Below are 57,671 nucleotides of genomic sequence, written 5' to 3'. Positions count from 1 at the left end.
AACGCCCAGCGTGACTCGCTCTTCAAGGGCGAGACCCTGCGCGGCCTCCTGCTCACCTCGTACGGGTTCAGCGTCTTCGGCGAGAAGGCCGCCCAGGCCGTGCTGGTCGCCTTCATCGCGGCCGGACTCCTCCTGCTGCTCAGCATCGCCGGCCTGATCCACGCCTTCATCACCCCGAGGAGCAAGGGCTTCGCGGTGCCGGAGCCGGACAAGGTCACCGTCAACGCCTGATCTCCCCGCCAAGGTGCCGGGTCGCGTGAGCGGCCCGGCACCTTCGTGTGCGCGGCCTACGCTGGGGGCCATGACGATCGTGGCCATCGAGACGCCCACCCTCGGCGACCGGGGCTACCTGGCCCATGACGGCGAGGTGGCCCTCGTGGTCGACGCGCAACGCGACATCGATCGCGTGCTGCTCGTCGCCGGGGCGGAAGGGGTGCGCATCACCCACGTCTTCGAGACCCACATCCACAACGACTACGTGACGGGCGGGTACGCGCTGGCCCGCGCCACCGGGGCCGCCTACCACGTCAATGCCGCCGACCCGGTGACCTTCGACCGCGTGCCGGTCCGGGACGGCGACACGGTCGAGGTGGGCGAGCGGTTGCGCGTGCGGGTGCTGGGCACACCGGGGCACACGTTCACCCACCTGTCCTACGCCCTGTACGACGGGGACGATCCCGTGGGCGTCTTCACGGGCGGGTCCCTGATCTACGGCTCGGTCGGTCGCCCCGACCTGCTCGGGCCCGAGCACACCCACGACCTGGCGCGCCATCAGCACGCATCGGCCCGCCGGCTCGCCGCGGAGCTGCCCGGCGCCACGGAGGTCTTCCCGACCCATGGGTTCGGCAGCTTCTGCTCGGTCGACCAGTCCGCGGTGACCGAGAGCACACTCGCCCGGGAGGGCCTGGTGAACCCGGTGTTCACGACCGGGGCCGAGGCCTTTGTCGAGAGCGTGCTCGCGCAACTGGACGCCTGGCCGGCGTACTACGGCCGGCTGGGTCCCGTGAACCTCGCCGGCCCGGACGCGCCGGACCTCACCCCGCCGGCGGTCGCCGGCGCCGAGGAGCTGCGGGCCCGGCTCGCGGCGGGGGAGTGGGTCGTCGACCTGCGCCACCGGGTGGCGTTCGCGGCCGGTCACGCGCCCGGCACGGTCAACCTCGGGCTGGACGGCAACGTCGCGACGTACCTCGGCTGGCTGATCGACTGGGGCGCGCCGGTGACCCTGCTGGCCGGGACCGCCGATGAGATCGCGCGGGCGCAGCGCGAGCTGGTGCGTGTCGGGATCGACCGGCCCGCAGCCCAGGCCGTCGGCGGCCCGCGCGACTGGGCGGGCGGGGCGCCGCTGGGCACGTACCCGAGGATGGGCTTCGCCGACCTCGCCCAGGTGCGTCACCACCGGCCGGTCGTGGTCCTGGACGTGCGCCGTGACCTGGAGCACAACGAGGAGCACCTGCCCGGCAGCGTGCATGTACCCCTGCACGAGCTTCGGGCGCGGCTGGCCGGGATCCCGGACGGCGAGGTGTGGGTGCATTGCACGACCGGCTACCGGGCGGCTATCGCGGCCTCGCTGCTGGCGGCGGCCGGCCGGCGGGTGGTTCTCGTCGACGACGACTTCCCGGCCGGGACTTTCGGCCTGTTGGGAACGGCGGTCCGACACGGTACAAATGAGCAATGATCCGAGTCTTCCTGCTCGACGACCATGAGGTCGTCCGTCGTGGCCTGCACGAGCTCCTGGAGGCCGAGGACGATATCGAGGTTGTCGGCGAGTCGGGCTCGGCCAAGGAGGCCACCCACCGGGCGCCCGCGCTGCGGCCGGACGTGGCGATCCTCGACGGACGCCTGCCCGACGGCAGCGGCATCGACGTCTGCCGCGACATCCGCTCGGTCGACCCGTCGATCAAGGGACTGATCCTCACCTCGTACGAGGACGACGAGGCGCTGTTCGCGGCCATCATGGCCGGCGCGTCCGGCTACGTCCTCAAGCAGATCCGGGGCACCGACCTGGTGGACGCGGTGCGTCGGGTGGCCGCCGGCCAGTCACTGCTGGACCCGGCCGTGACCCAGCGGGTACTCGAGCGGATCCGCCACCCCGTCGAGGAGCCACAGGAGCTCAAGTCGCTCACCGAGCAGGAGCGGCGCATTCTGCAGTACGTCGCGGAGGGCCTGACCAACCGCGAGATCGCCGGAAAGATGTTCCTCGCGGAGAAGACGGTCAAGAACTACGTCTCCAGCCTGCTCGCCAAGCTCGGCCTTGAGCGACGCACCCAGGCCGCCGTGCTCGCCACCCGACTGCTGGGCGAGCGCCACTAGCGCGTCCCCAGCGCCGTCATGCCCGTGCCCCCTTGGCGCGGGTCCGGCCGTCGGTCACGCCGGAACGTGCCGGTCGGCCCTGCCCCGTTCAGATAGGCGTCCATGACTCTGAGACCGTGGACGCTGTGGCGCTGCGAGCGCGCGAACAGACACCATCCGGACTTTCCGGGGCGCAGGCCGCGCGTCGGCTGGCTCAGGACGGGCGCAACGAGGTGCCGCCGCCGCGGCCCCCGCGCGTCTGGCGCCGCGTGGCAGGCCAGCTGACCGACCCTCTGGTGGCCCTGCTCCTCGCCGCGGCCGTGGTCACGATCGCGCTGGGCGACATGACCGACACCGCCGTGATCCTCGGCGTGGTCGTGGTGAACACGACCATCGGGGTGGTCCAGGAGATCCGCGCCGACCGCGCGATCACCGCCCTGCGCCAGCTGTCCGCCCCCTCGGCCCGGGTGCGCCGGGACGGCGCCGACGTGATCATCCCGGCCGCCGAGGTGGTACGCGGGGACGTGCTCGTGCTCGCCCAGGGCGACATCGTCCCCGCCGACGCCGAACTGCTGGAGGCCAGCCAGCTCACCGTCGACGAGTCCGCGCTCACGGGCGAGTCCGTGCCCGTGGGCCGGGCGGTCCCCGACGAGGTCTCCGCGGGGACGGTCGTGCTGACCGGGCGGGCGCTCACCCGCGTCACCCGTACCGGCCCGCACAGCGCGCTGGGGCGCATCGCCGCGCTGGTCGCCGCCACCCGGCCGGCGGCCACGCCCCTGCAACGGCGGCTGGCCGAGCTGGGCCGCGCCCTCGGCGTGGTCGCCGTCGGCCTGTCCGCCCTCGTCATGGTGCTGGGCGTGGCCAACGGCCAGCCGCTCGGGGAGATGGCCCTGGCCGCCGTGAGCCTGGTCGTCGCGGCCGTGCCCGAATCGCTGCCGGCCGTGGTCACGCTGGCGCTCGCGCTGGGCGCCATGCGCATGGCACGCGGGCACGCGATCGCGCGCCGGCTGCACGCCGTGGAGACGCTCGGGTCGGTGACCGTCCTGGCCACCGACAAGACCGGCACCCTCACGGAGGGCCGGATGAGCGTGCGCCGCGCGGTCACGGCCGCCGGCACGGTCGTGGCCGTGCGCGGGCGCGGGTACGACCCGACCGGCACGGTGGACCCGGGTCCCGACAGCGGGGTGCTCGACCTGGCGCGGGCGGTCGTGCTCTGCAACGACGCCGAGCTGCGCCCGCCGGACGCGGACAACCCGGCGTGGCGGTCGTTGGGCGACCCGGTGGAGGGCGCCCTGCTCGCCTTCGCGGGGCGCTGCGGTCTCGACGTCGCCGCGACCCGGTCGGCCGCTCCCCGGGTCGCGGAGGAGCCGTTCGACGCGCTCACCCGACGGATGATCACGGTCCACGAGTCCGTGGCCTTCCGCTACGCCGTGTGCAAGGGCGCGCCGGAGGTCGTCCTCGACCCGGGGACCACCGACTGCCCGGCGGCGGTGCGGGAGGCGTTGCGCGCGGCGGCTCAGGACATGGCCGACGCCGGCCTGCGGGTGCTCGCGGTCGCGGGCATGGCGGTGGACTCCCGAGAGGCCGGCCTGCGCGGCGCCGGCCTCGCGCCGCTGGGCCTGGTCGGCATCGGCGACCCGATCCGGCCCGAGGCCGCCGGCACGACCGCCGACCTCGACGCGGCCGGCATCCGGCTCGTCCTCATCACGGGCGACCACCCGGCCACGGCGCGTGCCATCGCGACCGAGGTCGGCATACCCGCCGCCGAGGTGGTCTCCTTCGACACGACCCCGGCACCCGACTCGGTGCAGCGGGCGGCCGTGTTCGCCCGGGTGCGCCCCGAACAGAAGCTCGACATCATCGCGGTCCTGCAGGGCGAGGGGCAGGTCGTCGCCATGACCGGCGACGGTGTCAACGACGCGCCCGCGCTACGCCGCGCCGACATCGGCGTGGCCATGGGCGCCGGCGGCACCGAGGTGGCCCGCCAAGCCGCCGACCTGGTGCTCACGGACGACAACCTCGCCACGGTCGCCACGGCCGTGCACGAGGGCCGGCGCATCTACGACAACATCCGCCGGTTCCTGCGCTACGCGCTCTCCGGCGGCCTGGCCGAGATCCTCGTGATGCTGATCGGACCGGCGTTCGGGCTGGCCGTGCCGCTGCTGCCCGCCCAGATCCTCTGGATCAACCTGCTCACCCACGGCCTGCCGGGCGTGGCACTGGGTGCCGAGCCCGCCGAGCCGGGCGCCATGCGCCGCCCGCCGCGCCCGCCGGACGAGTCGGTGCTCGGCCGCGGCCTGGTCGCCAGCGTCCTGCTGACCGGCGCGTTCATCGCGGCGGTGGTGCTCGGCGTCGCGGTGTGGGCGCACGCGGCCGGCGCGCCCTGGCAGACCATGGCCTTCGTGACCCTCGGCCTGGCGCAACTGGGTGTGGCGCTCGCGGTCCGGGTGCCGCGCGGGCGGGGCCGGCCGGGCAACCCCGCGCTCGGCGTGGCCGTGGCGCTGTCGGCGCTGCTTCAGCTCGCCGCGGTCGGGTTCGGGCCGCTGCGCGCCCTGCTGCACACCTCGCCCCTGACGTGGACACAGCTCGCGGTGTGCGTGGCCGCCGCGGTGCTGCCCGGCGCGGCGGTGGCGACGGTCTCGGCCGTTCGCCGCATGGTGCCTGACCAGGCACGACAGGCATGATGGGAGCCGTGCACCCCGCCTCCATGATCGTCCTGTTGGTCGTGATCACGCTGCTCGGGCTGGCCGTCGGCTCGTTCCTCAACGTGGTGATCCATCGCGTGCCGCGCGGGGAGTCGGTCGTCTCGCCGCCGTCGCGCTGCCCGGCCTGCGCGGCGCCGATCCGGCCATGGCACAACGTTCCGGTCGTGAGCTGGCTGGCGCTGCGCGGCCGGTGCGCCGGCTGCGGCACGCGGATCAGCGTCCGGTACCCGCTGGTGGAACTCGCCACCGGCGGGGTCTTCGCGGCGCTGGCCGTGCGGCTGGCCGCGACCGACCAGCTCGGCGCCGTGCCGGCGATGGCCTACTTCGCCGCCCTCGGCATCGCCCTCGCCATGATCGACATTGACGTGCGACGGCTGCCCAACGCGCTCGTGCTCCCCTCGTACCCGGTGGTGGCCCTCCTGCTGGTGGCGGCGTCCGCCGTGCACGGCGACTGGTCGGCGCTCGGCCGGGCCGGGCTCGGCGCGGCCGCGCTGTTCGCCTTCTTCCTGGCGGTGGCCCTGCTCTACCCCGGCGGCATGGGGATGGGCGACGTGAAGCTCGCCGGCCTGCTCGGCGGTGTGCTCGCCTACCTGTCCTGGTCGACCGTGATCATCGGGACGTTCACCGGGTTCCTGCTCGGGGCGCTCCTCGGCGTCGCGGTCATGCTGGTCCGCCGGGGCGAGCGCCGCACGGCGGTACCCTTCGGACCCTTCATGATCGCGGGGGGCCTGCTCGCGGTGTTCGCGGCGGCCCCCCTGGCCGATCTCTACCTGTCCATGCTGAGCGCCTAGCGCTGCACGCTCCAGTTGAGCACCGTTACCCGGCGTGCCCCGGACTCCTCCGAGATGCCCACCTTGGCGCGCAGGCTCGGCTGTCCGGTGTCCGTGCACGTGCCCGCGCCGGGGCACAGGTACACGTTGAGCCAGACGACCGCTTGGCTGGGCTGCGTACTGCGATCCGGTGTGGCCACCATCGGCGTGGGCGTGCTCGTGTTGCCGGGGCCGTCGATGCTGATGTGGTGCACGATGACGCCGCCCCGGAAGTAGAACTGCAGATCCTTCTTGAGGTTCAGGTCGACCCACGCCTGCGGCGCGTACACGGTGCCGAACAGGTACGCCTGGAAGTTGCCGTTCTTGTAGGAGCTGATCAGCGGCACCTTGCGGCGGGTGATCTGGTTGCTGTCGCTGGTCTTCAGCCCGTAGATCACCGTGGCGGGACGCGATGGCGAGTACTGGCCGCACAGGGCCACCTGCGCGTCGTCGGTGAGGTACATCCGCGCCTCGCCGCCGAACACGAACGTCACCCCCTGCTGCCCGGCGACGGGCTCCCAGTCGGCCGGCGGGTTGTCCGGCGGGACAGGGCTGTGGCAGGCGGTGGCGATGTCCGGGGGATTGCTCGTCCGGTACGCACCGGTCATGGTGCCCCCGATGACGTAACCCTCGTCGAGGTTCCAGACGCCGTTGAAGTTGAAGTAGTAGACGCCCGGCTCGAAGTTGTACACCAGCTTCTTGCATCCGGTGGCCGCGTTGAGCGCGGCGACGTCGTTGTACACGCCGGGTTTGAACGACACCGCGTCCTTCTCCTTGGCGTCGCACGCTGGCGGCGTGCGCACGTTCGTCGGCAGGGTCGGCGCGGCGTAACCCGGATCCGCGATGTCCGCGGCGGCGTTGGGACAGCTCACGGCGGGCACGATGGCGCCGAGGCAGGCACCGCGGGCCTTGACCGAGGCCGCGTCGAGCGTGCCGTGGAAGACGTTGATCCTGGAGTTGGCGAAGACGCCGCCCTTGACGACGACCGTGTCGTTCTTGCCACCGTTGATCTTCACCCAGATCCCGTCACCCGCGTGCGAGCTCTCGTCGGTGTCGCCGGGCTTGCCGAGCGTGATCAGGGCATTGCCCGGGCGGTTGCTGTCGTTGATCGGGGCGACGCTGGTGCGAGCCTCGTCCGGCGCGCAGGACACCGCCACGGATCCCGTCACGTTGCCGGACCGTCCGGCCTCGGAGTAGAAGTTGTCCATCCGCAGCTGGGAGTCGGCCCCGAAGCAGTTGCCGTCGCCCAGGTAGGAGCCGGACCGCAGGTTGTCGATGGCCACCTTCGCGGCCCCGTCGGCGGCGGCCGCGCGGGCGGCCTGGGCGCGCATCGCGACCGTCGTACGCAGGTTCGTCTCCGCGAACGACAGGACGACGCCCATGACGATCGCCACCACGGTGATGAAGATGAGCGCGAAGATGAGCGACGTGCCGCTGTCGTCGGCCATCCGCTTGCGCTGCGCGTCGATCGCGCGCGTCAGGCGCGTCATGTCTGCCTCCGCTGTCCTACGAGCGTGACCGTGACCGGCGCGCTGGTGGCCCGGTTCTTGATGGTCAGGTTCAGGTTGATCTGCCGCGGTACCGCCGGAACGGCCGTGGTGCAGGCGGCCGAGAAGCAGACGCTGGCGCTGTCGAGGTTGTGGACCAGCACCGAGTCCGAGACGGGCACCGTGCTCGCCCCCACGCAGGTGATGCGCCGCAGCCGGGTCTCGCCGTCCACGGTCTGCACGAGGTAGGCCGCCCGCACGGTGCGCGGGTCGCCCGACGCGTCCGTCGGGTCGTCCCAGGCCAGGCGGATGAGGGCCGCCGGCGTGCCGGCGACCCCGCAGGCCCGGCCGCTGGCCGCCGCCACGTTGACCTCCACGGATGCCAGCAGCGGGAACCCGGTCGCGGACCAGTCGCGCACGCCGACACTCGCCACGTCCTGGGCGAAGTACGCCGCGGCGATCTGGATGTCGTGCGACTCCGACAGCCGTCCGGTCGTCTCGTCGGTGTGCTTGAAGAACGCGAGGAGCCCGTTGGTCAGCGGCACGATGATGATGCCGAGGATGACGATGGCGACGAGCAGTTCGGTGAGCGTGAAGCCGCGGTCGTCGCGCAGCGCGTCGCGGTTCAGCATGCCGGGTCCGTGGGTCGGCAGGGCCGGCGGATGACCAGGTCCAGGGACTCGCTGGCCCGGCCGTCCTGGCTGGACACGGTCAGCCGGAGCCGCTGCAGGGCGCGGTCCGTGCCGCCGCACGTGCTCGTGAACGCCGAGCCGTCCCAGTACGTGACGGCGAGGGTGTGGGCGTAGCCGGCGGGCGGGGTGTAGCTGGCGCGGTAGGCGTCCGGGCCCGCGCAGTCCACGTACCCGGTGGGGGAGGCGGCCACCCTGCTCTCGATCGCCTCGGCGAGGTCGCGCACGGCGGCGCCCGCGACCGCCTGTTTGCGATGGATGTCGGTGATCCGGATGCTCGTCGCGATGCCGCCGATGAGGACGGCCACGGCGATGCCCATGATGATCACGGTGATGAGCAGCTCGATGAGCGTGTCGCCGCGGTCGTCGCGCAGGCGCTCGGCGTTCATCTACACCTGCACCCGGTTGAAGATGCCGTACATGGCCTGCACGAGGGCCACCGCCACGAAGCCGACGATGAAGCCCATGAACACGATGACGGCCGGCTCGAACAGGCTCGTGACCTTCTTGAGCTTGTAGTCCAGCTCACCCTCGAAGTACCGGGCCGTGACGTCGAGCTGGTCGTCGAGGGTGCCGGTCTCCTCACCGACGCGGATCATCCGGGCGGCCGTGGGCGGGAACAGGCCAGTCCGCGCCAGCGGGGCGGCGAGGCCCTGCCCCTCCAGCATCGCTTCGGAGACCTGCCCGAGCGAGCGGGTGAAGACGAGGTTGCGCAGCGAACCGGTGGCTACCCGCAGCGCCTCGGGCAGCGCCACGCCGGCCCCGGCCATCGACGACATGACCCGGCAGAACCGCTCGACCAGGGCGGCGCGCACGGTCCCGCCGATCACGGGGATCCGCAGGACGAGGCGGTCGCGGGCGTACCGGCCGCCTTCCGTACGCAGCGCCAGGAAGATGATCAGCGCCAGGCCGCCGAGGCCGCCAGCGATCGCCGGCCACCAGCCGGTCAGGAAGTCGGTGATGCCCATGAGCATGCGCGTGGACCACGGCAGCTCCGCGTCCAGGCTGGCGAAGAACGTCTTGAAGCGCGGCAGGGTGAACACCGACAGCACGACCACCGTGAACACCGCCATGCCCGCGATCATGGACGGGTAGATGGCGGCCGCCTTGATCCGGCGCCGGGCCTCCAGATCGCGCTCCAGGTACTTGGCGAGCTGGTCGAGGACGGTGTCGAGCTGGCCGGTCAGCTCCGCCGAGCGCAGGATGCCCCGGTAGAACTCGGGGAACACCTTCGGGTGGCGGTCCAGGCAGTCCGACAGCGTCTCGCCGTGCCGCAGGCCCTCCTCGACCTCGGCCATGAGCTTGCGCAGCGTGGAGTTGCTCGCCTCCTGGCCCAGGGTGTGCACGGCCTCGATGAGCGGCAGGCCGGCGCGGATGAACGCGCCGAGCTGGCGCGACAGATGCATGACCTCCTCGCGCTTGACCCGCTTCGGGGTGATCTCCATCTGGAGGAAGCTGGTCTTCTCCTTCTTGGCCGCGCGCGGTCGCGCCGGGGGCGCCTGCGCGCGCGGGGGCGCCGCGGGCGCGGCCGGCGGCGGGTAGGCGGGCGGCTGGTAGCCCGGGTACGCCGCAGCCGGGGCGACGGAGGTGGCGTTCATCGCCTGGTACGCGGGCGGGTGGGCCCCGACGCCCGCCGGCCACTGGGCCGGCTGCCCTACGACGCTCGGCTGCCCTGCGACGCTCGGCTGCCCTGCGACGCCCGCCTGCCACGAGGCTGGTTGGCCCAGCCCGGCCTGGCGTGGCGTCGTCCACACGGTGTCGTCACTCGCGATGTCGTCGTAGTTCAACTCAGCTTCCGATCACATAGATGGAGCGCAACACCTCGTCGAGCGTCGTCACGCCGGCCTCCACGAGCAGCGCCGCCTCCTCCTGGAGCGTGCGCATGCCCTCGGCGCGGGCGACCTTGCGAACCTGGTCGTGCGGTGCGCGCCCCAGCACCAGTTCCCGGATGGCCTCGGAGACCGGCATGATCTCGTACACGCCGATCCTTTCCAGGAAGCCGGTGTGGGCGCAGAAGTTGCAGCCGTGCCCGCGCAGGAACCCGTGCGCCGGCGGCCGTCCCCCGATCGCCATCAGCAGGGCGTACTCCTCGGGGGTCGGTTCGTAGCGGCCACGGCAGTGCGGGCACACGCGCCGGACCAGGCGCTGCGACACGACCGCGGTGACCGATGAGGCCACGAGGAAGCTCTCCACGCCCATGTCCAGCAGCCGGTGCAACGCGGCGGCGGCGTCCGTGGCGTGAATGGAGGAGAGCACGAAGTGGCCGGTGAGCGCGGCCTGCACGGCGATGTGGGCCGTCTCCACGTCGCGGATCTCGCCGACCAGGATGACGTCGGGGTCCTGGCGCAGGATCGACCGCAGCCCCGTGGCGAACGTGACCCCGGCCTGCTCGTTGATCTGGATCTGGCTGATCGACTCGACGCGGTACTCGACCGGGTCCTCGATCGTCATCACGTTGCGCTCGGGGGTGTTCAGCTCCGCGAGGGAGCCGTACAGGGTCGTGGTCTTGCCGCTGCCCGTGGGCCCAGCGCACATCACCATCCCGTACGGGGAACGCAGCAGGGCCTGGTACCGGGCGGCCATGTCCTCGGGCATGCCGAGCTGTTCCAGCCGGTACAGGGTGCGGCTCTTGTCGAGCAGCCGCATGACCACCTTCTCCCCCTCGATGACCGACGTGGTCGAGACACGGATGTCCACGCCCCGGCCCTCGATCTCCAGACTGATCTGACCGTCCTGCGGCCGGCGCCGCTCGACGATGTTCATGTTCGCCATGATCTTGATGCGGCTGACGATGACCGGGCCCATGGCCGCGGGCAGGTCGAGCACGTCGTGCAGCGCGCCGTCGATGCGGTACCGCACGCGGATGCGCTCGGGCTGCGGCTCGATGTGGATGTCGGAGGCCCGGTCGCGCAGCGCCTGCGTGATCATCAGGTGGACGACCTGGACGACCGGTGCGTCGTCGTTGACGGCCGTCGCCTCCGCCCGCACGGCCGTGGAGGCGCGGTTGACGCTCTGCGTCTCGAACGCGCGTACGTGCGAGGCGACCCCCGCCAGCGCCCGGTAGTTGATGCCGATCGCGTGGAGGATGTCCGACTCGCGGGCCACCAGGATCCGCACGGGGCGCCCGAGGCGCCGTTGCAGCACGCCCACCAGCGCCGCCGACGGTACGGCGACGGCGACGACCACGCTCTGCTGGTCGACCGCGAGTGGGATGACGGTCAGCTCGCGCGCCGTGGCCTCGTCCAGGAGGCCGAGCGCCGCCTGCTGCGGCACGGTCTCGCGCAGGTCCACCAGCTCCACGCCGTAGCGGTTGGCCACGGCCATGGCCAGGTCGCGCTCCGTGAGCAGGCCCATGCCGACCAGCCGCTGCCCGAGGTAGCGCGGGGTGCCCCGCTGGGCGTTGGCCAGGGCCGCGACGACGTGTCCCCGGCTTATGACGTTGGCGTCGACCAGGATCTCGCCGAGGCGCTGCCCGCCGGGCTCGACCGCGAGGTCGACCGGCGCCACGGGCCCGAGCGCGGGTTCCGGCGCCGGCCGCTCCGCCGGACCCGGCGCGCTTCGACCGATCAGCTTCATGCCGGGGTGCCCACCATCAACGGCCGCGGCGCGGGGACCTCGACCTCCTTGGGGTACAGGCTGCGGGCCACCGCGTCGTCATAGCCGATCACGCCGTCGCGGACCAGGGCCGACACGGACTGCTCGAAGCTCACCATGCCCTCGCGCTGCCCGGTGAGCAGGCTGTTGCGCAGCTGGTGGGTCTTGCCCTCCTTGATGAGGTTGCGCACGGCCGGGTTGGCGATCAGCACCTCGTACGCGGCGATCAGGCCGCCGCCGAGGCGGGGGATGAGGCGCTGGTAGACGATCCCGGTGAGCGCGGCTGCGAGCTGCGTACGCACCTGTGCCTGCTGCTCGGCCGGGAAGACGTCGATGACGCGGGCCAGCGCCTGCGAGGTGTCGTTGGTGTGCAGCGACGCGAGCACCAGGTGGCCGGTCTCGGCGATGCTCAGCGCGAACCGGATGGACTCCAGGTCGCGCATCTCGCCGACGAGCAGCACGTCCGGGTCGGCGCGCAGCGCGGCGCGCAGCGCGTGGGCGAAGCTGTCGGTGTCCGAGCCCACCTCGCGCTGGTTCACGGTGGCGCGCCGGTGGTCGTGGACGTACTCGATGGGGTCCTCGATGGTGAGGATGTGGCAGGCCCGGTCCGCGTTGATCTGGTTGACCATCGCGGCGAGCGTGGTCGACTTGCCGGAGCCGGTCGGGCCGGTCACCAGGATGAGGCCCTGGTGCTGACGGGTGAAGTCATACAGCGCGGGCGGCAGGCCCAGCTGGTCCATGGTCGGCACCTGCCGGGGCACGATGCGCAGCGCGATGGCCGTGCGGCCCCGCTGGCTGAACACGTTGCCCCGGATCCGGGCCGTGTCGCGCCACGTGAACGAGAAGTCGTACTCCTGGCGCTGCGACAGCGAGGCCAACTCGGCGGGGACGAGCAGCTCGGTGAGGAGACCGCGGGTGTCCTCGGGCGTGAGCAGCGGATATCCCCACACGGCCGTCAGGTCGCCATGGATGCGTACCTGGGGCGCCTGGCCCACAGTGAGCAGCAGGTCCGTGCCGCCGGCCCGCCACACGGCCTCCAGCAGGGCGTCGACCCGACTGCCGACCAGCACCCGCTCCTGCATGACGAGATCCTTCCGGATGAAAGAGGTGGAAAGACGCGGCTCGGGGCGGACCGCCGAAGCGGCCCACCCCGGACAACCGTCCTCAGCAGGCGCCGCCGCCGGTGAGGGCACCGGTCACGGAAACTGTCTTGGGGTTGGTGGCGTTGTTGGCCGCGTAGGTGACCGTGTACTCCGTGCTGCTCGGCTCGGAGTGCAGCAGGCCCGCGGTGACGAGGGCCGCCATGTCGGCCGCGTAAGCGCTGTTCTTGGCGTAGTACGCCTCGGCGGCCACCTGGACGGTCTTGACGTCGGCCTTGCAGGCCGACTTGGTGCCGCGGTCGGAGATGCCGTTGACCGCGAACACGACGACGCCCGCGAGGACGCCCAGGATGACGATGACGATGAGCAGCTCGATGAGGGTGAAGCCGCTCTCATTGCGCCGAATCGCGCGAATGCGTTCCCGCATGGGTTCTCCAGGATGATGTGGGGCGGTCACCGTGACCGCGGATGAGCTGGCGGGAACGTATATCGCCAGGTCAGCCCATATCTAGAGAGTCATCCGTTCGTCCATGGTGCTCGCCCGAACGTGGTCGCGCGCCATCTGGGACGCCCGACTCGGACCACCAAATGAGGCGATTTCTCCACGATCTGTGATGGCCCGATCACTCTCTGCTGATCGCGGGTGCCCGCGCGAGCCACCGGGCAATACTGTCCATAGTGGATTGACAATTCGGGCGTTGGGCCCGTGGCGCGATCAATCCCCGTACGGCCTGTCGGCAACCCGACGGCCGTAGGCACCCGGGTGCGCCCGACGGCGAGGCGCCGCCGCCGGGCGTACCCACGGAAAGCGTTCTTAACGTACGGAGCGGATCAGTGTCGCCAGCTCGGTCACCTGAGGATCATTCGTCGCGCGGGCGGCGTCGTCCGCGATGACGGCGAGGTCGCCCAGGTAACCCCGCGAGACCTCCGTGCGGCCGCGCAGCGCCTCGGCGAACGCCGCGGCCGCGTAACAGACCCGCAGCCGGGGCGCCGCCGTGGCGAACTGTCGGTCCAGGTCTCCGACCCGGACCTCGGCGGCGGCCTCCCGGGCGGCCCCGCTGGCGGGATCGAGCCAGCGCACCCGCGCCTGGGCGACCCGCCCGGTCGCCTCGGGCCTGAGCCGCACCAGGTAGAGGGCGGTGACACTGTGGCCCGGGCCCACCTCGCCGCCGTCGACCGAGTCGTCGCGGAAGTCCTCGGCGGCCAGGTTGCGGTTCTCGTAGCCGACAAGCCGGAAACCCACCACGGTGTCCTGGTCGAACGTCACCTGCGCTTTCGCGTCGCGTGCCCGCACCGTCAGGGTCGCCGGCAGTTGACGCACGAACAGCTCCCGCGCCTGCTCCGGCTCGGAGACGTAGGTGACGAAGCCGTCGCCCTGGTCGGCGAGCCGCTCCATGAGCTGGTCGCCGTAGTCGCTGCCCACGCCGACGCCCAACAGCGAGATCTGCTTCGCCGCCTCCTCGCGCACCTGGCGCAGGATGGGCTCGGCCGAGGTGCTGCCGACGTTCGCCAGCCCGTCGGAGAGCAGGATCACCCGGTTCGTCGCGCCCTGCCGGAACCCGTCGCGCGCCACCCGGTATCCGGTGACGAGCCCGTCCTCCAGGTTTGTGCTGCCGTCCGCACCGAGGTCGTCGATCGCGGCGTGTAGCGCCGACCCGCTCCGGACCGGCGTCATGGGCCGCAGCACCCGCGCCTTCGACGCGTACGCGACGATCGCCACCGCGTCGGTGTCGCGCAACTGGTCGACGAGCGTGTGCAGCGCGTCCTGGACCAGATCCAGGCGGCCCGGCTCCCGCATCGAGCCGGACGTGTCGACGACGAAGGTCAACGCGGCGTCCGGCCGTGCCCCCGCGTCCTCGGCCCGGGTCCGCAGCCCGATGCGCAGCAACCGGGTGTCCCCGGCGGCGTCCTCGGCCTCCGCCGCGTGAGCGGGCAGCTGGGCGCCGTCGGCCGAGACCGTGAAGCCGTCCCCGAACGGCTGCGGGTAGTCCTGCTCGAACGCGTTGACGAACTCCTCCGGGCGCACGTCGCCCGGGCTGGGCCGGCGGCCCTCAAGGATCAGTCGCCGAGCGTACGTGTACGACGCGGTGTCGATGTCGATCGCGAACGTGGACCGCGACGGGTCGCCGCGTTCGGGCTCGTCCGCGCCGGAGCCGGGCTCCTGGCGCGGGGCGGCGACGTCCCCGCTGTCGGACGCGCCCCGGTCGCCCGGCGAGCAGCCGGCGAGGGCGAGTGCGGCGACGCAGAGCACCGCGACCGCGCCACGAAGTCTATGTGTGCGCCTCATTGAAGCTCCTCACTCAAAAGGTGGTGACTCCCAGTGAGACGCCACGCGGCGGCGCGCGGTACCCGTCGTGACCGGTCCGCAATGAAGGCGTTAGCGGAGTAGATGCCAAACGACCGCTTCGTGACCCGCCCGATGGCGTTCCGTTATCCGCGACGATCGTCCGATGTGGTCATGGCCGGCGGCGATCGTGCCGCCGGGGGTGCGGCGCCTTTTCGAAGAAGCTGGAAGCTTCATCGGCGCGCCGATCGTGAGCTGGGGGAATCGGGACAGCGTGGGTGCGCCTCGTTGACGCTGCTCGATCGACGTGCCGACCATGGCGACACGTACCGTCCCCTCCCCGGAGGCACCCATGTCAGCCACCTCCCGGCGGCTCGGCCGACGCCGGCTCAGCGGGGCACTCGCCCTGCTCGCCGCCGTCGCGTCCGGGGTCGTCGTCGCCGTTGCCACCCAACCCGCCACCGCGGCCACCAACCACAACTACGCCGAGGCGCTGCAGAAGTCGCTGCTGTTCTACGAGGCCCAGATGTCGGGCAACATCCCGTCGTGGAACCGGGTGAAGTGGCGCGGCCCGTCCACGGTCAACGACGGCAAGGCGCAGGGCGTCGACCTGTCCGGCGGGTACTATGACGCGGGCGACCACATGAAGTTCGGCTTCCCGATGGCCGCCGCGATCACGACCCTGGCCTGGGGCGGGGTGGACTACCGGTCGGCCTACTCAAGCTCCGGTCAGCTGCCGCACCTGATGAACAACCTGCGCTGGGCCAACGACTACTTCATCAACGCCCACTCCGCGCCGAACGAGCTGTGGGTTCAGGTCGCCAACGAGTCCGACCACAACTACTGGGCGCCGCCGGAGACGGTGGAGGCCAAGGGCAAGGACCGCACCGCCTACAAGATCACCGCGTCGTGCCCGGGTACCGACGTGGCCGCCGAGACCGCCTCGGCGATGGCGTCGTCGTCCATGGTGTTCCGGGCCACCGACCCGACGTACGCCGACACGCTGCTCACGCACGCCAAGCAGCTGTTCACCTTCGCCGACACGACCAAGGGCACCGACGGGCGCGACACCGCGTACGTCAAGTGCGTGCCGCAGGCCGCGAGCTTCTACAACTCCACCACCGAGGGCGGCACCCAGAACCCGGGTACCCCGCGCGTGTACTGGGACGAGCTGGCCTGGTCGGCGCTGTGGCTCTACCGCGCCACCGGTGACGCGTCCTACCTGACGAAGGCGCGCGACTTCTACCCCAGGATGGGTACCCAGGCCGACGTCGGCAGCAGCACCCAGGTGCCGGTCTACGCGTTCGGGTACGGCTGGAACGACAAGGCGTACGCCGTCTACGCCATGATGGCGAAGCTGACCGGCGAGCAGCAGTACAAGGACGACACCCAGCGCTACCTGGACTACTGGTCGGTGGGCTACAAGGGAGCCAAGGGCAAGACCCTGGCCGGCGGGCTCGCGTACATCTTCTACTGGGCCTCGCTGCGCATGGCCGCGAACACCGCGTGGGTCGCGCTGACCTACGCCGACACCCTGGGCCCGTCCGACCCGCTCTACGCGCGCTACCGGGACTTCGCCAAGACCCAGATCGACTACGCGCTCGGCACCAACCCGGCCAACCACAGCTACATGATCGGCTTCGGGGTGAACCCGCCGAAGAACCCGCACCACCGCGGGGCCCACGGCTCCTGGTCCGACTCGATGAACGAGCCGACCTACACCCGCCACACCCTCTACGGCGCGCTCGTCGGCGGCCCCGGTGAGGACGGCTCGTGGGCCGACTCGCGGTCGGACTTCGTCAAGAACGAGGTGGCGCTCGACTTCAACTCCGGCATCACCTCGTCGCTGGCGCGGCTCTACTCGGAGTACGGGGGAACGCCGCTGGCGAGCATCCCCGCCGAGACGCCCGACATGACGGAGATCTACCTCGACACGACGACGACCCCGCAGACCAACGGCGTCACCGTCAAGATGCTGCTATGGAACAAGTCTGCGTGGCCGGCCCGGGTGCTGGACAAGGCCTCGATCCGCTACTTCTTCACCCTGGACGGGTCGACCACGCCGAGCCAGATCACGGTCACCTCGCCGTACTCGAACTGCCAGAAGCCCACCGGCCCGGTCCAGTTCTCCGGCAGCGTCTACTACGTCAACGTGGACTGCACCGGGACGCTGAGCTTCCCGGGCGGCCAGTCGGAGTCCAAGCGCGAGGTCCAGCTGCAGATCATGAGCAGCGGCAGCTGGGACGCGAGCAACGACTGGTCGGCGACGAACAACCCCGCCCTGTACCAGGCGGGCACGCTGATCTGGGGCACCCAGCCCGGCGGCGGCACCCCCACGACCGCGCCGCCCACCACGGCGGCGCCGACCACCCGGCCGCCGACGTCCGCGGTGCCCACGACCGGCGGCCCGACTACCCGGCCGCCGACGTCCGCGGTGCCCACGACCGGCGGCCCGACTACGCGCCCGCCGACGTCCGCGGTGCCCACCACGGCCGGGCCGACCACCGCGGGCCCGACGGGTTGCTCGGCGACCTACACGGTCACCAGCTCGTGGGGGAGCGGCTTCCAGGGCGAGGTGTCGGTCCGTAACAACGGCACGGGCACGCTCAACGGCTGGACGGCCACGTGGACCAACCCGGGCGGGGTGAGCATCACCCAGTTGTGGAACGGCACGATGACCACCAGCGGCTCGACGGTGACCGTGAAGAACCTCAGCTGGAACGGCACGCTCGGCGCGGGCGCGTCAGCCACGTTCGGGTTCCTCGGCTCCGGCAGCTCGTCGACCGTACCGGTGGTCACCTGCACGAGCCCGTGAGACGGCGGGCGGCGGGCGGGAGTGGGCCCGCCCGCCGCCCGCTTCGGGCCGGCCGGCCGCGCCACCGCGCGGACGGCCGGCCCGATGTCATGCGGTCGCGCTCGCGAGCTGCCGCTCCGGTGACTCGCCGACCTCCGGCTCCGCGCCGGTCGGTGGCACGCCGCGGAAGGCGACCGCGGCCAGCGCCGCCAGGCCCACGAACAGCACCCCACCCACGGCCGCGACCGTGACCACGCCGCTGGTGAACGCCGACCTGGCGGCGTCGATCAGGTCCGCGCCGAGCGGCCCGCCAAGGCCCTGCGCCGCCACGAGCGCGTCCGTGATGCCCTGCCGGGCGGCCTGCTCGACGGCGACCGGCGTGCCCGCGGGCACCGCGAGGTCCGCGCGGTACGCCACGGCCGCGAGGGTACCCAGCGTCGCGACGCCCACGGCGACGCCGAACTCGCCGCTCGTCTCCGACAGTGACGCCGCCGACCCGGCCTTCTCGGGCGGCGCCGAGCCCAGGATGAGGTTCATCGACAGCGTCATGGTCGGGGTGATGCCGACGCTGGCTAGGGTCATGCCGGCGATCACCGCGACGAGCCCGCCGTCCGTGCCGGCGAGGGTCTGCAGGAAAAGCCCGCCGGCCGCCACGATCAGGCCGCCCGCCATCAGGTACGCCGGGCGGACGCGTCGCGCGAGTGCCGGACTGAGCATCATGCCGGCCGCCATGGCCAGGCTCTGCGGCAGCAGGCACAGCCCGGCCTCCAGCGGCGTCAGGCCGCGTACGGTCTGGGTGAACAGCGTGGCGGTCAGGCTGACCCCCGCCATGATCACGCCGAGGGCGAGGCCGATGCCGAGCGCGCTGCTGAAGAACCGGTCAGCGAACAGCCGCACGTCCAGCAGCGGGCTGGCCAGCCGGCGCTGCCGGCGCACGAACGTCACGCCGGCCACCAGGCCGACCGCCACCGCCACGGCCGGGCCGGCCGCCCAGCCGCCCCGCGCGAACTCCTTGAGCCCGTAGATGACCGGCAGGATCGCGGCCAGCGACAGCCCGACACTGACCAGGTCCAGGCGGCCGGCCCCGGGGTCGCGGTACTCGGGCAGCAGCGCCGGCCCGGCGACCACCAGCAGCACCATGAACGGCACCCCGAGCAGGAACGCCGAGCCCCACCAGAACGTCGACAGCAGCGCCCCGCCGACGAGCGGACCTATCGCCATGCCGCCCATGAAGCACGCCAGCCAGATCCCGATGGCGGTCGCCATCTGAGCCGGGTCGCGGAACATGTTGCGGATCAGCGCCATCGTCGAGGGCATCAGGGTCGCGCCGGCCACCCCCAGCAGCGCCCGGGCGGCGATCAGCGTCGCCGGGCTGTCCGCGTACGCGGCCAGCACCGACACCAGCCCGAACGCCACGGCGCCGATGAGCAGCAGTCGCCGGCGGCCGATGCGGTCACCCAGCGTGCCCATCGTCACCAGGAAGCCGGCCAGCAGGAACGAGTAGATGTCCAGGATCCACAGCTGCTGCGTGGCGTCCGCGCCGAGGTCGGCGCTCAGGTGCGGCAGGGCCAGGTACAACACGCTGACGTCCAGCGACAGCAGCAGGGTGGGCAGGGCGAGGACGGCAAGTCCGAGCCACTCGCGCCGGGTCGCGCGGGTCGTGTCCATCGCGGATCTCCTCCGGTTGGGTCGTCGTCTACCCGTACGACGAACGGCCCGCTCCGGAATCGACAACCTCGCCCAGGCGACCCTCCAGAAACTCACGCTCGGTGTCGTTGTCCACGAGTACGAGCGCCGCGCGGTACTCCCGCGCCGCCTCCTCGCGGCGGCCGAGCCGCCGCAGCAGGTCCGCCCGGGTGGCCGGCAGGTAGTGGTACCCGGCGAGGCGGCCGTCGTCCGCGAGCGCGTCGAGCGCCGCCAGACCCGCCTCCGGGCCGTCGGCCATGGACACCGCGATGGCCCGGTTGAGCGCGACCACGGGCGAGGGCCAGGCGGCGAGCAGCTGGTCGTACAGGCGGACGATCTGCGGCCAGTCCGTCGCCGCGTAGCTGCCGGCCGTCGCGTGCAGCGCCGCGATGGCGGCCTGCAGGGCGTACCGGCCCACGCGGCCCGTACGGAACGCCTCGACGGCCAGGCGCGCGCCCTCGCCGATCGCCGCCTGGTCCCACGCCGATCGGTCCTGGTGTTCCAGCAGGACCAGCCGGCCGTCGGCGTCGACGCGGGTGGCCCGGCGGGCGTCCGTGAGCAGCAGCAGCGCCAGCAGGCCCCGCACCTCGGGCTCGTCGGGCATGAGGCCGTGCAGCACGCGGGCCAGGTGCAGCGCGCGCTCCACCAGGTCCACGCGCACCAGGCCGGCGCCCGACGGGGCGGTGTGTCCGGTGGTGAACAGCAGGTGGACCACCGTGAGCACGGCGTCGAGCCGCTCGGGCAGTTCGCTGGCCTCCGGCACCCGGTACGGGATGCGGGCGGCGGCGATCTTCTTCTTGGCCCGGGTCACCCGGGCGGCCATGGTCGGCTCCGTGACCAGGAACGCGCGCGCGATGTCCGGCGTCGCGACGCCGCACACCAGGCGCAGCGTGAGGGCCACCCGCGCCTCCGGGGCGAGGGCGGGATGGCAGCAGGTGAACACCAGGCGCAGCCGGTCGTCAGGCACGGCGTCGGGGTCCGGGGAGTCCGTGACCACCTCCTCCGGCTCCACGAGCAGCGGCATCTTCGCCCGCAACACCTGCTGGCGGCGCAGCACGTCCAGTGCCTTGCGCTTGGCCGTGGCGGTGAGCCACGCGCCCGGCTTCGTGGGTACCCCGTCGCGGGCCCACGCGTCGAGCGCCGCCAGATACGCCTCCTGGACGCACTCCTCGGCCAGGTCCAGGTCGCGGGCGACGCGCGCCGTCGCGGCGAGCACGAAGGCCCACTCGCGACGGTGCGCGTCGGCGACCGCCCGCTCGACGGTGTCGCGTTCGCTCACGCGGGCGGCTCGAACAGGGGCCGCACCTCGACGCCGCCCTCGATCGTCGCCGGGTTGAGCTTGGCGATCTCGATGGCGACCTCGAGGCTGGGTGCCTCCAGGACGAAGAAGCCCGCGACGACCTCCTTGGCCTCGATGAACGGCCCGTCGGTGACGACGTCGCCGCGGATCGACGTGGCCGTGGTGCTCGGCTGCAGCGCGAAGCCGGTGACGGCCTTGCCGCCGAGCTGCTCGACCTGGGCCGGGTAGGTCTCCAGCCGGTCGATGTACTCCTGGCTGATGGCCATCGGGTCGGCCGGGGCGGGAGAGAAGATCAGAACTCCGTACTGCGGCATCGGGTCCTCCTCGGATGCGGATGTGTGGTCCTCTGCCATACCGACGAACGCGCGCCGCCGGATTCGACAGCGGGCGCGAGGATCATGTCGGCGATTCTGGTCCCCGCCGGCCCGGGCGTCTCAACCGGGCGCCGTAGCGGACCTTATCCCCATAGCTATTCGCATGGACCGATTAGGCATGCTGTGCGGAGTGGGCGTGGAGATCGTCTTCGAGACGCACCCGCAGACGATGCACAGCGAGGCGGGCATCGCCAGCGGGTGGCTGCCCGCGTCCCTGTCGGAGAACGGTCGCCGGCACGCCCGCGAGATGCGTCGGCGCCACCGCCACGACCCGCTCGCGGCGGTCTACCATTCCGACCTGCTCCGCGTGGTCGAGACCGTGGAGATCGCGTTCATCGCGTTCCCCGGGCCGGTCGTCGCGGACAAGCGGCTGCGCGACCTGAACTACGGCGCGCTCAACGGGGCACCCGAGGCGCAACTGTGGCGCGAGCGGGCCACCCACATCGACACGCGGTTCCCGCACGGGGAGAGCCTGCGCCAGCTCGTCGACCGTACCCGGGACCTGCTTGTCGAGCTGGCCGCCCGGTGGGACGGCGAGCGGATCGCGGTGGTCGCCCACCCGGTCACCCGGCTGGCCGTGGACCACCTGCTCAGCGGCGTACCGCTGGAGAAACTCGTCCAGGCCCCGATCGAGACCGACACCGGCGTGCGGTACGACCTGCCGGCGGGCTGGACCGGCCGCCCGTGACCCGGGCCATGAGAGCATGCGGGTATGGGCTTCCAGATCGCCAACGAGCCGGCCGCTGACCAGGTCCTCGACCAGTACCCGTTCGCGGTCCTGATGGGCATGATGCTCGACCAGCAGTACGGCATGGAGCATGCCTTCCGGGGCGGCTGGAAGGTGCTCAGCCGGTTCGGCACCCTGGACCCGGCCGCCATCGCGGCGGCCGACCCGGAGGAGTTCAAGGCCCTGTGCAGTCAGCCGCCGGCGATCCACCGGTTCCCGGGCTCGATGGCCGCCCGCCTGCAGGAGCTGGCGGCGCTGGTCGAGGCGAGGTACGGCGGTGACACCACCCGGCTGTGGTCGGAGGCCAAGACCGGCAAGGAGCTGCTCAAGCGGATCCAGGAGCTGCCCGGCTTCGGCAGGCAGAAGGCGCAGATCTTCGTGGCGCTGCTCGCCAAGCAGCTCGACGTGCGGCCCGAGGGCTGGGAGGCGGTCGCGGGCGACTACGCGCTCGACGGCTTCCGGTCGGTCGCCGACGTCGTCGACGCGGCGTCCCTGCAGAAGGTGCGCGAGTTCAAGCAGGAGAAGAAGAAGGCTCAGGTCGCCACGTAGCGCTCGAACCAGTTCAGCACCCGCTGGTACGCGTCCGCGGCCGCCTCCGCGTTGTAGCGCGGCCCGGTGTCGTTGAAGAAGGCGTGGTCCACGCCCGGGTACGTGACGACGTCGTGCGGCAGGCCGGCCGCCGTCAGCGCGGCCTCGGCCGCGTCGCGGCTGGCGTTGACCCGGGCGTCGGACTCGGCGTAGACGGCCAGCACGGCGGCCCCCGAGCGGGAGAAGTCCGGCTTGTCCGGCAGCGGCCCGTAGAACGGCACCGCCGCGCTCAGCTTGGGCTCCCCGGCGGCGAGCAGCCGCCACACGAGCCCGCCGCCGAAGCAGAACCCGACCGTGCCCAGCTTGCGCGCCTCGACCCGGACGCTCAGCTCGGCCAGGGCCGAGCGCAGGTCGGCCACCAGCCGCGCGGGCGCCACCGTACCGAGCGTCGCCGTGACCTTGGCGGGGTCGCCGATCGCGGCCGTGCCGCCCTCCCGGGACAGCAGGTCGGGCGCGAGGGCGGCGTACCCGCTGGCGGCGAAGCGACCCGCGACCGAGCGGATGTGATCCGTGAGGCCCTTGTTCTCATGGATCACGAGGACCCCGCCGAGCGGTTCTGCCTCGGGTTCCGACCAGGCGCCGTTGAGCATCGTGCCGGTCGGGTCCGGATAGCTGACCGGCACGACCGGCCGGGGCGTGGGGCCCGCGGGCGGGCCGCCGCCGGTCGAGGCCGCGGCGCTCCCGGACCCGTCCTTCGCCCCGCCGCCGCAGGCCGCCAGCAGTGTGCTGGCGGCGACCCCGGTCACGCCCAGCAGGCCGAGCCGGCGCAGCGCCTCGCGCCTGTTCAGCAGCCCGTCCGCGTGGTCGACCGCGATCTCTTCCGCGAGATACCGCCCAAGCGAGCCCATCTGACCCCCCACCGCAGCGTAGCGGCCCGCCCGCGTTGGCCGTCGCGGTTCCGGGGTGGCACCATGCCAAGGGTGAGCCGTCGACGACCCGAACCGGTCCTGATCACGGACGCTCCGGAGAGCCCGGAGCGCGAGCGGCTCGGCCGCGAGGTCCGCTACCTGATCATGATGGGTACCCGGGCGGCGTGCCTGATCGTGGCGGCCATCCTGGTCAGCACCAAACCGCCGCACTACGGCCTGTGGGTGGTCGTCTGCGTCGTCGGCATGGTCCTGCTCCCCTGGCTGGCGGTGCTCATCGCCAACGACCGCCCCGCCAAGGCCCAGTACCGCATGTCCCGCTTCGTGCACCGCCCGGTCACCCCCGCGGATCCGCAGGCACTGCCGGCCCCGCGCGAGCACCCCGTCATCGACGCCGACGACTAGGCCCGCGACGGCCCCTTACGGGCGTGCGCCCAGACGGGTGACGGCCGCGGCGCCGCGTTCGGTGCCGGTGCGCAGCGCGGCCCGCGGGTCCGCGCCCGACACGAATCCCTGCAGTACCCCGGACGCGAACGCGTCGCCCGCGCCGGTCGCGTCGACCACGTCGACCGCCAGCCCGCCCGCCTGGGCGATCACCGCGCCGCCGCGCGCCCACGCGGCCCCGGCCGGCCCGCCGGTCACCACGGCATGCCCCACGTGCGCCGCCACCGCCACCGCGAGCGTCCCCAGGTCCGTGCCCGGCGTCGCGGCCGGTCCGGCGGCCGGCAGGCGCAGCAGCGCCCGTGCCTCGTCGGCATTGCACAGGAGCAGGTCGATGCCGCGTACGAGATCGACGAAGTCGGGCACGGCCCGCAACGCGACCGCGGACGCCGCGCCGACGCTGGTCGTGCGACCCAGCGCGCGTGCGGTGGCCAGGGCGTGCCGGCCGGCCGGCCGGGTCGCCGGGTCGAGCAGGACGTACGCGGAGACGTGCACGTGGGCAACCTCCGGCGCGCGGACCGGACCGTCGACGTCGTCCGGGCGCAGCAGCGCGTTGGCGCCCCGGTCGCTGAGCATGGTCCGCTCGTCGCCGCGCACGAGCACGACCACGCACCCGGTCGCCGCGTCGGCGGCCCGCCGCACGGCGGCGTGGTCCACCCCGGCCCTGCCCAGCTCCACGAGTCGCTCCTCGCCGGCCGCGTCCCCGCCGGCCACCCCGACCAGGGCGACCGGCACGCCGTGCGCGGCCAGCCAGGCGGCCGTGTTGGCGGCCGAACCGCCGCCGGTCACCCGGATGCGGGCCCGCGTGTCCGCGCCGGGGGCGAGCGGCGCGGGATGCGCGGCCAGCACATCGGTCACGATGTCGCCGACCACGAGCACCCGCCCGTGCCGCGCCCCGGTCACGCCGGGGACGGTCCGGCCGCGGTGTGGTACGCCGTGGCGATCTGCGCGGCCAGCGCCGCGTTGCGCAGGATGATCTCCACGTTGACCGCCAGGCTGGCACCCTGGGTGCGCTCGTGGAAATGCGCCAGCAGGTACGGGGTGACCGCCTTGCCCACCACGTTGTCGCGCTCGAGGCCGGCCAGGCCCTCGGTGAGCACCTCGTCGTGCAGGGCCGGGTCGAGCTGCTCGGACTCGGGGAGCGGGTTGGCGACCACGAGCGCGGCGCGGTGCAGGTCCTGCGCCCGCCGCGCCGCCATGATGGCGGCCAGCTCGGCGGGGGAGCTGGCCGACCAGTCCAGGTCGAAGCCGCCGTCGGTCAGGTAGAAACCCGGAAAGCGGCGGGTGCCGTACCCGACCACGGACACGCCCAGCGTCTCCAGCCGCTCCAGGGTCGCGCCCACGTCGAGGATCGACTTCACCCCGGCGCACACCACCGTGATCGGGGTCTGGCCCAGCGTGGTGAGGTCGGCCGACTCGTCGTAGGTCTGCTGCGCGTCGCGGTGCACCCCACCGAGGCCGCCCGTGGCGAACACGGTGATGCCCAGCCGGGCGGCGACCGCGCTCGTGCTCGCGACCGTCGTGGCGCCGTCGGCCCGGGCCGCCGCCGCGACCGCCAGGTCGCGCACGGACAGCTTCGTGACCCCCTCGGCGGTCGCCAGGTGGGTCAGCTCGGCGTCGTCGAGGCCCACCACCAGCGTGCCGCCGATCATGCCGATCGTGGCGGGCACGGCGCCGTGCTCGCGGACCACCTGCTCGATGCGCCGGGCGACCGTGAGGTTCTCGGGGCGGGGCAGGCCGTGGGAGACGATGGTGCTCTCCAGCGCCACGACGGGCGCCCCGGCCGCGATGGCGGCCGCGACCTCGTCCCGACAGCGAATAGCGCGCTCGGTCATGACCATGACCGTACGCCGTGGGGTTTGATCGACGGGGCCGTGGTGGGCCTGGCACACTGGTGGGGTGACCACACCGACGACCGCCCCCCAGTCCGGTACCACCGTCGAGGAACGCGTCGACTACCGCCTCGACGAGGGTGACCACGAGCGCTTCGCCCATTACGTGACCTCGGCCGAGGCCCTCATGCAGGCGATGATCGAGGGCACGCCGGTGCAGGCCCTGTGCGGCAAGGTCTGGGTCCCGTCCCGCGACCCGCAGCGCTTCCCGATCTGCCCGACCTGCAAGGAGATCGCGGACTCGTTGGAGGACTGACCGCCCACCATGAGCACGCGTGACGTCCTCATGGTGGCCGATCTCGTCGGGGTCGCGGTGTTCGCCGCCTCCGGCGGTTCCGCCGCCGTCGCGAAGCGGTTCGACGTGTTCGGGGTGGTCTTTGTCGGCTTCGTCGCCGCCCTGGGCGGCGGGGTGCTGCGTGACCTCTTCATCGACGTCGTGCCCCCGGTGGCGTTCGCCGACTGGCGCTACAGCGTCACGGCCGCGGTCGCCTCCCTGCTCGTCTTCCGGTTCCACCCGCAGCTGGTCAAGCTACGCCGCAGCGTTTTGCTGCTGGACGCGGCGGGGCTTGGGCTGTTCACCGCGGCGAGCACGCTCAAGGCCCTGGAGGCGGGCGTACCGGCGGTCGGCTCCTGCATCATTGGCATGATCACCGGCATCGGCGGGGGCCTGGCCCGCGACATACTCACCGGCGAGATCCCGGTGGTCCTGCGTCGCGAGATCTACGCCGTGGCGGCGCTACTGGGCGCGATCGCGGTGGCGGTCGGGTTCCAGATCCCCGTGCCGGACACGCCGCTGATGCTCGCCTCCGCGGTGTTCATCTGCACCGTACGGGTCGTCGCGCTGCGCCGTAGGTGGGACGCGCCCGTCGCGCGGCCGGACCCCGGCGCCTGAGTCCGCGCGGCACGGTAAGCTGAGCCGGCCTTCGTGGTCGTCCGACCCCGGGGGCTTCATCGTGTGCGGGGAGGCAACTGCATGGCGTCGCGGCCGGACATCGAGCGGTTCCCACCGCTGCGGGCCTGGCAGCGCAAGGCGATGGTGGAGTACCTTCGCCGGCCCGTCGAGGACTTCCTGGCCGTCGCGACGCCGGGCGCCGGCAAGACGACGTTCGCCCTGCGGCTGGCCGCCGAGATGCTCGTCGCGGGCACGGTCGAGGCGGTCACGGTGGTGACCCCGACCGAGCACCTCAAGCATCAGTGGGCGGCCGCCGGGGCCTCCGTGGGCGTGCACCTCGACCCCAACTTCCGCAACGCCGACGTGCACTCCTCGGTGGACTTCCACGGCGCCGTCGTCACGTACGCCCAGGTCGGCATGGCGCCGGCGGTGCACAGGCGGCGCACGCTGGCCCGGCGTACCCTCGTGATCCTCGACGAGATCCACCACGCGGGCGACTCCCGGTCGTGGGGGGAGGGTGTCTCCTCGGCCTTCGGGCCGGCCGAGCGGCGGCTGATGCTCACCGGCACCCCGTTTCGCTCCGACGACAACCCGATCCCGTTCGTGCTCTACGAGCGGGGTCCGGACGGTCTCCTGCGCTCCAGGTCGAACAGCACCTACGGGTACGGGGACGCGCTGCGCGACGGCGTGGTGCGCCCGGTCATCTTCCTGGCCTACTCGGGGGAGACCCGGTGGCGCACCTCGGCGGGCGAGGAACTCGCCGCGCGGCTGGGCGAGCCGATGACCCAGGACCTCATCGCGCAGGCGTGGCGCACGGCCCTGGACGCGCGCGGCGACTGGATGCCGCAGGTGCTGCGCGCCGCCGACGCGCGGCTGTCGGTGGTGCGTCGCGGGATGCCGGACGCGGGGGGCCTGGTGATCGCGAGCGACCAGACGGCCGCCCGCGCGTACGCGAAACTGCTGGGGGAGATCACCGGGGAGAAGGCTGTGGTCGTGCTCTCCGACGACGCGGGCGCCTCCGGCCGCATCGCCGAGTTCGCTGCCGGCGAGCAGCGATGGCTGGTCGCGGTGCGGATGGTCTCGGAGGGTGTGGACATCCCGCGCCTGGCCGTCGGCGTGTACGCGACGAGCGCCTCGACGCCGCTGTTCTTCGCCCAGGCGATCGGGCGGTTCGTGCGGGCCCGCCGGCCGGGGGAGACGGCCAGCGTCTTCCTGCCGACCGTGCCGCACCTGCTGGAGCTGGCCAGCGAGATGGAGGCCGCCCGCGACCACGTGCTCGGGGTCAGGACCAAGGACGGCTTCGACGACGAGCTGCTGGAGCGGGCGCAGCGGGACGAGAAGGCCAGCGACGAGCTGGGCGCGACGTTCGAGGCGCTGTCCGCGACCGCCGAACTCGACCAGGTGATCTTCGACGGGGCCACGTTCGGCACGCCGGTCGGCGCCGGTACGCCCGAGGAGGAGGAGTACCTGGGGCTGCCCGGCCTGCTCACCCCCGATCAGGTGGCGACCCTGCTGGCCAAGCGGCAGGCGGATCAGGTGGCCGCCGAGCGCCGGGCGCGTACGGCGGCCGGGGCGGCCGCTGCGGAGCCGCCGGCGCAGCGCAGGCCCCAGTCGGCCGGCGAGCGGCGGATCCTGCTGCGCAAGCAGTTGAACGGGCTCGTGGCCGCGCACCACCACCGCACGGGCCTGCCGCACGGGAAGATCCACGCCGAGCTGCGCCGCCGGTGCGGCGGGCCGCCGAGCGCGCAGGCCACGATCGAGCAGCTGGAGGAGCGGATCGCCACGATCCAGTCGTTGTAGGCGCGGCGCCCGGCCCGCGCTTCCCATGCCGCCCGTGCGCTGGACGCGACCCGTGGAGCCGACCGCTAGGGCAACGCCAGGCCGGGTGGAGACGACGGAGCGCCCCGACCGTTGACCGGGCGGGGCGCTCCGTCGTCTGTCACGTCAGTTGGTGGGAATCTCGGGGTCGACTGTCAGGTCGGTGCGCAACTCAGCGCCCCGCCAGGTGAACTCGGGGTCAGCGACCACCTCAACGGCGATCTTGACGAGCTTCTCGGCGTACTTGTTGGCGTGGTGGCCGCAGAAGAGCAGCTCACCGCCTCCGGCGAGCACGACCCGCAACTTGGCCGCAGCGTTGCAGCGGTCGCAACGCTCCTCGGCGGTGGGCGGAGCCGCCGTAGTCGACGGGGTGAGGGTGGGGGTCACGTACCTCAGCCTCCTCTGCTGGTCATGCGTGGAATTGCTGTGTTGCGCCTTGCTGAGCATGCACCGGCGGGCCGGCGACTGTCTCGGATCACGCATCTTCCAACAGCGGAGCGACCGGCGGCGTTCCCGCTGTCGGCCGATGCGACCGAGGTCACCTGAGCCTATCGCCTCCATGCGACGCGCTCAGGTGACGCGGGGCGCGATTGGGCGCGCCGATGGTCACAGTTGTGTCACGGCACGCTGTGGATCGTCGACGCTCAGTGACCAGCAGGGCAGGAAACGGGCATAACACCCGGAAGAAAAGGAACGAATCAGTCCAGATAGTCCCGAAGCACCTGAGACCGGGACGGATGCCGCAGCTTTGACATCGTCTTCGACTCGATCTGCCGGATCCGCTCGCGGGTGACACCGTAGACCTGGCCGATCTCGTCCAGGGTGCGCGGCTGACCGTCGGTGAGCCCGAACCGCAGCCGCACGACGCCCGCCTCGCGCTCCGACAGCGTCTGCAGGACCTGCTGAAGCTGATCCTGCAGGAGGCTGAAGGAGACCGCGTCGACGGCCACGACCGCCTCGGAGTCCTCGATGAAGTCGCCCAGCTGGCTGTCGCCCTCGTCGCCGATCGTCTGGTCGAGCGAGATCGGCTCCCGGGCGTACTGCTGGATCTCCAGCACCTTCTCAGGCGTGATGTCCATCTCCTTCGCCAGCTCCTCCGGCGTGGGCTCGCGACCCAGGTCCTGGAGCAGCTCGCGCTGTATGCGACCGAGCTTGTTGATGACCTCGACCATGTGCACCGGGATGCGGATGGTGCGGGCCTGGTCGGCCATGGCGCGGGTGATGGCCTGGCGGATCCACCAGGTGGCGTAGGTGGAGAACTTGTAGCCCTTGGTGTAGTCGAACTTCTCCACGGCGCGGATGAGGCCGAGGTTGCCTTCCTGGATCAGGTCGAGGAAGGCCATGCCGCGGCCGGTGTAGCGCTTGGCGAGGCTGACGACGAGGCGCAGGTTCGCCTCCAGCAGGTGGTTCTTGGCGCGGTCGCCGTCGCGGGAGATCCAGTCGAGGTCGCGGCGCAGCGCCAGGACGAGCTTCTCGCCCTCCTCCTCGGCGGCGCGCAGGCGCTCCGCGGCGTAGAGGCCGGCCTCGATGCGCTTGGCGAGGTCCACCTCCTGCTCCGCGTTGAGCAGCGGCACCTTGCCGATCTGCTTCAGGTAGGCCCGGACGGAGTCCGCCGAGGCGGTCAGCTCCGCGTCGCGGCGGGCCTGCTTGAGCGCCTCGGACTCCTGGTCGTCCCACTCGAAGTCGTCGGCGGCCTCCGCGTCGGCCTCGGCGGCGACGACCATGGCGGCCGGCTCCTCGACCTGCACGTCGGCGATCTCGGCGGCGAGCTCCTCGTCCAGCTCGACCTCTTCGAGCTGGACGTCCTCGCCGTCGGCGGTCTTGGCGCCGTCGGCGGCCTTGGCGGGCCGGCCCTTCGCCGCCACCTTGGCGGGCGCGCCCTTCGTGGGGGCCGCCTTCGTGGCCTTGGCCGCGGTCTTCGCGGGCGCCTTCTTGGCCGCCGTCTTGGCGTCCGCCTTCGCCGCGGCGACGCTCTCGGACTCGGGAGCGTCGGCCGGGGTGGGCACGGCCTTCGTGGCCTTCGCCGCCTTGATCGGCGTGGCCTTGGCGGGCGTCTTCGCGGCGGGCCGGGGGGCCTTCTCGGCAGCCCCGGCGGCCGCCTCGGCCGCGCCGGCGCGCGCGGTCGCGGCCTTCGACGCGGGAGTGGCGGAGCGGGCCGCGGCGACCTTGCGGCGCGGCGTGCCGGCGGACCCGTCGACGACCACGGTGACACCCGCGTCGGCGAGCGAGCGGAGCAGCTTCTTGGCCTGGCTCGGACTCACGTCCGCGGCGTCCAGGGTCCGGCCGAGCTCTGCCGACGTGAGCTGCCCACCGGCGGCGGCGGCGACAGCGATCAGCGAGTCAGTGAGTGAACGGACATCAGCGCCGGTGTGGCGGAGTTCAGTCACGAACGACCTTCCCGTGGCGTGGTTCGAGCGCGGCCGATCTTCCCTCCACAGGCGCGGCGATGCCGTGTCAGGACGATCGGTGGTGTTGGAGACCCCCGGCGTCGTCTCGGCCGGCCCTTGGGGGGCTTTTCGATTCGAGGCACGCGGGCAGGCGTGAATTGTAGCGCTGATCTTTGCGATCATCCCGTCACGGCCCGTGCGCCATCGCCGACGTACACCGGTCGGTCCGCCAGAATGCTCGCAGACGGGCGGCGGCAGCGCGAGCAGGCGCGCGGAAACGGTCAGGGGTAGACGTGGACATCAAGCAGGGCGTTGACAGCGTTCCGGCCGGTCGGACGTTCGCGTGGGAGCTGTGCGACCTGGCCGTCGCGGCGGCCCGCGAGGCGGCCGACCTGGTCCGCGCGCAGCGCGCAGGCGGCATTGGCCACGTGGCTACGAAGAGCACCGACACGGACGTGGTGACCTCGGCCGATCGGGCGGCCGAGCGGCTCATCACCGACCGGCTGCGCCACGCCCGCCCGGCCGACCGCATCCTCGGCGAGGAATCCGGCACCCATGCCGGCCGGTCGCCGGTGAACTGGCTCGTCGACCCGATCGACGGCACGGTCAACTACGTCTACGGGCTCGGTCACTACGGCGTGTCGATCGCGGCCCAGGTCAATGGCGTGACCGTCGCCGGCGTGGTCCGTGACATCGACAGCGGGGCGCAATGGCACGCCGTGCGGGGCGGCGGCGCGTGGCGCGATGACCGCAGGCTCACCGGCAGCGCTGTGACCGACCTCGGCGTCGCCCTGGTCGCCACCGGGTTCGGCTACCAGCCGCAGCGACGCGCGCGGCAGGGCGCCGTCGTGGCGGGCCTGCTGCCGCACATCCGCGACATCCGCCGGTTCGGGTCGGCCGCCCTGGACCTCTGCCTGGCCGCCGAGGGCCTGGTGGACGCGTTCTACGAATCGGGTCTCAACACGTGGGACTTCGCGGCCGGCGGCCTCATCGCCGAGGAGGCCGGCCTGCGGGTCACCGGGTTGGCGGGCGCCCCGGCCGGGGCCGACATGGTTCTCGCCGCCCCGCCCGCCCTGTACGGGCCCCTGCACGAGCGCCTCGCCGCATTGGACGCGGCCGCCGGTTAGCTCAGGACGGTGCCGATCAGGACTCGGGCGCCGCGCACGTGCCCGGCGGCAGCTCCGGCTCCTGCAGCGCCGCGATCGACTGGTTGACCTCGATCCGGGTGGCCAGCTGCTGGAAGTTGTTGCCGAGAATGACGTCGACGAGGTCGTCCTTGCGCTTGATGTCGAACTGCATGTCCGCCTCGCCGAGGAAGTTCGCGTTCACGAGCTGGGCGGCGCCCAGCGACCGGGGCCCGAACTTGACGATCGCGATCTCGTCGTACGTGCGCTTGCCCGGCGCGGTGTTCATCTTCGTGACCACGAAGCCCCGCTGCTTGAACTCGGCCCCGACCGTGTTGGCCAGCCCGGGCCGTTTGGTGCCGTTGTAGACCCGCAGCTTCACCTGGCTGCGCTCAGGCATCTTCGCCTGGGCGGGCACCGCGCCCGGCGGGCACGCGTCGGCGGCCGGCGTGCCCGTCTGGGTGTCCTTCGACAGGGCCATAACGACGGTCACCACGGCGCCGATCACCAGGAGTCCTACAACGACCAGGGCCCGGATGCGCGCGAACGTCATGACGTGGTGCTCCCCGCCTCAGTAATCCGTGAACTGCCGCGCCGGGCGGGCGCCACGCGCCCGTCCGGCCAACTTGACCGCCACGAGGTTAGCGCCTGGCGGGTTCCCACGCGGGGATTGTGGATCGTCTTTCGGCGCGCCGGGCGGTGCGCGGACGGTCGCACCCCTACCTTTGTGTCGCCTGAGTCACATCGGGAACATTTCTCCGCGCGTGGACGTACAACGTCCGCGAGAGAACGGGTAAGGTACCGCGCTCGGCTGGGGTTGTTACCACGATGGTGTGGGAACCGCGTGGCTGGGAACCACAGGGGGCTCGCGGGACTTGGGCGTGGGCATAACGACGCCCGGTCGAGTGTTCTGGGCGTACACAACTTGGGAGAGTGACGAGGGATGGCGACCGACTACGACGCGCCACGGCGTGACGAGGTCGATCTCGGTGAGGACAGCCTCGAGGAGCTGAAGTCCCGCCGCACGGACGCCCAGTCGGGCAGTGTCGATGTGGACGAGGCCGACGTGGCGGACAGCTTCGAGCTGCCTGGTGCTGATCTTGCCGACGAGGAACTGACCGTACGGGTGCTGCCGATGCAGGCCGACGAGTTCCGCTGCGCGCGGTGCTTCCTGGTGCATCACCGCAGCCAGCTGGCGACCGAGCGCAACGGTGAACTCATCTGCCGCGAGTGCGTCTGAGCCGCGCTCGGCAGGTGACCCCTTCGGCGGGGTTGGGGCGACCCCGCGACGGGTACTCGTTGGTGCGCCGCTGCCGCACAATCGGTGGCGACGTGCCGGGTCCGAGTCAGCCGAAGGGTTTCACACATGACGAACCATGAGCATGTGCCCGATGACCAGTCGGGCACGGCCCTGTCCGGGGCCGGGGCGGGCGCACCGGACCCGACGGACGTGATCACCGGTGCCGTGGTGCCCGCGCCGCGCACCGGTGGCACCGGCGGGACGGCCGCGACGCCGGCCGCGGACGCCGTCGTCGACACGGTGGCCCGGCTCACCGCTGACGACCTCGCGCCCAAGGAGCGGCGACGGCTCCTCGGGCAACTGGCCGCGGCGCTGCGGGAGCGGGGCTTCCGGGACGTCTTCCGGCCGAAGGCGGCCATGGCCTGGATGTCGGATCTGGTCGCGGACATCGCGCCGCGCATTCCGATGCGCAACGCGGCCACGCTGCGCGCCCATTACCCGAACGCCACGGACGAGCAGATCGCCGACCGGCTGGTGCGCAACGCCACCCGGGCCACCTCCGCCATCGGCGCCGTGGGTGGGGGTGTCGCGGCGGTCGAGTGGGCGGTCCCGCCCGCTCTGCTGACGGCCCCGGTGCTGCTGTCCGCCGAGACGCTCGCCGTGGTCGCGGTGGAGATCAAGCTCATCGGCGAGCTGCAGGAAATTTACGGGCTGCCGGTGGCCTACACCGGCAGGTACCGGGCTGTGGCGCTCGTGCAGGCGTGGGCCAGCCGGCGCGGGGTCAACCTGCTCGTCCCGGGCCGGGGCGCGGCGGCGGTGCTCGGCACGGCGGCCCGCCACGAGCTGCGCGACCGGCTGCTGCGCCGGTTCGGCCGCAATCTCACCACGCTCGGGCCGATCCTCACGGGCGCGGCGGTCGCCGCGTTCCTGAACCGTCGCGCCACCCAGCGCCTGGCCCAGGAGGTCCGCGCGGACCTCACCAAGCAGCGCCGCGCGGCCATCGAGGGTCGCGTCGGGGAGCGTTGAGACGGACGGTCAGCGGTCGCTGTTGAGGGCGGCCGCCAGCCGGTCGGGGCGGCGCGAACTGATGAGCCAGTACGGCGTGGGGTCGGCGGGGTCGTTGAGGTCGACGCGGACCGTCCCGCGCACCCATGGCCGGATGATCACGAAAGCGAGCGGGTCGGCCTCGACGCCGAGCAGCGCGCGCCGTTCCTCGGCGTCCACGGGGTACGCCCCGGCGATGAACTCGCGCGGCAGGTTCGCGTCGTCGACGCGCAGGTGCCCGGGGTCCACCTGCACCCGGATCCGGCTGAGCCAGACCAGCGCCACGAGGGCGAGCGCCGCGCCGCCGGCGATCGCCGCGCCGCGCAGCCCGGGCGCGCCGAGGGCCAGCTCCACCCCGAGGACCACGCCCAGCAGGACGCCGGCGGGCCACGCCCACCAGGGGACGACGAGCCGTTCGCGATGCAGCGTCGGGTTAACCACGTTAGGCAGAGTAACCAGCGACCCACCCTGCCTGGATGATGGAGGGTACGAACGTGAGGGAGATACCGTGACGGACCCTGAGGTGCCCGTACGGGTGTTGGTGCGCCGGACCGACGGTGCGGCGCCCGTGCCCGTCCCAACGCCCGTGTACGCCCATCCCGGTGACGCCGGGGCGGACCTGTGCGCCGCGGCCGAGGTGAAACTTGCGCCGGGGGAGCGGGCGCTCGTCCCGACGGGGGTGGCGATCGCGCTGCCGGACGGGTACGTGGGCCTGGTCCATCCCCGATCGGGTATGGCGCACAAGATGGGTGTCACCGTTCTCAACGCGCCGGGTACCGTCGACGCCGGCTATCGGGGCGAGATCATGGTCAACTTGATTAACCATGATCGCGATGCCACGGTGGTGATCGCCCGCGGCGACCGGATCGCCCAGCTTGTCGTGCAGCGGGTCGAACGGGCAGACTTCGTGCTGGTAGAGGAGCTGCCAGACTCCACACGGGGAACGCAGGGACACGGCTCGACGGGCGGACACGCCGCGCTGGACGCGGCCGGCCCGCGTGCCATGGAGGAGGAACGGTGATCTTCTCGCGGCAGCGCTCCGGCGCTGGGCGACACACTCCCGGGCGGCACGCCGCGAACGGGCAGGCCCCGGCCGCCGGGCGGGACGGCGCGAACGCGCCCGCCGCCAGCGACGCGCAGGCCAAGGGACCCGGGGAGGGGCCGTTCGACGTCACCGAGGTGCCGGACGACGGCCTGCCGCGCCTGGACCTGGGCGCCCTGCTCATCCCGGCCGTGGACGGCGTGGAGCTGCGGGTGCAGGCCGCGCCGGGCGGCCAGGTCCAGCAGATCATGCTGGTCGACGGCGACAGCTCGCTGCACGTCGGCGCGTTCGCCGCCCCGCGTACCGAGGGGGTCTGGGACGAGATCCGCGCCGAGATCACCCAGTCCCTGGCCGCCGACGGCGGCCGGGCGACCGAGACCGACGGCCCGTACGGTCCGCAACTGCACGCACAGCTGCCCAACGGTGCGCACCTGCGCTACGTGGGCATCGACGGGCCGCGCTGGTTCGTCCGGGCGGTGTTCCAGGGGGCGGCCGCCCTCGACCCGGAGGCCTCGCCGCGGCTCGCGCTGGTACTGGGTGGCCTCGTGATCGTGCGCGGTGACCAGGCCATGCCCGTCCGCGAGCCGCTGCCGCTGCGTCTGCCCAAGGAGATGATGGCCCACATGGAGGCCAACCCGCAGCAGGCCGGCGGGGAGACCCCCCGTGGCTAGCGAGCCGCCCGATGCGGCGGCCGCGTCCCGCAGGGACGGCGGCAGGCCCGGCGGGCTGCGGCGGATGCTGCGCCGCCTCACGGCCAGCGAGGCGGAGATCGAGGCCGAGGAGCTGCAGCGTGACGTGGAGCGGCACGGCTGCCAGCCGGCCCGCCAGGTCGAACGCGGTCAGCTCGTCAGCGTGACCGGCCGGCTGCGCACGGTGGTCTATACTCCGCGTACCACCGTGCCCACGCTCGAGGCCGACCTGTACGACGGCAGTGACGTGGTCACCCTCGTCTGGCTGGGCCGCCGGCAGATCGCCGGCATCGAGCCGGGCAGGGCGCTCACCGCGCGCGGCCGGGTCGCGATCCGCGACGACCGCAAGGTCATTTACAACCCGTACTACGAGCTGGAAGCGGCGCCGTGACACGACACAGCGACAACCGCACCACCCGGGCCGACAACCCGCTCTCGGAGAGTGTGGCGGCCGAGGAAGAGGTTCTCGCCGAGGTCTTCTTCGGTGACCTGCCCCCGGATCAGCGCGCCGCCGCGGCCGAGAAGGCCGTCGCGGAGGCGATCTTCGGCGAACACGGGGCGGCCATCAAGGACGTGCGGCCGGGCGACGTGCCGCCCGCTGACGGGAAGTCCGCTGACGGGAAGTCCGCCGACGAGGACGACGAGGAGCCGCTGCCGAGCTTCTCGGAGCAGGTCGCCCAGCAGCTGGGCGGCGTGCGCGGGCTGCTGGAGTCCAGCATCCCGGTGCTCGCGTTCGTGATCGTCAACGTGGTCGGCGGCTGGTTCGACCTGGCCTGGCGCCTCAACCTGGCGATCGTGCTGTCCGTCGCCACCGCGGTCGGCATTGCGATCTTCCGGCTGAGCCGCAAGCAGCCCATCCGGCACGCCGTCAACGGCCTGTTCGGCATCGCGCTGGGCGCCTGGCTGGCCTACCGGTCCGGCGACGAGAAGGACTTCTACCTGCCGGGCATCTTCCTGAGCCTCGGCTACGCCGTGGCGATGCTCGCCTCGGTCGCCCTGCGCCAACCACTCGTCGGCTGGATCTGGTCCGTGGTCGTGGCCGGCGGCAGCAAGCAGTGGCGCGAGGAGCCGCCGATGGTGCGCACCTTCGGCTGGCTGACGGTCGTCTGGGCGGTGATCTATGTCCTCAAGACGGGCATCCAGACGGTGCTCTACCTCGCCGACCAGGCCACCGCTCTCGGCGTCGTGCGGATCGTCTTCGGCTACCCGCCGTACCTGCTGCTCCTGGCCCTCACCGTGTGGGCGGTGCGCCGCACCCGCGAACGGATGGCGGCCACCGCGTAGCTCGCGCGGCCTAGTCCTCCGTCGCCGACCCGAGCATGACCTCGCGGACCGTGTCCTCGACCTGCGCGGTGCAGACGAACACCAGCTCGTCGCCGGCCTCCAGCGGGTCGTCCAGGCTCGGGGCGATCACCCGCTTGCCGCGCAGGATCGCCACGAGGGCGGCATCACGTGGCAGGGGCACGTCCCGCACGGCCGCACCCACGTACGGCGCGGACTCCGGCAGGGTGATCTCCACGAGGTTCGCCTGGCCCTGCCGGAACGTCATGAGCCGCACCAGGTCGCCGACCGTCACGGCCTCCTCGACCAGGGCCGCCATGAGGCGCGGCTTGCTCACGGAGACGTCGACGCCCCACTGGTCGGTGAACAGCCACTCGTTCTCGGCCCGGTTGACCCGGGCGACCACCCGGGGCACCGCGAACTCGGTCTTCGCCAGCAGCGACACCACCAGGTTGACCTTGTCGTCGCCGGTGGCCGCGACGACCACGTCGCACTCGGCGAGGTTCGCCTCCTGCAGGCTGGCCAGCTCGCAGGCGTCGGCCAGCACCCACTCGGCGGCCGGCACCCGCTCCGGGCGCAGCGCGGACGGCTGCCGCTCGATGAGCAGCACGCGGTGCCCGTTCTCGATCAGCTCCTGGGCGATGGAGCGGCCCACGTTGCCGGCCCCGGCGATCGCGACCCGCATTGAACCTGACTTGCGCATGTCGACCCCTGTCAGACGCCGGCCGGCGGATTGCCGGTGACCTGCGTGACCGCCTCGATGATGTCGTCGGTCATGAGCATGAAGACCTGATCGCCGTCCTGCAGCACGGTCGACGCGGTCGGCAGGGTGCCCAGCCCGAAGCGCATGATGTACGCCGCGCGGGTCCCGCTCGCGTCCTCGAGCGCGCGCAGCGGCTTGGAGATCCAGCCGGCGTTCAGCGGAACCTCCATGATGGTCACCAGGCCGGTCGGGTCGCGCCAGAGCTCGATCGTGCCCTCGGGCAGCAGGTGGCGCACCATCCGGTCGGCCGTCCACCGCACGGTGGCGACCGTCGGGATGCCGAGGCGCTCGTACACCTCGGCGCGCTTCTGGTCGTAGATGCGGGCCACCACCCGGCCCACGCCGAAGGTCTCGCGGGCCAGCCGGGCGGAGATGATGTTCGAGTTGTCGCCGCTGGAGACGGCCGCGAACGCGTCCGCCCGCTCGATGCCGGCCTCGATGAGCACCTCGCGGTCGAAGCCCATGCCCGTGACCGTGAGACCGGTGAAGTCGGCGCCGAGCCGCCGGAACGCGTCCGGGTTCGAGTCGATCACCGCGACCGTGTGGCCCCGGTTCTCCAGACTCTGGGCGACCGTCGAGCCCACACGACCGCATCCCATGATCACGACGTGCACGTCAACCCCTGCCCGCTAGCTCTCCGGTGATCGTTATGGTCTCCCGAGCAGACGGTACACCGTTGCCGATGTCCCGCCACGATCACCCACCGGCACCTGCCGCGGGCGCATCGCCCGTACGCTTGTCGGTTGTGGCCACTCCCACCTCGCTGTTGAAGCGGCTGCTGCTCGGCCGACCGTTCCGGTCCGACCGCCTGCAGCACACGCTCCTGCCGAAGCGCATCGCGCTGCCGGTGTTCGCCTCGGACGCGCTCTCCAGCGTCGCGTACGCCCCGGACGAGATCCTCCTGACGCTGTCCATCGCGGGAGCCACCGCCCTGCTGTACTCGCCATGGATCGCCATCGCGGTCGTCGTGGTCATGCTCACGGTGGTCGCGTCGTACCGGCAGAACGTGCACGCGTACCCCTCGGGCGGCGGCGACTACGAGGTCGCCACCGTCAACCTGGGTCCCAAGGCCGGCCTCGCGGTGGCGAGCGCCCTCCTCGTCGACTACGTGCTGACCGTCGCGGTCTCCACCGCCTCCGGCGTGGCCAACCTCGGCTCGGTCGTGCCGTGGGTGGCCACCCACAAGGTCGCCGTGGCGGTCATCGCGATCGCCCTGCTCACCGCCATGAACCTGCGCGGCATCCGGGAGTCCGGCAGCGCGTTCGCCGTCCCGACGTACGGCTTCATGATCCTGATCCTGGGCATGGTGTTGACCGGCCTGTTCCGGGTGATCGTCCTGGGTGAGGAACTCCGGGCGCCCAGCGCGGAGCTGGACATCACGGCCGAACACTCGGTGACCGGGCTGGCGTTCGCGTTCCTGCTGCTGCGGGCGTTCTCCTCCGGCTGCGCGGCGCTGACCGGCGTGGAGGCCATCTCCAACGGCGTGCCGGCGTTCAAGCCACCCAAGAGCCGCAACGCGGCCACCACGCTGCTGCTGCTGGGCACGGTCGCGGTCACCATGCTGGTCGGCATCGTGTGGCTGGCCAAGCTCACCCACCTGCAGTTCGTCGAGGACCCGAAGACGCAGATCCTCGCGAGCCCGGTCGGGTACGTGCAGAAGACCGTCACCGCGCAGCTCGGCGAGACCGTCTTCGGCGGCGGGTCGATCCTGCTCTACCTGGTCGTGGCCGCGACCGCGCTCATCCTGTTCCTGGCCGCCAACACGGCGTTCAACGGCTTCCCGGTGCTCGGCTCGATCCTCGCCCAGGACCGGTACCTGCCCCGCCAGCTGCACACGCGCGGCGACCGGCTGGCGTTCTCCAACGGCATCATCTTCCTGGCCGTCTTCGCGATCGTGTTGATCGTGGCCTTCCAGGCGGAGGTCACCCGCCTCATCCAGCTCTACATCGTGGGCGTGTTCGTGTCGTTCACCCTGTCGCAGACCGGCATGGTGCGGCACTGGAACCGGCTGCTGCGCACCGAGCGCGACCCGGCCGCCCGCCGCCGCATGGTCCGGTCCCGGGCGATCAACGCGTTCGGCCTGTTCCTCACCGGTGCGGTGCTCGTGGTCGTCCTCTTCACGAAGTTCCTGCACGGCGCCTGGATCGCGATCGCCGCCATGGCGGTGATCTACCTCGTCATGCTGGGCATCCGGCGCCACTACGACCACGTGGCGCGGGAGCTGGCCGCGGCCGACACGCGGCCCACCCTGCCGGCCCGCAACCACTCCCTGGTCCTGGTCAGCAAGGTGCACCTGCCCACGCTGCGGGCGCTGGCCTACGCGCAGGGCACCCGGCCCGACACGCTCACGGCCGTCACGGTCAGCGTCGACGAGCACGAGGCCCGGGCCCTGCAGGCCGAGTGGGACCGCCGCGGCCTCGACGTGCCGCTCACGGTGATCGACTCGCCGTACCGCGAGATCACCCGTCCGGTGATCGAGTTCGTCAAGGACCTGCGCCGTACCTCACCCCGCGACGTGGTCACGGTGTTCATTCCCGAGTACGTGGTGGGCAAGTGGTGGGAGCACCTGCTGCACAACCAGAGCGCCCTGCGCCTGAAGGGCCGGCTGCTGTTCGAGCCCGGCGTCATGGTGGTCAGCGTGCCGTGGCAGCTGGGTTCGGCATCCACAAAGGACCTCGACAAGCTGGACCGCTCGTTCGGCCGCGACGTCCTGCGCGGCCCGCGCCCCGGCTACGACGAGCCGCTGCCGCCGCGCTCGTCCGCCGCTGAGCGTCCCTCCGCGGAAAGCTCGCCCCGGACATGACCGTCGACCATCCGGTAGCCGACCCCGACCTGCTCGACGAACTGGTCGGGGCAGAGATCGAGTGCGAGGTCGGGCCAGTCGCCCATGGTGGCCACTGCGTCGCCCGGGTCGATGGCCGGGTCGTCTTCGTCCGCCACGCGTTGCCCGGCGAACGGGTACGCGCCGTCGTGACCGAGGTGCGCCGCGGCTACCTGCGCGCCGACGCGGTCACCGTGCTGGCCGCGTCGGCGGACCGCGTCGCGCCGCCCTGCCCGTACGCCGGGCCGGGCCGCTGCGGCGGCTGCGACTTCCAGCACGCCACGCTCGCCGCCCAACGCGCTCTCAAGACCTCCGTGGTACGCGAGCAGCTCCAGCGCCTCGGCGGCCTCACCCCGGACCAGGTCGACGCCCTGGGCGTGGCGGTGGTCCCGCTGGACGACTCCTCGTCGGAGGGCTTCGGCTGGCGCACCCGGGTGCAGTACACGGTCGACGCCGCCGGTCGCGTCGGCTTCACCCTGCACCGCTCCCACGAGGTCATCCCGGTGGACCGCTGCCTCATCGCGTCCCCCGCCGTCCAGTCGGCCACGGTCGACGGCATCCCGGTGACCTCCCGCCCCTGGCCCGACGCCGACCGCGTCGAGGTCGTGGCCGCCACCCAGGCCGCCGGCGGCGGCTCGGCCGGCGGTGGTGGCGCCCCGGCCGCCAGCGTGGTGGTGGAGCGCGGTCGGGAGAGGCGCGTGGTCGCCGGGCCGGCCACCGTGCGCGAGCACGTCGGCGGCCGTGAGTGGGAACTGGCCGCCGGCGGCTTCTGGCAGGTACACCCCGCGGCGGCGGCCACGTTCGCCGACACGGTCGTGGAGCTGCTGGATCCGCGCGTGGGCGAACGCGCCTGGGACCTGTACGGCGGCGCGGGCCTGTTCGCGGCGGCCCTGGCTCCCCGGCTGGGCGCCACGGGCCGCCTGACGGTGGTCGAGTCGGACCCCCGCGCGGTGGCCGTCGGCCGCCGCGCGCTGGACGACCTGTGGAATGTCCGCTTCGTCCATGCCCCGGTGGAGCGCGCCCTGCGCGACCGGCGCTGGACCTCGGTGGACCTGGTCGTCCTCGACCCGCCCCGCGCCGGCGCCGGCCGCCAGGTCGTCGACGCCATCGTGGCCCGCTCACCGCGGGCGGTCGCCTACGTCGCCTGCGACCCGGCGGCACTGGCCCGCGACGTGCGTACCTTCACCGAACGCGGCTGGCAGCTGGCCGCGCTACGCGCCTTCGACGCCTTCCCGCAGACCCACCACGTCGAGTGCGTCGCCCTGCTCACTCCCCGCTGAGACCGTGGTCCACGCCACGGCGGGGCGGGACGATCCGGCAGGATGGTGGCATGGGTGACCTGTCATCTGGCGGAGCGGGGCGGCTGGTCGCGGTGACCGCGGCCAGCGGGCAGCTGGGGCGGCGGGTGGCGGCCCGGGTCGCCGCGGCCGGGCTCGCGCAGCGGCTGGTTGTCCGGGACGCCGCGCGGGCGCCCCGGCTGCCCGCGACGGACGTGGCGGTGGCGGACTATGCCGATGCCGCCGCGATGCGGGCGGCGTTGACCGGCGTGGACACCGTGCTGCTGATCTCGGCCGGCGAGGCGGCCGATCGGGTCGCGCTGCACACGACCGCCGTGGACGCCGCCGTCGCGGCGGGGGTGCGCCACCTGGTCTATGTCTCGTTTCTCGGGGCCGCGCCGGACGCCACCTTCACGTTCGCCCGCGACCACTGGCACACCGAGCGACACATCGAGCGTACGGGCCTGCCGCGCACCTTTCTCCGCGACAGCCTGTACCTGGACGTGCTCCCGCACTTCGTCGGTGCCGACGGGGTGCTGCGCGGGCCGGCCGGCGACGGGCGGGTGGCCGCGGTCGCCCGCGACGACGTGGCCGACGTGGCGGCCGCGATCCTCGCCGACCCGGGCCCGCACGCCGGCCGGACGTACGACGTGACCGGCCCGGTGGCGTTCACCCTGGCCGAGGCGGCCGGCGCCCTCACCGCGGCGACCGGTCGGATCATCACGTACCACCCGGAGAGTCTCGAGGAGGCCTACGCCTCCCGGGAGCGGTTCGGCGCGCCGCGCTGGGCGGTGGACGGTTGGGTCACCTCGTACGCCGCGATCGCCACCGGGGAGCTGGACGTGGTGAGCGACACCGTCCGCACGGTCGCCGGGCATCCGCCGATGACCTTCGCGGAGCTGCTGGCCGCTCACCCGCCCCGGCTCGCGTGACGAGGGCCTACGCGAGGACGAGTTGACCGTCGGTCACGGTGACGGTCACTTCCCGCAGTGGCGCGGGTGCGGGCGGATTGACGACCCCGCCCGTCGTGGCGTCGAAGCTGCTGCCGTGGCAGGCGCAGTTGATCGTCCCGTTCGATACGTTGGCGACGAGGCAGCCCGCGTGGGTGCAGACGGCGGTGAAGGCGTGGTAGGTGTCGGCCGCCGGGCGGGTCACGACCACCTGCTCGGCGACGAAGACCTGCCCGCCCCCGACCGGGATGGCGTCCGCCGGCCCGAGCACCCGGCCGCGCCCGGGAGCATCGCCGGGGGCGTGGCCGCCGACGGCGGCGCCGGCGGCTGGCGCCGGACCGGCGTCGTTTGCGGCGCAGCCGCCCAGCGCTCCGATACCCAGTGCCCCCATACCCAGTGCGCCGGCGCCCAGCGCGCCGGCCGCCAGAACGCTGCGCCGGGACGCGCCCTCCGCGCAGCCGGCAGCTTCGTGTGTGTCCATGAAGATCTCCAGTCAGAATGTGCGGCCGACCGTGGAGACGACGAGGCCCGTGAAGGCGGCGCCGCCGAGGACCGGCAGGGCCTATCCGGGGGTGGGCCACCGCGGGCCGGGGCGCTGCCGGTGGAAGCGCCGCGCAGGGCGAGCAGCTCGGCGGTGACCGTCCCGTGGAACAGACAACCGATCAACGAGTGAACGAGGACCCGGGTGTCGGAGGCCCGGGCGCCGAGGGCGTCGCGGCGTGCACGGCGGTTGGCGTTCCGTGTGCTGAGGATGGATAACTACAAATGGGTTGAAAGTGGTCGTTCCTCATGTGCGGCCGTTGCGCGCCCGTGCCCGGTGAGGCCCGCGTGACCATTGGGATCGATCCGTTGGACAGTGATCTCCGCCTCAGCCCTGGTCCCGCCCGCGCACTACCGCACGACAAGAAACTACGGTGAAATTAACTTGTAAACAGAGGATCTGCGGTGGAGTGAGGGCGAATGGCGGACGTTAAGCTCGATTACCCAGGTGGTCCGCTGCCGCTTCCGGTGCACGAGGCGAGCGAGGGCCCGCACGGCCTGGACATCGGGAAGGTGCTCAAGGAAACCGGGTACGTCACGTACGACCCGGGCTTCATGAACACGTCGTCCTGCGCGTCGGCGATCACCTACATCGACGGCGACGCCGGGATCCTGCGCTACCGCGGGTACCCGATCGACCAGCTGGCACAGCAGTCGTCGTTCCTCGAAGTGTCCTATCTGCTCATTTACGGCGAGCTGCCCACGCGCGCGCAGCTGGACGCCTTCTCGGAGCAGATCAGCATCCACACGCTGCTGCACGAGGACATGCGGCGCTTCTTCGACGGCTTCCGCCACGACGCGCACCCCATGCCGGTGCTGTCGTCGGCGGTCAGCGCGCTGTCCACCTTCTACCAGGACAGCCTCGACCCGTTCGACCCCCAGCAGGTGGAGATCTCCACGATCCGGCTGCTGGCCAAGGCGCCGACGATCGCCTCGTACGCGTACAAGCGCTCCATCGGGCAGCCCTACATCTACCCCGACAACACGCTCGGGTACGTGGAGAACTTCCTGCGCATGACGTTCGGCGTGCCGTCGGTGGAGCACCCGGTGGACCCGGTTGTCGCCAAGGCCCTGGACATGCTGTTCATCCTGCACGCCGACCACGAGCAGAACTGCTCCACGTCGACCGTGCGCATGGTCGGCTCCTCGCACGCCAACCTGTACGCCTCGGTCTCGGCCGGCATCCACGCGCTGTCGGGCCCGCTGCACGGCGGCGCGAACGAGGCCGTGCTGGAGATGCTGGCGGGCATCCAGGCCGCGGGCGGCGACGTCGCGTCGTTCGTGAACCGGGTGAAGAACAAGGAGCAGGGCGTCAAGCTCATGGGCTTCGGCCACCGGGTCTACAAGAACTACGACCCGCGCGCGGCCATCGTCAAGAAGGCGGCCCGTGACGTGCTCGAACGCATGGACAAGCCGGACCCGCTGCTCGACCTCGCCATGGAGCTGGAGGAGATCGCGCTCGCGGACGATTTCTTCGTCTCCCGCAAGCTGTACCCGAACGTCGACTTCTACACGGGCCTCATCTACAAGGCGATGGGCTTCCCGACGAAGATGTTCACGGTCCTGTTCGCCCTGGGCCGCCTGCCCGGCTGGATCGCCCAGTGGCGCGAGATGATCGAGGATCCGAGCAGCAAGATCAACCGCCCCCGTCAGGTCTACACGGGCGCCACCGAACGCGACTTCGTTCACATCGCCGACCGCTAGACCCCCACACCCACACCCACACGTCCCCACACGCCCGCGCGCGCCTGCCGGCGGGGACGTTTGGACGAATCCGCGTCTAACTCGGTTCCGAATTACACGCGCAACTGTCCAAACGTCCCCGCCAGCGGCGAGCGGACGGCGGCGAGCGGACGGCGGCGAGCGGACGGCGGCGGGGCGCGGGGGAGCGCGGTGGGGACCTGCGCAGTGACGCGACCCGATAGAGTCGGCGGCACCGCATCCGGGTCGACAGCAAGGCGGTGTGTGCCGTGACGGTGACACTGAGGTGGGGGGCCGCCACGGACGTCGGTCGGGTCCGCCAGAACAATGAGGACAGTCTCGTCGCCGAGGCGCCCGTCTTCGTCGTCGCCGACGGCATGGGCGGCCGGGCCCGTGGGGACGAGGCGAGCCGGCTGGCCGCCGGGGAGTTCGCCCGGCTGGCCGGCGGCGGCGGGCCGACGACCGAGGCGGTCCTCGACGCGGTGACCCGCGCGAACGACGCCATCCTGGCCGCCGCCCGCGCCACCGAGACCGGCGCCGGCATGGGCACCACACTGGTGGGCCTCGTCCTCGTGGAGGAGTCCGGCGACCAGCGGTGGTGCGCCGTCAACATCGGCGACAGCCGCCTCTACCGGTGGGCGAGCGGGGAGCTGGAACAGCTCACGGTCGACCATTCCGAGATCCAGGAACTCGTCGACGCCGGCATCGTGGGCGAGGCGCAGCGCGCGTCGCACCCGCGCCGCAACGTCGTCACCCGGGCGCTCGGGACCGTACCGGCGCCGGTGGCGGACTGCTGGCTGCTGCACCCCGTACCGGGGGAGCGGTTCCTGCTGTGCTCCGACGGGCTCACCGGGCACCTCGACGACGCCCAGATCGGCGCGTTCCTCGCCAGCGACCTCACGCCGGACGGCGCGGCCAGCCGCCTGGTCGCGGCGGCCGTCGAGGCCGGCGGCCGGGACAACGTGACCGTCGTCGTCGTCGACGTCGACGGTGGCCCGCACGTCGACAGCGACCCGGGCGCGTCGACGAATCCCCGAGGATGGGATGGCCTCGGCGCGGGCGGTTTCGGGTGAGCGGCGACGCCGTCACGTACAGCGGAACCGGGCTCACGGTCGTGGCGGGTGAGCGCACCGTGGTGCTCGTGTGCGCCGAGCCGGAGGCCGCGCTCGTGCGCGCGCTGTGGCCGGTCGTGCGCGCGGGAGCCGGCCTGCCGCAGCTGATCGAGACGTTCGCCGGTCACGGGTTGGCCGGGCTGCCCGACTTCGGCCTCGTGAGCTGGATCGGCGCGCACGCGACGCTGCTGGTACGCGGTCGGGTGGGCGCGACCGTGCACCTCGGGGGCGGTAATCGGGAGCAGGTGTCCGCGGTCGGGGTGACGACCTGGCTGGAGCGCGGCTTCGTCGACACGGCGCGCGTCGTGCTCACCGGCCCGCAGGCCGGCGACCGTACCGGTGGGGTGCTGCCCCTCGTGGTCGGCGTCGCGCGCGCGGCCACCGTGTCCTGTGACCTCCTGGCGGCCCGCGACGGCGGGCCGGGAACCGTGCGCGTCCACGATGCCGCCGACGACGCGATGGACACGCGCCTGCGACAGGACGTCGACGCCACCGCCGGCTTCGGGCCCGGCGCGCCGGCGCGGCCGGTGGCGGTCGAGGCCACCGTGGTGGAGCCCGCGCCCGCATACCCGGCCGTGACGCGACCCGCGCCGCGACCCGCACCACCTTCAGCGCCTCCAGCGCCGCCTGTGCCTCAGCCGGTGCCGCCCGTACCACAGCCCGCCGCGCCGCCGGTCGTCCAGCCGGTCGCCGAGGCCGTGCCGCTGGCGGATCATGTCTGGGCGGGGCCGCCCGTGCAGCCGGCGTCCGTGCCCGAAGAGGACTCGCAGCGGGCGTGGGTGCGCCGGCCGGAGGAGCCGAGCTGGTCCGGGGCGTCGCCGGCGGTCTCCGGCAACGTCCCCTGGGGCGGCGGGTCGGACTGGGCGGCGGGGCCGGTCGCCAACTGGTCGGCCGGGCCGCAGCTCACCGAGTGGGTGGCCCCGTCCGGCCCAGCGAACGGGACCATGGACCGGCTGCCCGACGGGCCGCCGCCCGAGCCCGTGGCCGGCGCGCCCCAGCCGTTCGCGTTCGAGCCGCGGGTGTCGCGGCTGGGCGACCACGACGACTTCACGGTGGCGCGCGAGCCGACCGGGGACATCATGCTGCCGCCGCCCGGCACGCCCCCGGTCGCGCCCGCGGCCGCCGGGCCGGCGCGGACGGTGCGTGCCGTGACGTGCCCGGTCGGTCACCCCAACCGGCCCGCCGACGCGCACTGCCGGGTGTGCCGGGCGCCGTTGGACGAGACGCAGGCGCCGGTCGACATCCCCGCCCCGACGCTGGGCATGCTGCGCCTGTCGACCGGGCAGAACGTGCCGCTCGCCCGCGCGGTCACCGTCATCGGCCGGGAGCCGCGCGCCCAGGGCCTGGACGCGGAGCTCATCGCGCCGCGCGGCGCGAGCGGCAACATCTCGCGCCTGCACGCCGAGATCCGCGTCCGGGAGTGGACGGTCGAGGTCGTCGACCTCGGCTCCACGAACGGCACCCGGGTGCTGAACCCGGTCGGCGACCCGATCCAGCTCGAGCCGCGCCAGCCGGTGCCGCTGCTGCCCGGCGGGGTCATCGACCTCGCGGGCGAGGTGTCCATCCGTTTCGAGGTGAGTGAGTGAGCGTCAGCGCGCCGCGCGTTCCGGTCGCGCCGGACATCCCGGGCTACGAGTACCTGTCGCTGCTCGGTTCGGGCGGCTTCGCGGACGTCTTCCTGTACCGCCAGAGCATCACCGAGGCGCGCCGCGCGGTGAAGGTGCTGCGCCGCGAGGACAGCTCGGAGGAGGAGCGTGAGCAGTTCCTCCGCGAGGCGCGGGCGCTGGGCCGCCTGTCGCACCGCGGCCAGCACCCGCACATCGTGGCCGTGCACTCGGTCGAGGTCGTGGACGGCCGCCCGTGCCTCATCATGGAGTACTGCGAGCGGGGCAGCTACGCGGCCAGGGTGCGCCGCGACGGCACCATCCGGGTACCCGAGGTGCTGCGCGTCGGCGTGCAGATCGCCAGCGCGCTGGAGACGGCGCACCTGGTCGGGATCCTGCACCGCGACCTCAAGCCGGGAAACCTGCTCATCGCCGCCGACGGCGCGCCCAAGCTGAGCGACTTCGGCATCGCGACCGTGTCCGCGCACGAACTCACCGAGCAGGCCAAGTGGTTCTCGCCGCACTACGCGGCACCCGAGGTGGTCGCGGCGGGCGCGACCAGCCCGGCCTCGGACGTCTACTCGCTGGCCTCGACGCTCTACGAACTGCTCACGGGCGCGCCGCCGTTCCGCGTGCCGGGGCAGGCCGACGAGCAGGCACTGCGCGAGCGGATCCGCAGCATGCCCGTACCCCCGATCAGTCGCGGTGACGTGCCCGCGGACCTGGACCGGCTCCTGCGCGCCGCGATGACGAAGGATCCGGGGGTGCGCCAGCGGCTCGTGGCCAGCGCGGGCGAGTTCGCCCTGCGGCTGCGTGAGATCCAGCAGGCGCAGGGGTACGCGGCGACGGACGCCGTGGTCTACGAACCGGTCGGCGCGGACGCGGACCCGTCGCCCGACTACGTGGCGGAGGCCGGCAGCCGGACCACCCGCGCCGGTGTCACCGTGGTCGAGGACACCGGCAGCGCGACGACGCGCGCCGGGGCCGCCCCGGCCGGGACACCCGTGTCGGCCAGCGCGCCCATCCCGCGCCGCGACGTGTTCCGGCCGCACTGGGAGCGGGTGCCGTTCGACGACCCGGCCGCCCGCCCCACCCGCGAGCGCGCCGTGCCCCTGCCGGACCCGCCCGGTGCCCTGCCGGACCCGCCGCCGCCCGCGCCCGCCCCGGTGGGACGCGGGGTGCCCCGCGCGGCCGTCGCCGTGCTCGCGGTGCTGGTGGTCGTCGTGCTCGGCGCCGGCGTCCTGTTGCTGCGCGGTGGTGACGACAGGACCCAGGGCGCTACGCCCACGCGCCCGCCCGCGGCGCCCGGCCTCGACGCCGTGCCGGGCGCCGGCAAACCCGTGCCGTCGCCGACCGTCACCGCCGAGCGGTTGGCGACTGGGTCGGTGCGGTTCACCTGGACATATGACAGTCCGGCCGACGGCGACTACTTCAAGGTCCGCCGCACGGACGTGAGCGGCGCGGCCGTGCGTACCCTCACCGAGCCGGAGTTGGTCGTCACCCCGAAGGACGGCCAGACGCCATGCGTCGACGTGTACGTATATCGTGCCGACGGGCGTGGGTCCCAGCAACCGGGCCGGGCCTGCGCCGACTGATCCGGCTCCTCTACAGTGTGCCGCTGTTGACGGCGGTGTGGTACATACGTCGGAGCGATGGGGGAGGCGGACGTGGCGGGGGCCGGTGTTGCGGTGCGGGAGTTCGTGCCCGTGGTCGCGCTCGCCACCGGGGAGGCGGCCGAGCGGGTGCTCGCCGTGGTCACCCACGCCGGCGCCCACCAGGTCGTCCGCCACGGGCCCAGCACGTACCGGTTGACGCGCCGCTACCGTCCGATGTGGCCACTGCCGTCGCGCACGGAGACCTGTGACGTCTCCATCGGCGTCGACCAGGCCACGGGGCACACCGTGGTGTATCTCGAGGGTCGGCTGCCGGCCGGCACGCTGCACGCCGTACGGCTGGCCCTCGGCGGTACGGTGCCGACCGTGACGGCCGCGCCACCCGCGTACACCGGGCCGCCGATGCCGGCCATGTCGATGCCGCCCCCGCCGCCCACCTCCCCGCCCGCCGGCCAACCGCAGGCTGGTCAGCTGCCCGCCGCAGGGCCCGGGGGATGGGGCGCGGCGGTGACGGCGCCGCCGACCACACCGATGGCCGCGGGCCCCCGACCGCAGTCGATCGCGGTCGAGTTCGACGACGGCCGGCGCGCGTCGCTCGGCCTGCTCATCCTGGTCGGCCGCAACCCGGCCGCCTCGCCCGACGAGTTCGCCGCCCAGCTCGTGGCGGTCGACGACGACAGCCGGTCCGTGTCCAAGACGCACCTCGCCCTGGGCTGCGACGAGCGCGGCGCCTGGGTGGTCGACCGGCACTCGACCAACGGCACGGCCGTCCTGGAGGCCGCCGGCCGGATGCGCTGCCCACCGGGCGAGCGGGTGTACCTGCGCCTGCCGGCCACCGTCCGTTTCGGCGACCGCACCCTGCGAGTCGTGACCGACTAAACGCCCCACCCGGCGAACATCCGAGGAGGCACAGCGTGCACGTCCGCGGCGTCCTGCGCGGCCTGCTGGCCCGGCGGGGCCGGCGCGCCTTCTCGGCCGTCGCGCTCGCGACCGCCGCCGGCGTGCTGGCCACCATGGCCTACCTGTGGCAGGGGTACGCCCAGGCGGAGGTGTCGCTCAACGACGGCGGCGTGTGGGTCACCAACCGCGACTTCGGGCTCGTGGGGCGGTTCAACCGGCCCGTCGAGCAACTCGACGCCCAGCTCAGCCCCACGCCGGACGCGCAACCCGACGTGGACGTGCTGCAGGACGCCGATGTCGTGTTCGTCTACGACCGCAGCGGGTCGACGCTGCGGCGCATGGACGTCGCCCTGGTCGACCTGGGCCAGGAGTCGCTGGACCTGCCGGCCGGCGCGGAGGTGGCGCTCGGCGGTGGCGCGGTCGCGATCCTGGCGCCCGACACCGGCAAGGTCTGGGTACGCCCGATCGACTCGGTCCTGTCGCTGAACTTCGCCAAGGACCCGCCGTCCGCCGAGGCCGGCGGCGGCGCGGCGCTGGCCATGAGCACGGACGGCACCGCGTTCGTGGTCTCGGCCGCGGCGGACACGCTCGTCACGGTGACCGGCGGGGCGGGCGGTGCGGCGTCGGCGGGCAAGCGTGCCCTCGGGACGGACGTGTCGACCGCGACCGTCACGGCGGTCGGGGACACCCCGGTCGTGCTCGGCGCGGGCGGGCGGCTCGTCCTGCCCGGGGGCGTGGGGACGCTGCCGCCGGAGTACCAGGCGGGCGCGGTGCTGCAGCAGAGCGGCCCACGGGCGGACACCGTGCTCGTGGCCGCCGACAAGGGGCTGGTCGCGGTCGACCTGTCCAGCCGGGACGTCGACGTCATCTCCGACCTGGGCACCGGCGACGCCGCCGCCCCGGTGCGCCTGGGCCCCTGCGTGCACGCCGCGTGGGCCAAGCGCCCGTCGTACCTGCGCCGTTGCGACGGCCTCGCGGCCGAGGAGCCCAGGCAGCTCACGGACGCCACCCCGGGCAGCGCCCTGGCGTTCCGGGTGAACCGGCAGATGATCGTCCTCAACGAACTCGCCTCCGGCAAGATCTTCGTGTACGAGCGGGGCGGCAAGGACCTGGGCAACTGGAAGGACCTGCTGCCCCCGGTCAACCGGGACAAGGACGACAAGTCCGAGAAGAAGCCGGACGTCACGAAGAAGAACCACCCGCCGGTGGCCCGGGCCGACCGGTTCGGCGCCCGCCCCGGGCAGGCGGCCACGCTCACCGTGCTCGACAACGACGGCGACATCGACGGCGACGTGCTCATCATCCGGGCGGTCGCGAAGATCCCCGGGGAGGCCGGCCAACTGTCCATCGTGGGCAACGGCCAGGCGCTGCAGTTCGTCGCCACCCCGGGCTGGGACAAGCCGGTCCAGTTCAAGTACACGATCGACGACGGCCGGGGCGGCGTGGCCAGCGCCGACGTGACCGTGAGCGTGCGGACCACCCGGCAGAACTCCCCGCCGTACCTGTTCCAGCGCAAGGCCGGCACCGCCCAGGAGGTGACGGTCGGCCAGGGCGGGGTGGCCAACCGCGAGGTGCTCAAGGACTGGCGCGACCCGGACGGCGACCCGCTCGTGCTGGTGTCCGCCGAGGTCGGCGATCCAGACTCGGTGCGGTTCACGGCCGCCGGCGAGGTCACCTACACGGACGCGGGGACGTCCAACGGCCGCAAGAGCGTGGCGCTGACCGTGTCGGACGGGCGGGCCGGCACGGAGGGGCAGCTGCCCGTACGGGTCCTGCCGGCGACGACGAACGGGCCGCCCCTGGCGATGGACGACCGGGTCGCCACGGTCGCCGGGCTGCGGGCCACACTGCGACCGCTCGACAACGACTCCGACCCGGAGAGCGGCGTGCCGGGCAGCGACTCGCGGCTGCGCGTCACCTGGGTGTCCCAGGCGCCCGCCAACACCTCCGTGATCCTCAACGACAAGAACGGCACGATCGCGTTCACCGCGAACCGCCCCGGCACCTACTACCTGCGGTACGAGATCACCGACGGGGAGCACACCGCCCGGGCGCGCATCCGGGTGGACGCCCGCGCGCCCTCCTCGGCGAACCCGCCGGTCGCGGTCACCGACAGCGCGGTGCTGCGCGGCGGGGCGCCCGTGTCCGTGGACGTGCTCGCCAACGACATCGACCTCGACGGCGACGTGCTGGTCGTGCAGTCGGTCGAGGTGCCCGGCAACTCCGGCATCACGGTCTCCGTGGTGGGCCTGCGCTGGCTGCGGATCACCTCGTCGCAGGCCGGCGACGGCACGGTCGCCGTCCGCTACGTCGTCTCGGACGGCGGCAACACCGACGAGGGGGTCGTGCAGGTCAGCCGGCTGTCGGCCACATCGGACAACCAGGCGCCCACCGCCACGGACGACGCGGGCGTGGTGCGCGCGGGCGGCGTGGTGACCCTGCGGCCCCTCGCGAATGACAGCGACCCGGAGGGCGAACCGGTCACCCTGGACCGCACGGTCGTGCCGGACGGATCCACCGCTACCCCCTGGACGGTCGTGGGCGACGCGGTGCGCTACGCCGCCCCCGACCGGCCCGGCACGGCCACCGCCAGCTACACCATCCGCGACCCGGAGGGCCGCTCGGCCGTGGCCCAGCTGTCCGTGACCGTCATCGCGGCCGAGGCCGCGCAGAACCAGCCGCCGCGCCCGGCGACCGTGCAGGCGCGCGTCTTCGCGGGCGCGACCGTGCGCATCCCGATTCCGCTGGAGGGCAGCGACCCCGACGGTGACGCGGTGACCCTGCTCGGCCCGACCGAGGCCCCGCACTTCGGCCGCATCATCGCCCAGGGCCCGGACTACCTGGACTACCAGGCGTACGCGGGCATGGCCGGCACGGACGAGTTCAGCTACCGGGTGCGCGACGGGTACTCCGCGCGCGGCACCGGCACCGTGCGGGTGGGCGTGGTCGCCCGGCCGGAGCACGACTCCGCGCCCGTGGCGGTCGACGACGTCTACACGGTCGCCCCGGGCACGACGATCCGGGTGCCCGTACTCGCCAACGACAGCGACGCCGACGGCGACGCGCTGACGGTCGAACCCCTCGCCCCGCTCAACCCGAACCTGCCCGCCGGCGCATCCCTTGAGGCCGGCCAGCGGGTGGCCGTGCGGGCGGGCGGCGACGACGGCGACGTGGTCCACGTGACCTACGGGATCAGCGACGGACGGGGACAGCGCGCCTCGGCGACCATCACGGTGACCGCCAAGGACGACGCCAACCTCGCCCCGGTGGCCCGCGACGACCTGGTCACGGACGTGCCGGCCGGGGCGAGCGCCGTCGAGGTGGACGTGCTCGCCAACGACGACGACCTCGACGGCACGCGCGCCGCGCTGGAGCTGGAGCCGCTCGACGCGGGCAACGGCCCGGCCAGCGCGGTCACGCCGGGCCGGCTGCTGCGGGTGGGCCTGACGGACGCGCCGCGCACGGTCGCGTACCGGATCACGGACGAGCGCGGCGGCACGGCCACGGCGTTCGTCCGGGTGCCCGCCGCCGGCAACCAGCCGCCCGTACGGAGGAAGGACGCCCCGGAGCTGAGGGTCAACGCGGGCGGTGAGCTGGCGGTCGACCTGGCGACCCAGGTCAGCGACCCGGAGGGCAAGCCGGTGCGGCTCACCACGGGCGCCGCCATGTCGACCTCGCCGGTGCCGGGGCTGAGCCTGGACTCCGGCCGCACCACGGCGACCTCGTTCACCCTGGTGGCCGCCACGGCGCCGACCGGCCCGGCCATGGTGGTGATCGAGGTGACCGACGGGGCGACCTCGGACGACCCGGACGGGCGCGTGGCGACGATCAGCCTGCCGGTGACGATCATGCCGCCGGCCGGCCAGGACCCGACGTTCGCGTGCCCGCCCGCGGAGCCGCAGGCCGGCGCGCCCCCCGTGACCGTGGACCTGGCCAACTGCGTGCCCACGCCGGACCGCAAGGCGCGCGCGGGCCTGACCTTCGCCGATGTGGCCGGCGTGCCGTCGGGCGTGACGGCCGAACTCGACGGGACGCGGCTGCGCGTCTCCGCCGACGAGTCGGTCGCGGTCGACAAGCTGGCCGAGCTGACCCTGAGGGTCACCGACGTCAACAACCGCTCCGCCGAGGGCAGGCTCGGCATCGTGGTCCGCCCGGCCGCGCTGGCCATGGCGATGACGGACACGGTCGACGGGTTGCGCGCGGGCGCGCAGACCACGGTCGACGTGACCGCCAACGACGTCAACCCGTTCCCCGCCAAGCCGCTGACGGTCACCGCGGTCGGCACCGGCGAGGGGGTCACGGCGCGCGTGGACGGCAACAAGGTGGTCATCAGAGCCAACGGGGACTTCTTCGGCCGCAGCGCGCTGACCTACCAGGTCCAGGACGCGACCGGCGACCCCGCGCGGCTGGTCGGCGGCCAGATCGTGGTCAACGTCGTCGGCAAGCCCGGCGTGCCCGCGCGCCCGGCGGCCCGCTCCACCGGCGACGGCGTGGCCGTGCTGACCTGGCTGGAGCCCGACGCCAACGGCGCGGCGATCACGGGCTACGACGTGATGGGCGAGGGCGGCTTCAAGCAGCGCTGCGCCAACACGGTGTGCCAGCTCAAGGGCCTGCGCAACGGCAACCGCTACCACTTCCAGGTGCGCGCCTGCAACGTGGTCGGCTGCGGCGGGTACAGCGCGCCGTCGGCCGAGGTGCGCCCGGACGTGCGGCCCGACCAGCCGGCCGCGCCGCGCACGAAGTTCGGCGACGCGTCGGTCACCCTGACGTGGTCGGCGCCGACCAGTCGCGGGTCGAAGATCGAGGGGTACGAGCTTGAGGTGTCCCCGCCCGTGGGCGGCGCCCGCCGGGTCACCGGCACCACGTACACCTGGACCGGGCTGACCAACGGCGTGGCGTACACGTTCCGGGTGCGGGCCTACAACGCCTCGCCGACGCCGAGCGAGTGGAGCCCGGACTCCGCGCCGGAGACGCCCGCGAAGGCGCCCGACCCGCCCGCGGCCCCCACGGCGGCCGGGGTCGTCGACGGCATCGGCAAGCAGATGAACGTCCAGTGGGCGCCGCCGAACACCAACGGGGCACCGATCAGCGGGTACGAGCTGACGGTCGTGCGGGCCGGCGTGGCCGAGCGGACGGTCGCCGTGGACGGCGACACCACGACGGCGACGGTCGACGTCGACAACGGCGTGAACTACACGTTCCGGGTCGTGGCCATCAACAAGGCGGGCAAATCCGCGCCGAGCGCCGACTCGGCGGCCACGGTGGCGCACGGCAAGCCGTTCCAGGTGACCTCCCTGACGGTCGCGGACAACAACGGCGGCACGGGCTACGACCGGCGCGTGCACTACGCGCTGAACCCGCCGAACGACAACGGCATGGCGATCGCGCGGTACGAGTTCAACTACGCGGGCGGCGACGCGGTGAACTTCGCGTCGGCGGCCACGAGCGGGTACGTGCCGAACCTCACCAACGGCACCGCGTACCGGCTGAAGGTGCGCGCCTGCAACGACATGTGCGGCGAGTGGTCGGCGCAGAGCGCCGCGGTCACCCCGTACGGGCCGGTGAACACGCCCGGCGCCGGGGCGGCGAAGAACGGCGCCCGCCACGTCACGGTGTCGTGGAGCCAGCCCGCCGCCAACGGCCGGCCCATCGCCCGCCTGGAGATCAGCCTCAACGGCGGCGGCTGGGAGAACGTCGGTACGGGCAACGGCAGCCGCAACGTCGGCGACGGCCCCAACCAGACGTGGCAGATCCGGGTCCGGGCGATCGACAGCGCCGGCCAGGTCAGCGCGATCGCCGCGGCGCAGGCCACGACCGACCCGCCGCAGGTCAACGTGAGCAAGGGCGCCCGCACGTCCGAGCCGGACTGCAGCACCTCGGCGTGCGCGCTGATCGTCATCGAGCTGGTGAACTTCCCGGCGAACACCACGGTCTCCTGCTCGTTCAAGTCATCACATTCGGGCGACGTGTTCTCCAACGGCTCGTACCGCACCAATGGCGACGGTTACTACCGGGGCCAGACCACGAAGTACTTCGGTTGGCCGGGCGGCTACGTCGAGGTCACGTGCAACGGCGTCACGGGCAGGAGCCCGGCATGGTAGGCGCCCACCGAGGCAATCCACAGTGGAGGAACAGATCATGACCGTCGCCCCGGACACGACCGCCTGCACACCCCAGGCGGCGGGCATGTTCGCCGAGGACTTCGCCCGGCTGGTCAACAACGTCGAGCTGGCCGTCGTGGGCAAGACCCGCTGCGTGCGGCTCGCGCTGTCCTGCCTGTTCACGGGCGGTCACCTGCTGCTGGAGGACGTGCCGGGCACCGGCAAGACGTCGCTGGCCAAGGCGATCGCACGCAGCGTCAAGGGTGAGCACCGCCGGGTGCAGTTCACCCCCGACCTGTTGCCCAGCGACGTGACCGGCGGCAACGTCTACAACCCGCAGACCGGCCAGCTCAGCGTGCGGCCCGGCCCGATCTTCACCAACATCCTGCTGGCCGACGAGATCAACCGCGCGTCGCCGAAGACCCAGTCGGCGCTGCTGCAGGCCATGGAGGAGGAGCAGGTCACCATCGACGGGGTCAACTACCCCCTCGAACTGCCGTTCATGGTGATCGCCACGCAGAACCCCATCGAGCAGGCGGGCACCTACCCGCTGCCGGAGGCGCAGTTGGACCGGTTCCTCATCCGCACCGAGCTGGGGTACCCGGACGCGCAGGCGACCACGCGGCTGCTCGCCGAGGCCGCGCACCGCGACCGGTCCACCCTGATCGCGCCGCTCATCACGCCCACGGGCGTGGTCGAGCGGTCCCGGCTGGCCGCCGGGGTGCATGTCGACCCCGCGGTCCTGGCGTACATCAGCGCCATCGCGGAGGAGACCCGCCGCGCCAAGGGCGTCAAGATCGGTGTCAGCGTGCGCGGTTGCCTGTCGCTCGTGCGCCTGGCGAAGACGTGGGCCGCCGCGCAGGGCCGGCACTACGTGCTGCCCGACGACGTGCTCGAACTCGCCGTGCCCGCCCTGGCGCACCGCGTCGTGCTCGATGTCGAGGCCGAGTTCTCCGGTACCACGGCCGTCGGGGTGATCGAGCGGGTCCTCAGCATCGTGCCCGCGCCGGCGTTCCGGAGCTCCTGACATGTTCGGTCGCCGCACCCGCGCGCCCGGCCGCCCGGGACCCGGCCGGTCGCGGCCCGGTCACGTGGGGCCCGGTGGCCTGGCCGCCGGCCGGGCGGCGCTGCGCCGCGCGCTGGCCGC

50 protein-coding genes and 1 pseudogene (1 of these 51 running past the window's edge) are annotated in these 57,671 nt (G+C 72.9%); 29 read left to right on the top strand and 22 right to left on the bottom strand.

Annotated elements, in window-relative coordinates; genetic code table 11:
• From ABD191_RS23905 to ABD191_RS23885, 5 genes are all read left to right on the top strand, one after another.
• Positions 1-231 carry the end of a hypothetical protein gene (locus ABD191_RS23905; RefSeq protein ID WP_344086330.1) on the top strand. The gene continues 408 nt to the left of window position 1, outside the view, so only the last 231 of its 639 coding nucleotides appear in the window; its start codon lies beyond the left edge, outside the window; it ends in the stop codon at positions 229-231.
• Positions 232-301: 70 nt separating this feature from the next.
• A complete protein-coding gene (locus tag ABD191_RS23900) occupies positions 302-1,675 on the top strand; it encodes a rhodanese-like domain-containing protein (RefSeq protein WP_344086327.1) in 1,374 nt (457 codons plus the stop codon).
• Positions 1,672-2,310 (top strand): response regulator, encoded by a 639-nt coding sequence (locus tag ABD191_RS23895; RefSeq protein ID WP_344086324.1) that lies wholly within the window; start codon positions 1,672-1,674, stop codon positions 2,308-2,310. Before ABD191_RS23900 ends, ABD191_RS23895 begins: the two co-directional genes overlap by 4 nt.
• Before the next feature lie 116 nt (positions 2,311-2,426).
• A complete protein-coding gene (locus tag ABD191_RS23890; RefSeq protein ID WP_344086321.1) occupies positions 2,427-4,973 on the top strand; it encodes a cation-translocating P-type ATPase in 2,547 nt (848 codons plus the stop codon).
• A gap of 8 nt (positions 4,974-4,981) precedes the next feature.
• A complete protein-coding gene (locus ABD191_RS23885) occupies positions 4,982-5,785 on the top strand; it encodes a prepilin peptidase (RefSeq protein WP_344086318.1) in 804 nt (267 codons plus the stop codon).
• On the opposite strand, the gene ABD191_RS23880 is transcribed toward ABD191_RS23885, so the two are convergent.
• The 8 genes from ABD191_RS23880 to ABD191_RS23845 all read right to left on the bottom strand — a co-directional run bounded on the left by ABD191_RS23880 (position 5,782) and on the right by ABD191_RS23845 (position 14,960).
• The gene (locus ABD191_RS23880; protein ID WP_344086315.1) at positions 5,782-7,293 is read right to left on the bottom strand and encodes a hypothetical protein; all 1,512 of its coding nucleotides are present in this window, start codon (positions 7,291-7,293) and stop codon (positions 5,782-5,784) included. The two genes, ABD191_RS23885 and ABD191_RS23880, sit on opposite strands and share 4 nt — an antisense overlap.
• On the bottom strand, positions 7,290-7,922 hold the full coding sequence (locus tag ABD191_RS23875) for a prepilin-type N-terminal cleavage/methylation domain-containing protein (protein ID WP_344086312.1): 633 nt from the start codon (positions 7,920-7,922) through the stop codon (positions 7,290-7,292). The genes ABD191_RS23880 and ABD191_RS23875 overlap by 4 nt, the downstream gene beginning before the upstream one ends.
• On the bottom strand, positions 7,916-8,368 hold the full coding sequence (locus ABD191_RS23870) for a type II secretion system protein (RefSeq protein ID WP_344086309.1): 453 nt from the start codon (positions 8,366-8,368) through the stop codon (positions 7,916-7,918). The genes ABD191_RS23875 and ABD191_RS23870 overlap by 7 nt, the downstream gene beginning before the upstream one ends.
• Positions 8,369-9,766: a type II secretion system F family protein gene (locus ABD191_RS23865; protein WP_344086307.1), complete on the bottom strand. Its 1,398-nt coding sequence runs from the start codon at positions 9,764-9,766 to the stop codon at positions 8,369-8,371.
• A 1-nt stretch (position 9,767) separates the two neighbouring features.
• Complete coding sequence (locus tag ABD191_RS23860; protein WP_344086304.1) at positions 9,768-11,555, bottom strand: GspE/PulE family protein; 1,788 nt, start codon at positions 11,553-11,555, stop codon at positions 9,768-9,770.
• Positions 11,552-12,655: a type IV pilus twitching motility protein PilT gene (locus ABD191_RS23855; protein WP_344086301.1), complete on the bottom strand. Its 1,104-nt coding sequence runs from the start codon at positions 12,653-12,655 to the stop codon at positions 11,552-11,554. Before ABD191_RS23855 ends, ABD191_RS23860 begins: the two co-directional genes overlap by 4 nt.
• Before the next feature lie 82 nt (positions 12,656-12,737).
• Positions 12,738-13,100: a competence type IV pilus major pilin ComGC gene (locus ABD191_RS23850; RefSeq protein ID WP_344086298.1), complete on the bottom strand. Its 363-nt coding sequence runs from the start codon at positions 13,098-13,100 to the stop codon at positions 12,738-12,740.
• Positions 13,101-13,487: 387 nt separating this feature from the next.
• Positions 13,488-14,960: a vWA domain-containing protein gene (locus tag ABD191_RS23845; RefSeq protein WP_344086295.1), complete on the bottom strand. Its 1,473-nt coding sequence runs from the start codon at positions 14,958-14,960 to the stop codon at positions 13,488-13,490.
• Positions 14,961-15,309: 349 nt separating this feature from the next.
• On the opposite strand from ABD191_RS23845, the gene ABD191_RS23840 reads away from it, so the two are divergent.
• Positions 15,310-17,772, top strand: a complete 2,463-nt coding sequence (locus ABD191_RS23840; RefSeq protein WP_344086292.1) for a glycoside hydrolase family 9 protein — start codon at positions 15,310-15,312, stop codon at positions 17,770-17,772.
• 87 nt (positions 17,773-17,859) lie between these two features.
• On the opposite strand, the gene ABD191_RS23835 is transcribed toward ABD191_RS23840, so the two are convergent.
• From ABD191_RS23835 to ABD191_RS23825, 3 genes are read right to left on the bottom strand one after another with little or no spacing between them, the layout of a single operon-like run.
• The gene (locus ABD191_RS23835; RefSeq protein WP_344086289.1) at positions 17,860-19,419 is read right to left on the bottom strand and encodes an MFS transporter; all 1,560 of its coding nucleotides are present in this window, start codon (positions 19,417-19,419) and stop codon (positions 17,860-17,862) included.
• A 28-nt stretch (positions 19,420-19,447) separates the two neighbouring features.
• Complete coding sequence (locus tag ABD191_RS23830) at positions 19,448-20,653, bottom strand: RNA polymerase sigma factor (RefSeq protein WP_344086405.1); 1,206 nt, start codon at positions 20,651-20,653, stop codon at positions 19,448-19,450.
• A 59-nt stretch (positions 20,654-20,712) separates the two neighbouring features.
• Complete coding sequence (locus ABD191_RS23825; protein ID WP_344086286.1) at positions 20,713-21,051, bottom strand: YciI family protein; 339 nt, start codon at positions 21,049-21,051, stop codon at positions 20,713-20,715.
• Positions 21,052-21,214: 163 nt separating this feature from the next.
• Between ABD191_RS23825 and ABD191_RS23820 the strand changes: the two genes are divergently transcribed.
• Positions 21,215-21,799: a histidine phosphatase family protein gene (locus ABD191_RS23820; protein WP_344086283.1), complete on the top strand. Its 585-nt coding sequence runs from the start codon at positions 21,215-21,217 to the stop codon at positions 21,797-21,799.
• A 24-nt stretch (positions 21,800-21,823) separates the two neighbouring features.
• Positions 21,824-22,387 carry an HhH-GPD-type base excision DNA repair protein gene (locus ABD191_RS23815; protein WP_344086280.1) on the top strand — a complete coding sequence of 188 codons (564 nt, stop codon included), beginning with the start codon at positions 21,824-21,826 and terminating at the stop codon, positions 22,385-22,387.
• Here ABD191_RS23815 and ABD191_RS23810 read toward each other — a convergent pair.
• Positions 22,372-23,274, bottom strand: coding sequence for a dienelactone hydrolase family protein (locus ABD191_RS23810; RefSeq protein WP_344086277.1), 903 nt, complete (start codon positions 23,272-23,274; stop codon positions 22,372-22,374). The two genes, ABD191_RS23815 and ABD191_RS23810, sit on opposite strands and share 16 nt — an antisense overlap.
• A 72-nt stretch (positions 23,275-23,346) precedes the next feature.
• Between ABD191_RS23810 and ABD191_RS23805 the strand changes: the two genes are divergently transcribed.
• The gene (locus ABD191_RS23805) at positions 23,347-23,697 is read left to right on the top strand and encodes a DUF3099 domain-containing protein (protein WP_344086274.1); all 351 of its coding nucleotides are present in this window, start codon (positions 23,347-23,349) and stop codon (positions 23,695-23,697) included.
• 15 nt (positions 23,698-23,712) lie between these two features.
• Here the strand turns inward: ABD191_RS23805 and ABD191_RS23800 are convergent, their stop codons facing one another.
• Positions 23,713-24,636 (bottom strand): carbohydrate kinase family protein, encoded by a 924-nt coding sequence (locus ABD191_RS23800; protein ID WP_344086271.1) that lies wholly within the window; start codon positions 24,634-24,636, stop codon positions 23,713-23,715.
• Positions 24,633-25,568 (bottom strand): pseudouridine-5'-phosphate glycosidase, encoded by a 936-nt coding sequence (locus ABD191_RS23795; RefSeq protein WP_344086268.1) that lies wholly within the window; start codon positions 25,566-25,568, stop codon positions 24,633-24,635. Before ABD191_RS23795 ends, ABD191_RS23800 begins: the two co-directional genes overlap by 4 nt.
• A gap of 64 nt (positions 25,569-25,632) precedes the next feature.
• Between ABD191_RS23795 and ABD191_RS23790 the strand changes: the two genes are divergently transcribed.
• The 3 genes from ABD191_RS23790 (at position 25,633) to ABD191_RS23780 (ending at position 28,317) form a co-directional block, all read left to right on the top strand.
• Positions 25,633-25,881, top strand: a complete 249-nt coding sequence (locus tag ABD191_RS23790) for a DUF3039 domain-containing protein (protein ID WP_344086264.1) — start codon at positions 25,633-25,635, stop codon at positions 25,879-25,881.
• 9 nt (positions 25,882-25,890) lie between these two features.
• Positions 25,891-26,517, top strand: a complete 627-nt coding sequence (locus ABD191_RS23785) for a trimeric intracellular cation channel family protein (protein ID WP_344086261.1) — start codon at positions 25,891-25,893, stop codon at positions 26,515-26,517.
• An 81-nt stretch (positions 26,518-26,598) separates the two neighbouring features.
• Complete coding sequence (locus ABD191_RS23780) at positions 26,599-28,317, top strand: DEAD/DEAH box helicase (protein ID WP_344086258.1); 1,719 nt, start codon at positions 26,599-26,601, stop codon at positions 28,315-28,317.
• Positions 28,318-28,461: 144 nt separating this feature from the next.
• Here ABD191_RS23780 and ABD191_RS23775 read toward each other — a convergent pair whose 3' ends face one another.
• Together ABD191_RS23775 and ABD191_RS23770 are read right to left on the bottom strand one after the other, a co-directional pair.
• Entirely contained in the window at positions 28,462-28,722 is a 261-nt protein-coding gene (locus ABD191_RS23775; protein WP_344086255.1) for a DUF7455 domain-containing protein, read from the bottom strand.
• 311 nt (positions 28,723-29,033) lie between these two features.
• Positions 29,034-30,722 (bottom strand): RNA polymerase sigma factor, encoded by a 1,689-nt coding sequence (locus ABD191_RS23770; protein WP_344086252.1) that lies wholly within the window; start codon positions 30,720-30,722, stop codon positions 29,034-29,036.
• A gap of 299 nt (positions 30,723-31,021) precedes the next feature.
• Here ABD191_RS23770 and ABD191_RS23765 point away from each other — a divergent pair, with 299 nt between their 5' ends.
• The gene (locus tag ABD191_RS23765) at positions 31,022-31,849 is read left to right on the top strand and encodes an inositol monophosphatase family protein (RefSeq protein ID WP_344086402.1); all 828 of its coding nucleotides are present in this window, start codon (positions 31,022-31,024) and stop codon (positions 31,847-31,849) included.
• 16 nt (positions 31,850-31,865) lie between these two features.
• Here the strand turns inward: ABD191_RS23765 and ABD191_RS23760 are convergent, their stop codons facing one another.
• Positions 31,866-32,399, bottom strand: coding sequence for a LytR C-terminal domain-containing protein (locus tag ABD191_RS23760; RefSeq protein ID WP_344086249.1), 534 nt, complete (start codon positions 32,397-32,399; stop codon positions 31,866-31,868).
• Between the two features lie 390 nt (positions 32,400-32,789).
• Between ABD191_RS23760 and ABD191_RS23755 the strand changes: the two genes are divergently transcribed.
• Positions 32,790-33,086: a DUF4193 domain-containing protein gene (locus ABD191_RS23755; RefSeq protein WP_344086246.1), complete on the top strand. Its 297-nt coding sequence runs from the start codon at positions 32,790-32,792 to the stop codon at positions 33,084-33,086.
• A gap of 126 nt (positions 33,087-33,212) precedes the next feature.
• Positions 33,213-34,112, top strand: coding sequence for a hypothetical protein (locus ABD191_RS23750; protein ID WP_344086241.1), 900 nt, complete (start codon positions 33,213-33,215; stop codon positions 34,110-34,112).
• Positions 34,113-34,121: 9 nt separating this feature from the next.
• Here ABD191_RS23750 and ABD191_RS23745 read toward each other — a convergent pair whose 3' ends face one another.
• Positions 34,122-34,571: a DUF3093 domain-containing protein gene (locus ABD191_RS23745; protein ID WP_344086238.1), complete on the bottom strand. Its 450-nt coding sequence runs from the start codon at positions 34,569-34,571 to the stop codon at positions 34,122-34,124.
• A 67-nt stretch (positions 34,572-34,638) separates the two neighbouring features.
• Between ABD191_RS23745 and dut the strand changes: the two genes are divergently transcribed.
• From dut to ABD191_RS23725, 4 genes are all read left to right on the top strand, one after another.
• Entirely contained in the window at positions 34,639-35,151 is a 513-nt protein-coding gene (gene dut / locus ABD191_RS23740) for a dUTP diphosphatase (RefSeq protein WP_425560838.1), read from the top strand.
• Positions 35,148-35,843, top strand: a complete 696-nt coding sequence (locus ABD191_RS23735; protein ID WP_344086235.1) for a DUF3710 domain-containing protein — start codon at positions 35,148-35,150, stop codon at positions 35,841-35,843. The genes dut and ABD191_RS23735 overlap by 4 nt, the downstream gene beginning before the upstream one ends.
• A gap of 64 nt (positions 35,844-35,907) precedes the next feature.
• A complete protein-coding gene (locus ABD191_RS23730) occupies positions 35,908-36,252 on the top strand; it encodes an OB-fold nucleic acid binding domain-containing protein (RefSeq protein WP_344086396.1) in 345 nt (114 codons plus the stop codon).
• Positions 36,253-36,449: 197 nt separating this feature from the next.
• Positions 36,450-37,145: a DUF3159 domain-containing protein gene (locus ABD191_RS23725; RefSeq protein ID WP_344086393.1), complete on the top strand. Its 696-nt coding sequence runs from the start codon at positions 36,450-36,452 to the stop codon at positions 37,143-37,145.
• 10 nt (positions 37,146-37,155) lie between these two features.
• On the opposite strand, the gene ABD191_RS23720 is transcribed toward ABD191_RS23725, so the two are convergent.
• Together ABD191_RS23720 and ABD191_RS23715 are read right to left on the bottom strand one after the other, a co-directional pair.
• Positions 37,156-37,827, bottom strand: coding sequence for a potassium channel family protein (locus ABD191_RS23720; RefSeq protein WP_344086232.1), 672 nt, complete (start codon positions 37,825-37,827; stop codon positions 37,156-37,158).
• Positions 37,828-37,856: 29 nt separating this feature from the next.
• Positions 37,857-38,519: a potassium channel family protein gene (locus tag ABD191_RS23715; protein WP_344086229.1), complete on the bottom strand. Its 663-nt coding sequence runs from the start codon at positions 38,517-38,519 to the stop codon at positions 37,857-37,859.
• A 131-nt stretch (positions 38,520-38,650) separates the two neighbouring features.
• Between ABD191_RS23715 and ABD191_RS23710 the strand changes: the two genes are divergently transcribed.
• From ABD191_RS23710 to ABD191_RS23700, 3 genes are read left to right on the top strand one after another with little or no spacing between them, the layout of a single operon-like run.
• On the top strand, positions 38,651-40,708 hold the full coding sequence (locus ABD191_RS23710) for an APC family permease (protein WP_344086226.1): 2,058 nt from the start codon (positions 38,651-38,653) through the stop codon (positions 40,706-40,708).
• Positions 40,705-42,006 carry a class I SAM-dependent RNA methyltransferase gene (locus ABD191_RS23705; protein WP_344086223.1) on the top strand — a complete coding sequence of 434 codons (1,302 nt, stop codon included), beginning with the start codon at positions 40,705-40,707 and terminating at the stop codon, positions 42,004-42,006. Before ABD191_RS23710 ends, ABD191_RS23705 begins: the two co-directional genes overlap by 4 nt.
• Positions 42,007-42,056: 50 nt before the next feature.
• Entirely contained in the window at positions 42,057-42,935 is an 879-nt protein-coding gene (locus tag ABD191_RS23700) for an NAD(P)H-binding protein (protein WP_344086220.1), read from the top strand.
• 7 nt (positions 42,936-42,942) lie between these two features.
• Here the strand turns inward: ABD191_RS23700 and ABD191_RS23695 are convergent, their stop codons facing one another.
• Positions 42,943-43,434, bottom strand: coding sequence for a Rieske (2Fe-2S) protein (locus ABD191_RS23695; RefSeq protein ID WP_344086217.1), 492 nt, complete (start codon positions 43,432-43,434; stop codon positions 42,943-42,945).
• 137 nt (positions 43,435-43,571) lie between these two features.
• Positions 43,572-43,706 (bottom strand): annotated as a pseudogene (locus ABD191_RS29330) (DUF6529 family protein); the annotation flags it as partial.
• Positions 43,707-43,913: 207 nt separating this feature from the next.
• Between ABD191_RS29330 and ABD191_RS23690 the strand changes: the two are divergent.
• The 7 genes from ABD191_RS23690 (at position 43,914) to ABD191_RS23660 (ending at position 57,551) form a co-directional block, all read left to right on the top strand.
• Entirely contained in the window at positions 43,914-45,197 is a 1,284-nt protein-coding gene (locus ABD191_RS23690) for a citrate synthase (protein WP_344086214.1), read from the top strand.
• A 266-nt stretch (positions 45,198-45,463) separates the two neighbouring features.
• Positions 45,464-46,267, top strand: coding sequence for a PP2C family protein-serine/threonine phosphatase (locus ABD191_RS23685; RefSeq protein WP_344086211.1), 804 nt, complete (start codon positions 45,464-45,466; stop codon positions 46,265-46,267).
• Positions 46,264-47,892 (top strand): FHA domain-containing protein, encoded by a 1,629-nt coding sequence (locus ABD191_RS23680; protein ID WP_344086208.1) that lies wholly within the window; start codon positions 46,264-46,266, stop codon positions 47,890-47,892. Before ABD191_RS23685 ends, ABD191_RS23680 begins: the two co-directional genes overlap by 4 nt.
• On the top strand, positions 47,889-49,505 hold the full coding sequence (locus tag ABD191_RS23675) for a serine/threonine-protein kinase (protein ID WP_344086205.1): 1,617 nt from the start codon (positions 47,889-47,891) through the stop codon (positions 49,503-49,505). The genes ABD191_RS23680 and ABD191_RS23675 overlap by 4 nt, the downstream gene beginning before the upstream one ends.
• 72 nt (positions 49,506-49,577) lie before the next feature.
• On the top strand, positions 49,578-50,402 hold the full coding sequence (locus tag ABD191_RS23670) for an FHA domain-containing protein (protein WP_344086202.1): 825 nt from the start codon (positions 49,578-49,580) through the stop codon (positions 50,400-50,402).
• 35 nt (positions 50,403-50,437) lie between these two features.
• Positions 50,438-56,524: an Ig-like domain-containing protein gene (locus ABD191_RS23665; protein WP_344086199.1), complete on the top strand. Its 6,087-nt coding sequence runs from the start codon at positions 50,438-50,440 to the stop codon at positions 56,522-56,524.
• A gap of 37 nt (positions 56,525-56,561) precedes the next feature.
• A complete protein-coding gene (locus ABD191_RS23660; RefSeq protein ID WP_425560837.1) occupies positions 56,562-57,551 on the top strand; it encodes an AAA family ATPase in 990 nt (329 codons plus the stop codon).
• Positions 57,552-57,671 lie beyond the last annotated feature (120 nt).

This window comes from Luedemannella helvata (genome assembly GCF_039528415.1).
Taxonomy (GTDB): Bacteria; Actinomycetota; Actinomycetes; order Mycobacteriales; family Micromonosporaceae; genus Luedemannella; species Luedemannella helvata.
The sequence above is the reverse complement of the archived record's forward strand: the minus strand, read 5'-3'. Positions and strand labels throughout refer to the sequence as shown.

Excerpts from the sequence above, each read along its gene's own strand:
- ABD191_RS23720 (WP_344086232.1), bottom strand. The coding sequence starts at position 37,827 with ATGCGGGTCGCGATCGCCGGGGCCGGCAACGTGGGCCGCTCCATCGCC.
- ABD191_RS23795 (WP_344086268.1), bottom strand. The coding sequence starts at position 25,568 with ATGACCGAGCGCGCTATTCGCTGTCGGGACGAGGTCGCGGCCGCCATC.
- ABD191_RS23690 (WP_344086214.1), top strand. The coding sequence starts at position 43,914 with ATGGCGGACGTTAAGCTCGATTACCCAGGTGGTCCGCTGCCGCTTCCG.
- ABD191_RS23820 (WP_344086283.1), top strand. The coding sequence starts at position 21,215 with ATGGACCGATTAGGCATGCTGTGCGGAGTGGGCGTGGAGATCGTCTTC.
- ABD191_RS23810 (WP_344086277.1), bottom strand. The coding sequence starts at position 23,274 with ATGGGCTCGCTTGGGCGGTATCTCGCGGAAGAGATCGCGGTCGACCAC.
- ABD191_RS23695 (WP_344086217.1), bottom strand. The coding sequence starts at position 43,434 with ATGGACACACACGAAGCTGCCGGCTGCGCGGAGGGCGCGTCCCGGCGC.
- ABD191_RS23750 (WP_344086241.1), top strand. The coding sequence starts at position 33,213 with ATGACGAACCATGAGCATGTGCCCGATGACCAGTCGGGCACGGCCCTG.
- ABD191_RS23705 (WP_344086223.1), top strand. The coding sequence starts at position 40,705 with ATGACCGTCGACCATCCGGTAGCCGACCCCGACCTGCTCGACGAACTG.
- ABD191_RS23660 (WP_425560837.1), top strand. The coding sequence starts at position 56,562 with ATGACCGTCGCCCCGGACACGACCGCCTGCACACCCCAGGCGGCGGGC.
- ABD191_RS23855 (WP_344086301.1), bottom strand. The coding sequence starts at position 12,655 with ATGCAGGAGCGGGTGCTGGTCGGCAGTCGGGTCGACGCCCTGCTGGAG.
- ABD191_RS23760 (WP_344086249.1), bottom strand. The coding sequence starts at position 32,399 with ATGACGTTCGCGCGCATCCGGGCCCTGGTCGTTGTAGGACTCCTGGTG.
- ABD191_RS23850 (WP_344086298.1), bottom strand. The coding sequence starts at position 13,100 with ATGCGGGAACGCATTCGCGCGATTCGGCGCAATGAGAGCGGCTTCACC.
- ABD191_RS23870 (WP_344086309.1), bottom strand. The coding sequence starts at position 8,368 with ATGAACGCCGAGCGCCTGCGCGACGACCGCGGCGACACGCTCATCGAG.
- ABD191_RS23780 (WP_344086258.1), top strand. The coding sequence starts at position 26,599 with ATGGCGTCGCGGCCGGACATCGAGCGGTTCCCACCGCTGCGGGCCTGG.
- ABD191_RS23815 (WP_344086280.1), top strand. The coding sequence starts at position 21,824 with ATGGGCTTCCAGATCGCCAACGAGCCGGCCGCTGACCAGGTCCTCGAC.
- ABD191_RS23860 (WP_344086304.1), bottom strand. The coding sequence starts at position 11,555 with ATGAAGCTGATCGGTCGAAGCGCGCCGGGTCCGGCGGAGCGGCCGGCG.
- ABD191_RS23755 (WP_344086246.1), top strand. The coding sequence starts at position 32,790 with ATGGCGACCGACTACGACGCGCCACGGCGTGACGAGGTCGATCTCGGT.
- ABD191_RS23880 (WP_344086315.1), bottom strand. The coding sequence starts at position 7,293 with ATGACGCGCCTGACGCGCGCGATCGACGCGCAGCGCAAGCGGATGGCC.
- ABD191_RS23700 (WP_344086220.1), top strand. The coding sequence starts at position 42,057 with ATGGGTGACCTGTCATCTGGCGGAGCGGGGCGGCTGGTCGCGGTGACC.
- ABD191_RS23825 (WP_344086286.1), bottom strand. The coding sequence starts at position 21,051 with ATGCCGCAGTACGGAGTTCTGATCTTCTCTCCCGCCCCGGCCGACCCG.
- ABD191_RS23875 (WP_344086312.1), bottom strand. The coding sequence starts at position 7,922 with ATGCTGAACCGCGACGCGCTGCGCGACGACCGCGGCTTCACGCTCACC.
- ABD191_RS23895 (WP_344086324.1), top strand. The coding sequence starts at position 1,672 with ATGATCCGAGTCTTCCTGCTCGACGACCATGAGGTCGTCCGTCGTGGC.
- ABD191_RS23835 (WP_344086289.1), bottom strand. The coding sequence starts at position 19,419 with ATGGACACGACCCGCGCGACCCGGCGCGAGTGGCTCGGACTTGCCGTC.
- ABD191_RS23845 (WP_344086295.1), bottom strand. The coding sequence starts at position 14,960 with ATGAGGCGCACACATAGACTTCGTGGCGCGGTCGCGGTGCTCTGCGTC.
- ABD191_RS23785 (WP_344086261.1), top strand. The coding sequence starts at position 25,891 with ATGAGCACGCGTGACGTCCTCATGGTGGCCGATCTCGTCGGGGTCGCG.
- ABD191_RS23840 (WP_344086292.1), top strand. The coding sequence starts at position 15,310 with ATGTCAGCCACCTCCCGGCGGCTCGGCCGACGCCGGCTCAGCGGGGCA.
- ABD191_RS23730 (WP_344086396.1), top strand. The coding sequence starts at position 35,908 with ATGCTGCGCCGCCTCACGGCCAGCGAGGCGGAGATCGAGGCCGAGGAG.
- ABD191_RS23900 (WP_344086327.1), top strand. The coding sequence starts at position 302 with ATGACGATCGTGGCCATCGAGACGCCCACCCTCGGCGACCGGGGCTAC.